Raw genomic sequence first — 56,375 nt, 5'->3', positions numbered from 1 at the left:
AAGGTCGCTGCTGGAGCCCAGGTCCACAATGACTTCCACCGAGGTGTCCGGCGCCGTGCCCCAGGCGTCCGGGACCTGCCCCTGCAGCCGCAGCCACTTGGTGCTCCACGGCCGCCCCCAGGCCGCGCCGTGCTCCTGCGGCGTGAACTGCTGCCGGAGGGCGTCCATCACCGGGACCGGCTCGTCCGGGACCTCCCAGCTGCTCAGGGTGAGCGGCACGCTGCGCGGATAGACCGCGGGGATGATGCGTTCGCGAACAAAGCGGTCCAGCCGGACTTCCGTGAGACGGCGGTCGTCGTGCAATGTGATCCTCTTAGCGCTGCGTGGATGACGCTGAAATGCATCCAATCGATGGATAAAACTTACTTCGCCGCTGCCTCCCTGGCCAAGCGGCTCTCAGCGGACGCTCTCCGCCACGTCTGTGGGCACACTCACGCGGCGGGATCCCGCGTAGACGTTCAGCGACGTGCCGCGGCTGAAGCCGGCCAGCGTCATGCCGCTGGCCTCGGCCAGCTCGACCGCCAGGCTCGACGGCGCGCTGACCGCGGCGAGAACGGGAATGCCGGCCAGGGCGGCCTTCTGCACCAGTTCGAACGACGCGCGGCCGGAAACCTGGAGTACGGTTCCGCGCAGTGGGAGCATGCCCTCGCGGAGGGCCCAGCCGACCACCTTGTCCACGGCATTGTGGCGCCCCACGTCCTCGCGCAGGCACAGCAGCTCCACGGAGCCGTCGTCGGCGGTCCGGAACAGGCCGGCGGCGTGCACGCCGCCGGTGACGTCGAAGACGGCCTGGGCTTCCCGCAACCGGTCCGGAAGGGACGCGAGCGTAGCCACGGGCACCGTCAGCGGGTCGTCTGCGGGGCTGAAATGCGAGGACTTGTGCACGGATTCGATGGAATCCGTGCCGCAAATGCCGCACGAGCTGGAGGTGTACACGTTCCGGCCGGTGTCCGGGCGGACGACGTCGGGCCTCAGCTGGGCTTCCACCACGTTAAACGTCTGAACGCCGTCCTCGTCTTCCCCCGCGCAGAACCGCAGCGAGACGAGCTGTTCAGGGCTCCAGATGACGCCTTCAGAGACAAGGAAGCCCGCAACGAGGTCAAAGTCGTTCCCCGGCGTCCGCATGGTGACGGAGAAGGACAAGCTGCCGATCCGGATCTCCAGCGGCTCTTCCACGGCGAGCACGTCCTCCCGGTACCGGACAGGGAATTCGAGGGCCTGGGGCGATCCGTCCAGGACATATTTGTGCACCTTGCGGCGCTGCGTGACGCGGCCCATCAGGTATTCCTAACCAACATAGCTCCATCATGGCAAGCGCTGGGCCGGGTGGCCAGCGCGGGTTCAAGACCAGGCGCTACCCCAGCAGTTCGCCCCAGTCCACGGGCCCGCCGGTACCGGCAGGCTTGCGGGCGGACCGTTTGGTGGCGGGCTTGCCCTCCGGTACCGCCGGCTCCGGGAGGGGCGTGCCCCAGGGAAGGACGAAGGCCGGGACGGTTTCCCCCAGCCGCACTCCGTGCGGGGGGACCACCAGGACGCCGTCGGCCGCGGCCAGCCCGCGCATCATTCCCGGGCCGGTGTGCTGAGCCGGCGACGCCATACCGTAGAGGAGCCGGAAGGGCATCAGCCGGGTCCGGCCGGGGTCAGCGTCGATCATGGCGCCGCAGGGCACCTCGGTGACGGGCGGCAGGGACCGGTGCCCCAGCGCTGCCAAGAGCGGGGCGCCGATGGTGGACAGCGCCATCATGGCCGCGAGCGGGTTGCCCGGCAGCCCGATGATGAACCTGCCGTCCGGCAGTTCGGCCAGCACGGCAGGATGGCCGGGCCGCATCGCGATGCCGTCGATCAGCAACCGTCCGCCGAGTTCGGCCACGGAACGGCGCAGATGGTCGGTCCCGGACCTGCCGGTACCGCCCGTTGTGATGACGACGTCGGCCGGCACCGGTTCGGCGCCGGAACGCCCGGGAAACTGCGTCACCTCAGCTGCCCCGGGTTCCCCCTCCGGGTCGGTGTCCTCGAGCGCGGTCAGCCATTCAGCGTAGCTGTCGCCGATTTTCGTTTCGCCGGCACAGATCCCCCCGAGCATTTCCACGACGCCGGCGAGCTGGGGACCGAAGGTATCGCGCACCTCCCCCGGCCGAGGGATCCCGGCTGTGACCACTTCCGAGCCGGTGAACACCAGCCGGACCACGGCTTTGCCCAGGACCGAAAGGCTGTCGTGACCGGCGAGGGCCGCAAGGGCCAGGTGGGCGGGGTTGAGCAGGGCGCCGCCCTTTATCAGCACTTCGCCGGCGGCGGCTTCCTCGGCGGCTTTCCGGATGTGCTCGCCGTTTCGCGGCTCGCCGGGCTTCGCGCCGCCGCCAAGCTGCAGGACCGGCAACCCGTCCTCATCGGCGGCAATGGTGCCGCTTTCGCTCCGCAGCACGGCCTTCGCTCCGGGAGGAATCAGCCCGCCTGTGACGATGGGGCTCCCCTGGTGCGGAGCCAGCCGCTGGCCGGGCTCCGCCAGGATCCATGGTCCGCTGCCGTTAACGGCCCAGCCGTCCATGGCAGAGGAGGCGTAGTGCGGCATGTCCACCAGCGCTTCCACGTCGGCGGCGAGTTTGCGCCCCAGCGCGTCTCGAAGCGGCACGGGCGCGGCGGGGATGGGGGTCGCGCAGTCGAACGCACGCTGCCGGGCTTCCTGCCAGGTGTGCGCGAGGTGCCGATGGGGCGCAGGCTCATCCCCCGCGGCAGCTGCATTGCCGTGAGGGGGTGCAGGTGTCATACTCCGGAGTCTTCGTTGGCTGCGTAGTCCCTGGCCAGTTTCCGTGCGACGCCCATCGCGGCCTGCATCGAGACGGCATCCGTGGCCTGGCCGGAGCCCGAAGCCAGTCCTGCCGCAAAGCCGGCAATGAACGTTGTCAACGGCGCGGCAGGGCGCACCACGGAGTGGGCCGCCACCCCGGCCAGGGACAGGATCTCGTTCACGTCAACCTCGACGTCTTCCAGTTCCAGGGCCTGAAGCAGGGCCCGGCACCAGTCCTCGAGTGTTTCATCCTGGCTTTTCACCGTTTGCCTCCAAAGTCGAGTTCAGCGGGGGGAAACCCGGGCCGGAGGCCCGGTCCATGGCTGTCGCGGTGATGGCCGTCGACGCGAGGGCCGCCAGACGGGCCGGTCACACCCAACAAGGAGGCATCGTCCCAAGTATCAACATCATCCGTAGACCCCCTGGGGACGCTCACTTCCCGCACCTCCAGCCTAGCAAGAAGGGCGAATACCGAGGCGTTTTCGAGCGCGCCGCGGTGCCTGGCGTCGGCCACGCACCGCCGAAGCGCAGCCGAGCCATACAGGCCAAGGAGGGGCTGCCGGCGCCCGTCAGCAGAGACTGCCATCAGCCCGTCGCCCGGGGGGGCTTCCGCAGCGGCGTCCAGCAGTCTTCCGACGGCGGCGCCCGCCCGGGGCATGTCGACGGCGAGGACCAGGGTCAGCGGTGCCGCGGCAGGAACGCGGGGATGGCGGCTGCGGTGCCGGTCCAGGGCCGAGAGCCCGGCGGCGACGGCGGCCGCGGGTCCGGCGAACGCCGGCTCCTCCCGGCAGCTCAGCACCCCCTCGGGCAGGGTTCCCGGGTCCGGCCCGACGACGGCGACGGCGGCCGCACCGCGCGCGGCCTGCAGGGCGCGCTCCAGGAGGGTGACGCCGTCGTGCATCAGACCCGATTTGGGCACGCCTCCCAACCGGGACGACCGGCCCCCGGCAAGAATGACAGCGTCGAATTCCACCGGTCCAGCCTAACTGGCTATGGGTGCTGTCCGGGCGCAGCGGCCGGGGTGCGCCGTGTCAAGCGGCGGATTCCGGCAGGAGGAAAGGGTCCCAGGCAGGCGTCGGCTTCTCCAGCTCCTTGATTTGCCAGGTCGTGCCCTTGGGCGGCGCGGGGCTGAAGCCGAGCTTCCACCCCATTTCCCCCGGGGTGTGGTCACCTTTGGCGTTGTTGCACCGCAGGCAGGCAGCGACGAGGTTTTCCCAGGACTCCGCACCGCCCCTGGATTTGGGCTGGACATGATCGATGGTGTGGGCGGCTTTGCCGCAATAGGCGCAGCGGTGTCCGTCCCGGCGGAGCACCCCGCGGCGGCTCACCGCCGTCACGGTGTTATACCGGGGCCTGATGTATCGATTCAACAGAATCACCGACGGACGGCCCAGGACGTCGTGCGGCCCGACGACGGGATCGCCGCCTTCCGCCACGACACTGGCCTTTCCGGCCAGCACAAGGACGAGCGCCCGGCGGAAGGTCACAACCGCCAGCGGTTCATATCCAGCATTCAGAACGAGTGTGCGCATCCGCATACCTCTTCACGGCCGCACCCGCCAGGGGCACGAGGGCCGGCTGCCCTCTGCATGGTCGGGCTATGGATCGACAAAACAAGAGTAAACACGGGGATGCCAATTCACCGAATCTTTTTTCCCGCCCCGACCCGCATCCGCTGAAGTTCACGTTCTGGCAACGCAAAGGACCCCTGCCCAATGGCAGGGGTCCCCGGTGTTGCTTACAGCTGTTGTCCTAGCCGACGCGGATGAAGACCGGGCCGGAGCCGACGTTGACGCTCTGCAGGGACGTGGTTCCGCCGTTCCATCCGCCGTGAACAGCCTTGCCGTTACCGACATAAACAGCGATGTGGGCCAGGCCCGCGCCGCCGTTCGCGTAGTAGGCGAGGTCGCCCGGCTGTGCCGCGGCGGCGCTCACAGTGCGGCCGAGGGCCAGGTAACCTGCCGGCCAGCCGTGGAAGTTGATGCCCGCGGCAGCCAGCGAGTTCGTGGCGAGCCTGGTGCAGTCCTGGCCAACACCGAGCTGGGCGTAAGCGGCAGCAGCGATCGTGGCGCCCTTGACGCCGGCGGCGGCCGGAGCCGGGGTGCTGGCGGCCGGAGCAACCTTGGCAGCCGGAGCAGCCTTGGCCGGGGCAGCCGGAGCAGCCTTGGCCGGGGCAGCCGGAGCAGCCTTGGGGGCGGGGGCAGCCGGGGCTGCGGGGGCAGCCGGGGCTGCGACCTTGGTGCTGGCGGTCTTGGCCGGGTTGGCTGTGGAAGCCTCCTGGACCTTCACAACAGGCTTCGGGGCCTCGACGACGGGAGCCGGGGTGGTGGTGACAGCCGGCTTCTCGAAGGAGATCGCGATGGTCGAAGCAGCCGAGATGGTCGCCGGGGCGGCTGACTGGACTTCGAGGGTGGAAGCGGAGGTGGAATCGCGCTGAACGTTGGCCTCAGCAGCGTTGGCTCCGATACCGCTGGTCAGGACGAGACCGGAGGCAGCAGCGATAACCGCGGCCTGGCGACCCATGCCGCCGGCGTTGTCGCCGAGGGATTTGGCAATAGCGGCCAGTGAGCTGGTCTTGGTGACCTCGGCGCGGTGCCGTGCGTTTGCACTAGTCATTAAGTTCTCTCTTTCGTGATCCTGGGTCCGCGCTTTTAGGGCGCGGGCTGAGGACGCTCCGGCATCTTGGGGGTACGCCGGATCGCCCCGAAATGGGTTACTTAGCGAAGGGTGTACTGCGAAGACGCGCCAATAGCGGGAACTGCTTGCAGGTGCATGGCCTGCGGGCCGGACTCAGCAGAGATCGAGTCGGCGGTGTGAGATCCGTTCCGGGCACCAAAAAGGGCAACACGGAGGTTGGATTTCAGCGGGCTCGTAAGAGCCGCGCAAGCGCGGTGACGCGCAGCATTGTGGCGTGAAGACACGAAAGTAGCCTCTCCCAATGCCTGCGAGGTGAGCTGTCGGATTCGGATGGGAGTCACCCGGCCGCGCTGCTTCCTGGGAAGCTTTGCGACTTAACCCCAAGGCCTTCTTTCGAAGGCCAAAATTGGTTCCCCCGCCCCTGCCAGACGATGTAATGCGAACGGACCTTGAGCGGTGGCAGAGCTAGGCAATCCACTCAAGAGCGCCAACTTCGGAAAAGTTGGCGTGGGACAAACGGTACAGCAGTTGGGGCTCTATGTCACATTCAGATCACGGAGTGCCGTGAGAATGCGAGAGTGTCCCATCAGCTCGGTTACAGCCAGCCGGTCGGGTCGACGACTTCGCCGTTGACCATGACCTCGAAGTGAAGGTGGCAGCCCGTGGAGGCGCCCGTGGTGCCGCTCATCGCCACGACAGAGCCGCGGTCGACCTGCTGGCCCACCTGGACGCCGGCGGAGGACAAGTGGTTATAGGTGGTCTCCAAGCCGTTGCCGTGGTCAATCACCACACGGTTTCCGCCGCCGTAGGGATGCCATCCTGTGAAGGTCACGGTGCCACTTGCGGCCGCAATGACGTCGGTGCCGCATTGGACCGAAAAGTCCTGGCCGCGGTGGAACTCCCCGGAGCCGCCGGTGATGGGGCTGACGCGGTATCCGAAGGGGGACGACTTCTTCAGCTCTACCAAGGGCGCCCCGAGGCTGCCCGAGGAGGCTGCAGGGGCAATGGAGCCGGCCGACTGGGCGCTCAGCAGCTGCTTAAGCTTGCCGTCCGGGTCATTCCGGGTGGTGACGGCGGTGCGGTTGAAGTCAATTTTGACGTCGGCGGCGGTGATATCCGGCTGGACTGCGGCAGGGATGACTGCGGCCGTTGACCCGGTGTCTGTGGCCATAACAGGGCTCGTGGCGGGGACGGTGACGGTAAGGACCAGTCCCGTGGCAGCCAGTGCGATGCCGGCCTTTTGCCCCACGCCACTGGCGGCGGCGAAGTCCGTTACCTGGCGGAACGGGCTGCGGCGGTCTCTGCGTTCATCGCGGAGCGCGTCACGGGGCCGGTCCGCGGGTGTGGCGGCGGCCGGACGCGGCTCCGGAGCGGGACCTGTCGCACGGCGGCGGCCCCTGTCGATCTGGGTGGTCAAAAAAGGTTCCTCTCTGGAGAGCCTGCGGAGTTAGCTGTCGGATTCGGGTCAGAGAGATCAAAGACCCGGTCCGCCGTGACAAGCATCCAGGCACAGAGGTATCAAAGTAGTTCCTCGATGGAGTTGCTTGCCGCTGACGGACTTCACCCCAAGGCTGCTGAACAGCCGGAAGTGGTTCCCCCGCCCCTGCCAGAAGGTGATTCTGCAACTGATCCGCTGGCAGAGCTCGGCTCGGATCAGATAACGGTTTGGTATCGGTACTAGTGTCCAACTATAGGCGATTAAGCCGTCCAGTGATAAATCCGTTATCTACCTGTGCACAACTCATGGGAGGTCCCACGAGCTGCCCGGTGAGCGCTCGTTAACCGACGGTCACAAAAACGTGGCCCGCCACCTCGGGCGGGAGCTCCAGGGCGCCTTCGATGTCGGGCACTCGCACCGAGATGTACTCCCCCACGCGCTCCAGCGAAACCAGTGCGCCGGGGCGGATGCCGCCCTCATCAAGCTGGACGAGCAGTTCCGGTTCGACCTGGATGGGCTCGGCGAGCCGGTTGATCCTGACCCGGGAATCCGGCCCGTAGCCGGCCATGGCCTCCAGCAGGTTAATAGCGCCATCGGCGTACGGCTGGGAAGGCGGTCCGCCTAGCTCCGCGAGGCCCGGAATCGGGTTGCCATAGGGAGAGACAGTGGGGTGGTTCAGCAGTTCGAAGATCCGCCGCTCGACCCGCTCACTCATGACGTGCTCCCAGCGGCAGGCTTCCTCATGGACGTAGGCCCAGTCGAGCCCGATCACGTCAGCCAGCAGCCGCTCGGCAAGGCGGTGCTTGCGCATGACTTCAATGGCACGCTTCCGGCCGGTTTCCGTCAGTTCCAGGTGGCGGTCGCCGGAAACAACCACCAGCCCGTCGCGTTCCATCCGGCCGATAGTCTGGGAGACGGTGGGGCCGGAGTGGCGCAGCCGTTCGGCGATGCGGGCGCGGAGTGCGACGATGTTTTCTTCTTCAAGTTCCAGAATGGTCCGAAGATACATCTCGGTTGTATCGATCAGATCCGTCATTCAGCTCAGCTCCTCGAGCGCCGTCCTTGCGCATTTCCCGCCGTACCGCATGCTGCAGGCGCCCTGGCGCGGTCCGCCGTACGTTCGCAGGCCAGCTTAGCCTATTTTGAATTACTCCGGATAATCTCAGTGACCGGACTGTGACGGTCTCTTTTGCCTCCCCCGCGGGGCAGTCAGGCAGAATGAAACGCAAGGCTCCGCTGCAGCCACGCTGCCGGGCGACCTACCGAGCCACACTTTTGTACCAGCCGAAAATTGGAGCCACTGTGAGCGACACCAGCATCACGATTCCCGCAAACCTCCTGCCCAAGGACGGTCGCTTCGGTGCCGGACCGTCCAAGGTCCGCCCGGAGCAGATGGAGGCCCTCGCCGCCGCGTCCCAGCTGCTGGGAACCTCCCACCGCCAGGCGCCGGTCAAGAACCTGGTGGGATCGGTCCGGAACGGGCTCAGCCAGTTCTTCCGCGCCCCCGAGGGCTACGAAGTCATCCTGGGCGTCGGCGGATCGACGGCATTCTGGGACATCGCCAGCTTCGGTCTGGTGGAGAACAAGGCCCAGCACTTGTCCTTTGGCGAGTTTGGCTCGAAGTTCGCCTCCGCCACCAACAAGGCACCGTTCCTTGCGGACTCCTCAATCATCAAGTCCGAACCGGGCACCCGCCCGGCGGCCAAAGCCGAGGCCGGCGTCGATGTTTACGCCTGGCCGCAGAACGAGACGTCCACCGGCGTTGCCGCCCCCGTCCAGCGTGTGGCCGGCGCCGATGCAGGCTCCCTCGTCCTGGTTGACGCCACATCGGCTGCCGGCGGGCTGGATGTCGACGTCGCGGAAGCGGACGTCTACTACTTCGCCCCGCAGAAGAACTTTGCCTCCGACGGAGGCCTGTGGCTCGGCCTGTTCTCCCCGGCGGCGCTGGAACGTGCGGCGCGGATCAAGGCCGGCGGCCGCTGGATCCCGGACTTCCTGGACCTCCAGACGGCGATTGACAACTCACGGCTGAACCAGACCTACAACACTCCGGCCCTGGCCACGCTCGTCACCCTCGATGCCCAGGTGCAGTGGCTCAACGCGAACGGCGGACTGGACTTCGCCTCGGCACGGACGGCGGATTCGGCCGGCCGCATCTACCGCTGGGCCGAGGCCTCGGAGTACGCCACCCCCTTCGTGGCGAAGGCTGAGGAACGCTCCAACGTCATCGCGACGATTGACTTCGATGACTCCGTCGACGCCGCGGCGATCGCGAAGGTGCTCCGCACCAACGGCATCGTCGACACCGAGCCGTACCGCAAGCTGGGCCGCAACCAGCTCCGCATCGCGACCTTCGTGGCGATCGAGCCGGACGATGTGTCGGCGCTGCTGGAGTGCATCGACTTCGTGGTGGGCGAGCTGAAGAAGTAGCTTTCCACACCAGCGCGGCGCTGCGGCGTCAGCGTTCGTCGGCGTCGCCGGCGTCGTCCACAGGGTTCTGTCTCCGGGCGGCGCCGTTTGCGTCAGGGCCGGTTGCTGTCCCCGGGCCGGCGGAGGCGACGCGGAAGTAGCGCAGCCCGCGGGCACGCCGGTCGAACCGGATCCGCAGCTGCCTGGCCCGGACAATCCACACCAGTCCGATCAGCGCCGAGATCAGGCCGGAGGCGGCGGCGACGCTCAGGGACCAGCGGGGACCGGCAACGTTGGCGACCCACCCCACGAACGGGGCCCCGATGGGCGTGCCGCCCATAAAGATCGCCATGTAGAGCGCCATCACCCGGCCGCGCATCACGGGGTCCGTGGTGGTCTGCACATAGCCGTTGGCGCTCGTCAACATGGTGATGGCGAAGAGCCCCACCGGTACCAGCGCCACGCCGAACCAGAAGTAGCTGGGGGCCAGCGCCGCGACGCCGGAGGTGACGCCGAAAGCTCCGGCCGCCCCGAAAATGATCCGCAGCCGGGGCTTCTTGCGGCCGGCGGACAGCAGGGCGCCGGCGACGGAGCCGATGGCCATGATGGAATTCATCAGCCCGAATGCGCCGGCGTCAAGGCCGAATTCCGTGCCGACCATGGCCGCGATGAACAGCACAAAGTTCAGTCCCAGGGTCCCGACGATAAAGACCGCGACCAGCACCACTACGATGTCCGGCCGGAACCGCACATAGCGCAGTCCCTCCCGGATCCGGCCTTTGCCGGCCGCGGCCCGGGGCAACCGGCGCAGCGAGGCGGTCGGAATCTTCCACAAGCTCAGCAGCAGGGCCACGAAGGTCAAGGTGTTGATGAGGAAGACCCAGCCGGGGCCGACGGCGACAGTGAGGATACCGGCCACCGCGGGTCCGATCATGCGGGCCACGTTGAAGGAGGCGCTGTTCAGGGCCACCGCGTTGGGCAGGTAATCGTCGCGGACCAGTTCGGAGACGAAGGTCTGCCGCACCGGGGCATCGAGGGCGGACACAACGCCGAGCAGCAGCGCGAAACCGTAGACATGCCAGAGCTGCGCGACCCCTGAAACCACAAGGATGCCAAGCCCCGCACTCAGCACCGCCATCGCGGACTGGGTCAGGATGAGCAGCTGTTTACGGTTGAAGCGGTCGGCCAGCAGCCCGGCCACGGGGGCGAGGAAGAGCTGGGGTCCAAGCTGCAGAGCCATCGTGATGCCCATGGCACTGGCATCGTGATCGGTCAGGTGGTCAAAGACCAGCCAGTCCTGGGCAGTGCGCTGCATCCAAGTCCCGATGTTGGAGATCACCGCGCCGATGAACCAAATCCGGTAGTTCAGGATGTGCAGGGACTTGAAGGTGGACATCATGTCCAGCCCTCACTGTGCAGCGTCCCGGTTGGATCCAACCGCTAGTCAGCCTGCGCTGCGGGCAACTCGTCGTCCGGCGTTTCTCCGGCAGCCACGCCCGGGACATCGTCGTCGTCGGAGTCATCGTCGTCAACATCGTCGGCGTCGTACTCGTCGCCTGCACCATCCGCGTTGCCGTCTGCATCGTCGGAGTCGTCTTCGGGGGCGTCGTCGTCGGAGTCATCGTCCGGCTCAGCGGCGCCGAGTGCGTCCAGGGGCGCGTAGGCTCCCGCGGCATCCTCCGGCGGCGCCGTGGCTCCGGCTGCCGCGAGTTCGTCCTCGCCCTGTTCGTCGCCGGGGCGGACACGTTCGGCCCACGGGATCCAAGCGGGTGCCAGGATCGAGTCGTCGGAGGGCAGCAGGCCCAGTTCGTCGACCGTCACAGCCTTGGACCGGGAGTTCCGGGTGAGCACGGCGTACCACTGCCAGCCACCGTAGCCGGCCAGCTTGGATTCGAACAGGTGCGTGACCAGGCGGTCGCCCTCACTCTTGGCTGCCAGGTGACGGCCGATCTGTTCGGCGGGGGCGATGCCCTCGATGGCGGCACGGGCGACATCGACGGCGGCGGCCAGGAAGGCATCGGGCTTGCCGGTGCGCCAGACGGGAACCCCGGCGCGAGGCTTGTTGCCTTCTTTGGCTCCGGTTTTTTTGTCGCCGGCGGCCCGGGATGCGGTCTGATCAGATTCCGGAGTCATCGCCGGGCCCTACGCGTCCAGCTCGTCGGCAACCTTACGCAGGGCGACGGCAATCGCCTTGCCCTTGTTGCCTTCCGGGTACTTGCCCGCGGACAGGGTTCCGGACAGGTTGTCCAGCACGGAGACGAGGTCCTGGACCAGCGGGGCGAGGTCCTTCGCGCTGGGCCGCTTGGCCTTGGCAATGGACGGTGTCTTGTCCAGCACGCGCAGGCCCAGGGCCTGGGCGCCCTTGCGGCCGTCGGCCACACCGAATTCAACACGGGTGCCGGCCTTCAGCTCGGTTACGCCCTCGGGCAGCGCGGACTTCGGCAGGAAGACTTCCTGGCCGTCCTCGCCCGCGAGGAATCCGAAGCCCTTTTCCTTGTCATACCACTTGACCTTGCCGGTAGGCACGTAATCAACCTTCTTCGTTCTGCTGGTGACACGGCCGGCGGTCACCGCATCCGCATTGATATGCGGGTTCAGGGTGTGACCGCCCGGACCGTATTGGTCTGTTCCTTCAAGGTTATCGTGCCCGGCCCACTTTGGTCGTTTGGGGCGCGGGGCAAGCCGGACTGTTAGCGTTAGCTCCATGACTCCACTGCGTTTCCGGCGGCCACTGTTAATCGTTGCGGCTGCTGCCGCCGTGCTGTCGCTCACGGCCGTCGGCGTCGTGATGGCGATGGCCTTCAACAATGCCGTGTCGCCCGCCTGGATCACCTCCACCGCCCTCTACGGGCTTCCCGTGGCTTTCCTGCTCATGATCCTGCTTGTGATCGACGGTGTCGCAGCCCGGCGACGCACCCGCGAGCCGGGCGAGAGGTAGCCTTGCACTGATGTCTCTTATCCGCGCGCTGAGCAAGGAACTGCAGGCACGCAGCGATGACTCGCTGCGGGCCCTTTTCTCCGCGCGGCCGGACCTGATCTCCCCGGGCGTGCCGGACTTCGCCGCCCTCGCTGCCCGCGCCAGCGGCCGCGTCAGCGTGCAGCGCGCCCTGGAGCGGCTGAACCGCCCGGAGATGCAGGTCCTCGAAACCCTGCACTTGTGCACGAACACGGACACCGGGCACAGCGCCTCCGCTCCGATGCTGAAGAAGCTGATCAACGGCGCGACCCTGACTTCCATCGAAAAGATGCTGCATTCGCTCCAGGAACTGGCCCTCGTCCACCGGGCGGAACCGCCGCCCGGCGCAGCGCCGCCCGCGGCATCGAAACAGCGCTACTACTTGCCCGTCGGCAGCCTCAAGGACGTCATCGGGATCTACCCGGCCGGGCTCGGTCGCAGTTACACCGAACTTGTGCGGCTCCAGCCGGCTTTCGCGCAGCATGTGGTCCAGCTCGTCGGGGAACTGCACCGCAGCGGCGCGGCCATCTCCCCCGCAGCCACCCCGATGGAGGCCGCACTGTCGCTGCAGCACTGGACGGCCACTCCGGAGTCCCTGCGGCAGATCCTGGCCACCGCCCCGGAACGCACTCCGGCGCTGCTCGCACGCTTCGGGAACTGGGCCATGGGCGCCGTTCCCCAGGCACAACGGCGCGCCTCCGTGCTGCACGAGGCCGCCGACGTCGGGCCGGTGGACTGGCTCCTGGCCCGCGGGCTCCTGGTGCCGCTGGACGCGGCCCACGTCGAGCTTCCGCACAGCGTCGGGGTCTCGCTGCGCGGCGGCTTTGTCATCGAGAAGATCGCACTGGCTCCCCCGGTGCCGCGGCTGGGCTCCACCTCGGCAGCGCTCCGCCGCAACGCCGCCCTGGGCGCGATCGCCGAGACCCTGCGGCTCGTGGGTGAACTGCTTCACAGCGTCCGTGAACAGCCTCTCGTCACCCTGCGCAGCGGCGGCGTGGGCGTCCGGGAGCTCAAGCGCCTGGCCGACGGGCTGCGGATCGAGATGCACGACGCCGGGGTGCTGGCCGAGTTGTGCGCCCTGTCCGGCCTCATCCGCCTGGACGTGGACAGTTCCGCCTGGGTCCAGCCGGCGCAGCCGGAGTGGCTGACGCTTCCGCGCCAGGAGCAGTGGCTCTGGCTGGTCAATGCCTGGCTCGCCAGCGAGCGCGCGCCGTCCCTTGTGGGTCAGCCCGTCAACGGCCATGCCGCGGTCCCGGCCCTGCACCGCGGCGCGGCCGGCGGCACCATCAACGCGCTCTCGGCCGAAGCCCAGCGCCCGGACGCCCCGGTGGTCCGGAAACGGATCCTGGAAATCCTGGCCGAACTGACCGAGGAGGCCGCGGCCCCCGACGGGCAGGCCCCGGTCCTGGACGCCGCGGCCGTGCTGGAACGCGCCGACTGGACCCAGCCCCGGATGGCACGGCGCTTCAGCTCGCTGATCCGCGGGATCCTGGCCGAGGCCGAACTGCTCGGCCTCATCGGCTCGGGCGCGCTCAGCCAGATCGGCGCAGCCATCGCCGCCGAACAGCCCGACGAGGCGATGGGCATCCTGGGCGAACACCTGCCGGCCGCCTTGAACCATGTCCTGCTCCAGGCCGACCTGACTGCGGTGGCGCCCGGCTATCTCGCGCCGGGCCTGACCGAGAAACTCCTCACCATGGCCGACGCCGAAGGCCAGGGCCCCGCGACGATCTACCGCTTCTCGGTCTCCTCCGTCCGGCGCGCGCTCGACGCCGGCCAGGACGCCCAGGCGATCCTGGAATTCCTGGGCCTGCACTCGGCTACGGCAATCCCGCAGCCGCTGAAGTACCTGATCGAGGACACCGCTGCCCGCCATGCCAGGCTGCGGGTGGGGTCCGCCGCGAGCTTCATCCAGAGCGACGACGAAACGGCCCTCCTGGAGCTGCTCAACACGCCCGGCGCCTCCGGCCTCGGCCTGGTCCGGATCGCCCCCACCGTGCTGGTCTCGCACGCCGCGCCGCGGGAAACAGCCCAGCTGCTCCGGAGCCTGGGGCTGTCGCCGGCGGTGGACGAATCCGAGGCAGGCGGCATCCGGCTGCGCCGCACCACAGCGGTGCCCGGCAGCGTCCGCCCGGTCTACAGCGCGCCACGCACCGCCCCACCGGAAGCCGACGTCGACGCCCAGCTGGCAGTGCTGCGCAGCGACCGGACCGCCGGCGACGGCGCTTCCGCGCGTCCCCCTGCAGCCCCCGGCAGCGAAGAAGCGACGCAGCTGGGACTGGAAACCCTGCAGAAGGCGATCCGGCTCAAACAGCGTGTGGTGATGAACGTCGTCGACGGCTTGGGGAATGCCGTGCGGGAAACGGTTGTTCCGGTAGCTGTGAACGGCGGACGGGTCCGGGTCTTCGACCCGGACAAGGAAACCGAACGTGTCCTGTCCATCCACCGGATTATTGACGTAGAGGCCGCAGAGGAATTGCTCCAGTGAACGATGGACCGCTGATCGTCCAGAGTGACAAAACCATCCTGCTCGAGGTGGACCACGAACTAGCCACCGAAGCACGCCACGCCATCGCCGCGTTCGCCGAACTGGAGCGTGCCCCCGAGCATATCCACAGCTATCGGTTGACGCCGCTGGGCCTCTGGAACGCCCGGGCTGCCGGCCTGGACGCCGAGAAGGTGCTGGACACGCTGCTGAAGTACTCCCGCTTCCCGGTCCCGCATTCCCTGCTGATCGACGTCGAAGAGACGATGTCCCGGTACGGCCGGCTGCGGCTCGAGAAGGATGCCCAGCATGGCCTCGTCATGCGCACCTCGGACTATCCGGTGCTGGAGGAAGTCAGCCGCGCCAAGAAGATCGCCCCGTTGCTGGGTCCGCGGATCGACGGCGAGACCGTGGTGGTGCACTCATCCCAGCGCGGGCAGCTCAAGCAGTTGCTGCTCAAGATCGGCTGGCCGGCTGAGGACCTGGCCGGCTACGTTGACGGCACCCCGCACCCCATCCTGCTCAACGAGTCCGGCTGGAAGCTCCGCCCTTACCAGCAACTGGCGATGGAGAACTTCTGGGCCGGCGGCAGCGGCGTCGTCGTGCTCCCCTGCGGGGCCGGCAAGACGCTGGTGGGGGCCGCCGCGATGGCCACCAGCTCCACCACAACACTGATCCTGGTCACCAACACCGTGTCCGCCCGGCAGTGGAAGGACGAACTGCTCAAGCGGACCTCCCTCACCGAGGAGGAGATCGGCGAATACTCCGGCTCCGTCAAGGAAGTCCGCCCCGTGACAATCGCCACGTACCAGGTCCTGACCACCAAACGGGGCGGGCTCTACCCCCATCTGGAGCTGGTGGACGGCAACGACTGGGGCCTCATCATCTACGACGAGGTCCACCTCCTGCCCGCACCGATCTTCCGGATGACGGCGGACCTGCAGGCCCGCCGCCGGCTCGGACTCACCGCCACCCTGGTCCGCGAGGACGGCCGCGAGGGCGAAGTCTTCAGCCTGATCGGCCCTAAGCGCTACGACGCGCCGTGGAAGGACATCGAGGCGCAGGGCTATATCGCGCCGGCCGACTGCGTCGAGGTCCGGATCGACCTGCCCCGGGAGGAACGTGTGGCCTACGCGATGGCCGAGGACGCGGACAAGTACCGGCTGTGCGCCACGTCCGAGTCCAAGACCCTGGTGGTGGAACAGCTCGTGGCCCAGCACGCCGGCGAGCAGCTGCTGGTGATCGGCCAGTACATCGACCAGCTGGACGAGATCGGCGAGCGCCTGAAGGCTCCGGTGATTAAGGGTGACACCCCGGTCAAGGAACGCCAGAGGCTCTTTGATGCCTTCCGTGCCGGCGAGGAACAGACCCTCGTGGTGTCCAAGGTCGCCAACTTCTCCATCGACCTGCCCGAGGCCTCGGTCGCGATCCAGGTGTCCGGTTCCTTCGGTTCCCGGCAGGAGGAGGCCCAGCGCCTGGGCCGGCTGCTGCGTCCGAAGAAGGACGGCCGCGCTGCCCGCTTCTACTCCCTCGTGGCCAGGGACACGCTGGACCAGGACTTCGCGGCCAAGCGCCAGCGCTTCCTGGCCGAGCAGGGCTACGCCTACCGGATCATGGATGCCCGGGACGTCGGCATGAGCTCGCCCACCGACTGATCCGGCGCACCCCTCCCGGGCCGTCCGCTCCGCGCACTAGCGGATGTACGTTGACCCGTCCTGTTCCAGTGCCCCGGTCCGCGGGTCCCGCTGCGGGCGCTGGTAGGCGAATTCGCCGCCGCTGCGGCCGCCGAAGGGGCGTCCGTGGTCGGCAAATTCTTCCCGGAAGAACGCCAGGCACCACTGGCCCATCTGGAGTCGGGAGCCAGTGCGCAATACCGACGTCGAGTCCGGACCGAAGCTGCCGGTGACTTTGCCGTGCCGGACCAGGACGTATTCATCCCGGTCGTTGTGGACTATTTCCGCATGCACTCCGTCGAGTCCCGGAAGCTGAAGGTCAACAGAGTCATCACTGCCGATGCGCACCCGTTCCGCAGTGAGGCTGAACTCACGCGGGACCTGTCCGTTCCAGGACTTCGAGTCCTGAACGAAAATCAACCGCGGCCGTCCGCCGCCCCGCGTGTAATGGGTCGTCGTGACGCTTCGGGGAATCCTGCGCTTCACCGTCGGCAGCAACGGGAACAGGGTCCCTGGCGGCAGCAGGGAAAGCCCCGGGGCCGGCGAACGCCGGCCCCGTTTCAGCATGGGCGCCAGCACTCCCAGCTTTCCCAGCTTGATGTGCGGTGACCTGGTAATCACCCGCTGCGAGGCCGGAGCCTCGACGGCGCCGAGGCTGATGATCCTGCCGTCCGGTCCGTCCACGACGACGGTCAGCCCCTGGTCCGACAGCGTCTTGGCCAGGGGCCTGAGGTCGCCCAGGGACGGTAACCGCTGGGACTGCAGGACGTCGATGCGGTCCAGCGCAACAACCACTTCCCTCCCGGAAGCCTTCACCGATCCGCGGGTTTCCTCGCCGGAGGCCTCCTGGAGGGAAAAGTCCAGGTTGATGTCGGCCCTGAACCGCGGGGCCATGGTCAGGCCCTGTTCTCGTCGGAACCCGTGGCGTCCTTGTCGCTGGTGGTCACGCGGAGGCTCCCGTTGAGCTTCCAGGTGGCGCGCGGCGCGTCAGGGCCGATGTCGCGGGGAACCTCGATGGTCATGTCGATGAAGTTGTAGTTGATCGCGGCGCCTTTGCCGGTCAGGTAGGACCACATTTCTTCGGCAAGATCCGCCCAGTCCCGGATGCTCCGGTCTCCGGGGCCTGAACTGTCCACTGCGTTGGTCTCAGTAGTCACTTTTTGTCCTTTTCATTGGATACCCGCGCTCGTACCGCCGCGGCGGAATGAATTCGATAGGGCCACTCTAATGTCGCCGTCGGCGCAGGGGAATGCCTTGGAGCGAACCACTTGGGCTTATCGCTCCGGCAGGCCGGGCGCCCCGGCGGGCACACCGGTCCCACACAACACACATCTGCCATGCAGAAAACTCCCAGATTCTGGGAGCATCATGGGAACCATGAAAAAGAACGGTCCTGAAGCCAAGCTGCTCGTCGTCGATGATGAACCGAACATCCGCGAGCTGCTGTCCACCTCCCTGCGCTTTGCCGGCTTTGAGGTTGTCTCGGCGTCCAACGGGCGCGAGGCCCTGGCGGCGGCCGATCTGCATTCCCCCGACCTGGCCGTCCTGGACGTCATGCTGCCGGATATGGACGGTTTCACCGTCACCCGCCGGCTGCGCGCCGCAGGCAAGCACTTCCCCGTGCTCTTCCTGACCGCCAAGGACGACACCGAGGACAAGGTCATGGGCCTGACCGTGGGAGGCGACGACTATGTCACCAAGCCTTTCAGCCTCGACGAGGTGGTGGCCCGCATCCGCGCCGTGCTGCGCCGCACCCAGCCTCTGCAGGATGACGATGCGGTCATCCGCGTCGATGACCTGGAGCTCGACGACGACGCCCACGAGGTCCGCCGCGGCGGCACGGTGATCGAGCTGTCCCCCACCGAATTCAAGCTCCTGCGCTACCTCATGCTGAACCCCAACCGCGTGCTGTCCAAGGCCCAGATCCTGGACCACGTCTGGGAATACGACTTCAACGGGGATGCCTCGATCGTCGAGTCCTACATCTCCTATCTGCGCCGCAAAGTGGACATTGATCCGGACGCCCCGGCCCTGATCCAGACCAAACGCGGCGTCGGCTACGTCCTGCGGACGGCCGAGAAGCGCTGACCTTGCTGCACCGTTGGAAGTCGGCGTCGCTGCGGTCGCAGCTTGTCGCCATCATGACCGCGCTGATGCTGGTGGCCCTCACCGCCACCGGCGCAGGGACCCTGACCCTGCTGCACAGCTACCTGCAGGGGCAGGTCGATGACAAGCTCCGGGCCGCGGTCGCCTCGGTGCGCCAGCAACAGTCCTTCAGCCAGCTGCAGGACCAGAACCAGAGCATCCCCACCGACTATTCGCTGATGCTTTTCACTCCGGGACAGCCGCCGTTGCCGTTTGGCGGCAACAAGGAACTCCACCCTGACATCCCTTCCATCAGCGCCGTGGATGTCGCGGACCGCCAGCAGGCCCCGTTCCAGGTCCGCGGCACGGACGGACACAACTGGCGGGTGGTCGCGCTCAACGTCGTCGACAGCAACCAGCGCAGCTCCGTGGTGGTCATCGGGCTCCCGCTGTGGCCGGTCGATTCCGTGATGGAACACGCCGTCCTGGTGGTCGTCGGGGTCGGGCTGCTGACCCTGGTCCTGGCGTTCTTCATCGCCACCTGGAGCATTTCCCGGTCCTTCCGGCCGCTGGCCCGGGTCGAAAAGACCGCCGCAGCGATTGCCGCCGGCGACCTCTCCCGGCGCGTCGAAATCCAAAACCCCAACACCGAGGTGGGCCGGCTGGGCAGCTCCCTCAATGCCATGCTCGCCCATATTGAGTCGGCCTTTGCCGCCCGGATGGTATCCGAGGCGCGGATGCGCCGCTTCGCCGCTGACGCATCGCACGAACTGCGCACCCCGCTTGTGACCATCCGCGGATTCTCCGAGCTGTACCGGCAGGGCGCCCTGTCCACCCCGGAGGACGTGGCGACCGCGATGGGGCGGATCGAAAGCGAAGCCAAACGGATGGGAACCATGGTGGAGGACCTGCTGCTGCTGGCCAGGATCGATGAGCAGCGGCCGCTGCAGCAAAAGCCCGCCGATCTGCTGCCGATTGCCAACGACGCCGTGGTGGACACCCAGGCCAGCGACCGCGGCCGCGTCATCACCCTGACCGGGCTCGACGGCGGTCCCCCCGGGCCGGCGCCGGTGCTGGGCGACGAGGCCAAACTGCGCCAGGTCGTCGGGAACCTCGTGGGCAACGCCCTGCGCTACACCCCCGACGGCACGCCTATTGAACTCGCCGTCGGCGTCCGGGCCACCGCGGAAGGCATCCGGCAGTCCGTCATCGAGGTGCGCGACCACGGCCCCGGCGTCCCGGACGAGGACGCCGCGCGGATCTTCGAGCGGTTCTACCGTGCGGATACCTCCCGCACCCGGGAAACCGGCGGCAGCGGGCTGGGGCTGGCGATCGTCGCAGCCATCGTCGGCTCGCACGCCGGCACCGTCCGGGTCGCGAAGACCGACGGCGGCGGAGCCACCCTGGTGGTCAGTCTGCCGTTCCTGGACGAGGCCGCGGAGGGTGACGGTTCGGCTGCCGGCACAGGTGAGAATCGTGGTGGCACCGCCGGGAAGTAGCCTGCCCGCGTTCCCGGCAGGTTTTCCACATACCCGCACCTCGCGCTCCCCGCGCCGCTGCGGCCTGTCTAGGCTCGAAGGGTCCGGGAATTCCGGATCAGGCACCGCAGAGAGGGCACCCCATGAGCATCATCTCCGTCGACACGGAACTCCTTCAGCTCAAATCGGCAAACGTCAAGGCCACGGTCGACCGGATCAGCGCGGACGTCCAGGCCATGAAACACGGCCTCGATGAATTACAGGCCACGTGGCGCGGCTCGGCAGCCACCAACTTCCAGGCTCTCGTGGCCGAGTGGACCCTGACCCAGGGAAAGGTCGAGGCATCCCTGGCGTCCATCAACCTGGCGCTGAACTCCGCAGCGGCGAGCTACGCCCAGGCTGAACTTCACAATACCCAGCGTTTCAGCTGAACGGCCGCCAGGACGCCGGAGAAGGGCTCAGGCTTCGGGGGTGCCCTGGTGGAAGCGGAGCCGCCACTGAGCGCCGTCGTGGACCCACAGGGAGCTGCGCAGTGCCGTTCCCGATCGGGCGTGGCTGCGGTAGGTCAGGAGGACCGTCTGCTCGCCCAGCCGGTCCGCGCCCAGCAGCTCCAGCTCGGCGGGGCCTCCCGGGTGATCTTCGAGGGACATCATCATGGCGTCCCGGGTCCAGATCCGGCCCGAGCTGCCGATCTCGGTGAAATCCGGGTGCAGCAGCACACCGGTGCGTCCGAGGTCCGCGCGGGTTTCGGGGAGGAGGAGTTCGCGCTCCAATGCCTCGACGATGGCTTCCGGGCTCGCGTCGGTGCCCGGGGCGGGCGTGGTGTCCTCGTCGAGTTCGCTGAAGAGGTCGGGTTCATCGAAGAGCGACGGTTCGCCGAACAGCTGCTGCTGGCCGGCCGGGGCAGGCCCGGCCTGCGGTGCCTGAGCGGCTGCTGCGGGAGCGGTCCGGGCTGCGGGAGCCGGAGCCCCGGCCGCGGCGCCGAAGCCGGGGCCCTGGCGGACGGCCACGCCCTGCTGGAAGGCCGTCGAGGCGGCCCTCGCGCGGTCATCCGCAGCCTCGTTGAGGTCGTGCCCGGCGTGGCCGCGCACCCATTCGAAGGTGTATTTGCGGCCGACCAGCGCCTGGTCGATCTCCTTGAGAAGTTCGACGTTCATGACCGGCTTGCCGTCGGACTTGCGCCAGCCCTTGCGTTTCCAGCCCGGCATCCATTTGGTGACGGAGTTGATGACGTACTGGCTGTCGCAGAGGATATGCAGGTCCTCGCCCGGCAGGTGCGCGGTGGAGCGGAACAGGTCCAGCACGGCCATAAGCTCGCCCATGTTGTTGGTGCCGTGCGGCCATCCCCCGGCCCGCCAGCAGTCGTCGTTCACGTACCAGGCCCAACCGGCCGGGCCGGGATTTCCTAGAGCCGAACCGTCGGCCGCTGCTGTAATCGTCACTGCACTATCCTGCCAGACGGGGCGGGCCTTCAACGCCGACGGCGGCCCCACCCGAAGGAGGGACCGCCGTCGTTGAACTGGACGCTCGGCGCTGGACCAGCCAGCGCCGGAAGCCGGGTGGTTAGAAACCGCCCATGCCTCCCATGCCGCCCATGTCGTCGCCGCCGCCCATGGCCGGGGAGTTCTTCTCCGGCTTGTCGGCCACAACGGCCTCGGTGGTGAGGAACAGTCCGGCAATGGAAGCCGCGTTCTGCAGGGCAGAGCGGGTGACCTTGACCGGGTCGTTGATGCCGGCAGCCAGCAGGTCGACGTACTCGCCGGTTGCTGCGTTCAGGCCGTGGCCTGCAGGCAGGCCGCGGACCTTGTCGACGACAACGCCGGGCTCGAGGCCAGCGTTGAAGGCGATCTGCTTCAGCGGGGCGTCGATGGCAACGCGGACGATGTTCGCACCGGTTGCCTCGTCGCCTTCGAGCTGCAGGTTGGCGAATGCCTTGGCACCGGCCTGGATCAGGGCAACGCCACCGCCGGCGACGATGCCCTCTTCGACAGCAGCCTTCGCGTTGCGGACAGCGTCCTCAATGCGGTGCTTGCGTTCCTTGAGCTCGACCTCGGTTGCGGCACCGGCCTTGATGACTGCAACGCCGCCGGCCAGCTTGGCCAGGCGTTCCTGCAGCTTCTCGCGGTCGTAATCCGAGTCGGAGTTCTCGATCTCGGCGCGGATCTGGGAAACGCGGCCGGCGATCTGGTCAGCGTCGCCTGCACCCTCGACGATGGTGGTCTCGTCCTTGGTCACAACGACCTTGCGGGCGCGGCCCAGGAGTTCGAGTCCGGCGGTCTCAAGCTTGAGGCCGACTTCCTCGGAGATGACCTGGCCACCGGTGAGGATGGCGATGTCGGCGAGCTGCGCCTTGCGGCGGTCACCGAAGCCCGGAGCCTTGACGGCGACGGACTTGAAGGTGCCACGGATCTTGTTGACGATCAGGGTGGCCAGGGCCTCGCCCTCGATGTCTTCGGCAATGATCAGCAGCGGCTTGGAGGACTGCATGACCTTTTCGAGGACAGCAACCAGTTCCTTGACGTTGGCGATCTTGGAGTTGACGATCAGGATGTACGGATCCTCAAGGACCGTTTCCTGGCGCTCAGCGTCGGTAACGAAGTACGCGGAGATGTAACCCTTGTCGAAGCGCATGCCTTCGGTGAGCTCCAGCTCGAGGCCGAACGTGTTCGACTCCTCGACGGTGATGACGCCTTCCTTGCCGACCTTATCCAGGGCCTCGGCAATCAGTGCGCCAATCTCGTTGTCACCGGCAGAGATCGACGCGGTGGCGGCAATCTCTTCCTTGGTTTCGATTTCCTTGGCGGAGGCCAGGAGCTCGCGGGTGACAGCTTCGACAGCCTTCTCGATGCCGCGCTTGAGGGACAGGGGATCAGCGCCGGCCGCGACGTTGCGCAGGCCTTCCTTGACCAGGGCCTGAGCCAGCACGGTGGCGGTGGTGGTTCCGTCGCCGGCGACGTCATCCGTCTTCTTGGCAACTTCCTTGACCAGCTCGGCGCCGATCTTCTCGTAGGGATCGTCCAGCTCGATCTCCTTGGCGATGGAAACACCATCGTTGGTGATCGTGGGGGCGCCCCACTTCTTTTCGAGGACGACGTTGCGTCCACGCGGGCCGAGGGTGACCTTGACGGCGTCGGCGAGGATATTCAGGCCCCGCTCAAGACCGCGGCGTGCCTCTTCATCAAATGCAATGATCTTGGCCATAACGGCAGTAGTCCTTTCGGGACAGTCGTTAAGAATGAACCTTTGCTGCGGTGCCCGCGACGGACGATCCTTGCCCCGCGGCCTCTGTATGCCGCCGGGCCAGGGATCTCACCCCAGCCAGGTGTTTCTTTCGCTCCCGGCTGCGGCTGCTGCAACTTCGCGGCCGGGCGAACCGGGCGTCGTTTTAGCAGTTAATACGCAGGAGTGCTAACTCAATAATTAGCACTCCCCCGGGGAGAGTGCAAGCAGTGGGCCCGCCGGCAGGCCCTGCATCGGCCCGCTGGCGGCACTCCGGCACGACGCAATACGCTACGGGCGATTAACTCCCGTTGCGGCTGGCCGTCTCGCTGCCGCTCATGGTCGCCGTGTTGTCCGCACTGTAGGTGTAGACGACGTAGTTTGCGGCGCTGACGTCACCGTTGGCATCGAAGCCGATCCGCCCGGATTCACCGTCGTAATCGGGCTGCTTGCCGGCCCGGAGTGCGTCGAGGCACTCCTGGTAGCTCTTGCAGACCGTCGATTCGCCGGAGGTCCCGGAGCCGCCGGATGTCTGGACCTTGCCGCCCGAGACGGCGATCAGGCTGGCCGCGACGGAGGCTCCGGCGTCGTCCTGGGCTGCAGCGGCCGCGATGGCGGCGAGGTTGACGGCGTCGTACATCTCCGCAGCAAAGGTCATGTCCAACAGCTCCGGATCCACGGTAACCAGTTCGCCCTGGAAGTGTGCGGAGGCAAAGGTCCCCGGCAGGATCCCCCGGGCACCGCCGAGGGCGCTGGATCCGAGGCCTGAGCCGTACTGGTTGACAGCACCGTCGCTGAGGATGAGCTTCTTTCGGGCAACGCCGGCATTGTTTAGCTCGGCAATGGCGCCCTGCGCCCCTGCCCGCGAGACCAGCACGACGGCGTCGGGAGCCGCCGCTTTCACGGCAGCGGCCGCCTGCTGGGCCTGGCCCGGGGCGAATCCGGCGACGGTGACGGACCCGAGGCCGGCCTGCCGGGCGGCGGCGGCGACGGCGGTCGACACGTCCTTGCCGTAGCTGCCTTCCTCGTACACCACGGCGAGGGTGGCGGCACCGCTGTCCTGGGCAAGCTTGACCAGCACGGGGGCCTGCGCAACGTCGGCTGCCGAGGTCCGGAAATAGAAACCGCCGCTCTGATAGCTGCTGAGCCCGCTGGCGGCGTTCGCGGGGGAAATGATGGCGATCCTGGCGTTGGACAGGACATCGATGGCGGCGGGCGCCCGGCTTGAGTCTGTCGGGCCAATGACGACGTCGGCGTTTGCCGCCACCAGCGCCTTGGCCTGCGCTGCGGTGTCCGCGCTGATGGTCTCCGGGAACAACTCCACCGGTTTGCCGTTGTGGCCGCCCGCGGCGTTGATTTCCTTGACGGCAAGCTTTGCGGCGGCCAGCTGGGGGGCGTTGAGGAAGTTCTGCGGGCCGGTGTTGTCGAGGATCAGCCCGATCCGCAGGGTGCCGTCGCCGCTCGGGTCCGCCTGCTCCACGCGGGCGCCGCCCGTTGGCCCCAGGCACGCTGTCAAGGTCAGGGCCGCAGCCGCGGCCACTGCGGCGGCGCGGCCGATCCGCAGGGCCGCAGCCCGGCGCGGGGAAGACCGGCGCGGGGAAGACCGGCGCAGGCAAGAGCTGATGGTGGCTCGTTGAGCAGCAGCCTGGTCGGCAGGGTTCTGCGAAGCGTGTGCTGCAGCGGCGAAGGTCACTGGACAGGCCGGACACTTTCGGCCTGCGGGCCCTTTTCGCCCTCGCCGACTTCGAGTTCCACGCGCTGCCCCTCGTCCAGGGCACGGAAGCCCTCCCCCGCGATGGCAGACCAGTGCACGAAGACATCGGCCCCGGAGCTGTCCACGGTGATGAATCCGTAGCCCTTCTCGGCGTTGAACCATTTGACGGTTCCCAATGCCATGGTGTTCACACTTTCAGTCGGCTGGCGGGCGGCCCACCACATTGTGGGCCGCGGATGGTAAAACGCACATGCAAACACAGCATGCAGACGCAGTCCGCAATTACTGTACCCACAGCCTCGGGCCGGAGCGCGGGGCGGGGGCGGGTCAGGCGGCGAATAGTTATTCAGGCGCATCCGGAACGGACTACTGGAAACCGGGCCCCAGGACCACAACGAGTGGCAGCTGGGAGTTGGCCGAGTCCACGACGGTCGGGATGCCGAGGAGTTTGCCAAGGGCTTCGGCGTTGCCCTTCTGCGCGGCGCCGCTGTAGAAAATGACGGAACGCTGCTGGCGCGCACCACCCCAGTTTCCGAGCGTGCCGATCGTCCAGCCGGCGGTGGAGACGGTTCCGCCCACACGGCTCGCCAGTCCCGCGGTCGTGGTGCCGTTGAAGACCGCAACCGGCTGGGTCTTGTCGATGACGGCAGCCACGGAGGGGGTGGCCGACGCGGACGGCGAAGCGCTGGCCTCCGGGCTCACCGGCGCCGGACTGGACGGCTCGGGGCTGGGCGTCGTCGGGGTGGAAGCCGTAGGGGTGGGCTGCGCCGGGGTGGAAGCCGTGGGGGCCGGCGACGCAGCGGCGCTGCTGCCGCCCTGCTCGGCCGAAACGGCAGTGCTCTCTCCGGGGGAGGAGAATCCAAGCTTCGGCAGAATCAGGAAGGACACGAGGCCGACGGCCAAAGCCGCGGCTCCGACTGCCAGGATGGCGCCCAGGCGGCGGCCACGGCGGGATTCGGCGGCTGCCCGGTGGACGCCCTGGCGTGCGGAGGTCTCCGGGACCCGATCAAATTCATCCCGAGCGTATTTGGTCATGGTGAAAGCGACGTCCTTGCTGGTTTCTGACGATGGCCCGCGCGGGCGTCCACGCGGGAATCCGCGCTTCCGCCTGGGCTCTACGCGTCTGAGCCCAAGCGGCGGGCAGTACGCGCACGTTGGCGTGACGTACGTAGTCTACGCAGCCTCTTCACCAGCATGGGATCGTGGGCCAGCGCGTCCTCGGTGTCGATGAGGGCATTCAGAAGTTGGTAATAGTTGGTGGCGGAGAGGTCGAAAAGCTCCCGGATGGCTTGTTCCTTGGCGCCGGCGTATTTCCACCACTGCCGTTCCAGCGCCAGCATCTGCTGGTCCCGGCTGCTCAGCGGCGACTCGGGGCTGGTCCCGGCGGCAACAGCTTCCGTCGTCGAAAGGTGCTCTTGCGCTTGTTCGGCCACGAAGACTCCCTGCTTGTTCCGGTACGGCTTGATCCGGTGAAAAGTTCCTTACTCATGTTACGGGCGACTAACAGGGTTGTCATTTGCCGCCCTGCGAGAATGGGGCTGTGCCTACCTCCGACTTCCTTGATTCCGATGCCCTGTTCGAGCTGAAGCCCGCCTCGGACGAAGGGGCCGGCTTCGCCGGGCTGGCCCGCCTGCCGTTGCATGAGCTTGTGGCGGCCGGCTGGGCGGAGGCGCTGGCCCCGGTGGAGGGGAAGTTGCGCGACGTCCTGGCGTTCCTGGGCCGGGAGGTTGCCGAGGGCCACGAAGTCCTGCCGTCGCCGTCGAACGTGCTGCGGGCGTTCCGGCAGCCGCTGGCGGGCGTCCGGGTACTGATCGTGGGCCAGGACCCTTATCCGACGCCCGGCCATGCCGTCGGGCTCTCCTTCGCCGTGGACGGCGCCACCCGGCCCATCCCGCGCAGCCTCGCCAATATCTACAAGGAACTCGAGGCCGATCTGGGGCTGCCGCCGCGGGTCCACGGCGATCTCAGCGGCTGGGCGGCCCAGGGTGTGCTGCTGCTGAACAGGGTCCTTAGCGTCCGGGCCGGGGAGGCCGGATCGCACCGGAACAAAGGGTGGGAAGCCATCACGGGGGCAGCGATCAGCGCCGTGGCGAACCGTACCACCTCCGCCGGCTCCCCCGCGCCGCTGGTGGCAATCCTGTGGGGCCGCGACGCCGGGACCGTCCGGCCGTTGCTGGGTCCCACACCGGTGATCACCAACGCCCATCCGAGCCCGCTCTCAGCCTCACGGGGATTTTTCGGCTCCCGGCCGTTCAGCCACGCCAATACGCTGCTCCAGGCACAAGACGACGGCACGGTGAACTGGGAACTCCCTCCCCTTCCCCTTCCCTGACAGGCTTCACAGCCGCGGTTCCGCCCAGGGTTGTTGGCGGTTGTTGGCTAGGCTTGGCTTCATGACCTCAGTCCCCGCAGCCACGTCAACCACCCGGAAATCCCGCCCGCAGACCAACCTCACGGTCCTGCGCCGCGAGCAGCTCTCGCCGCACATGGTACGGATCATTGCCGGCGGGCCAGGCTTCGCCGGCTACGTGAACAACTCCTTCGTGGACCGTTACGTCAAGATCGTGTTCCCGCAGCCCGGGGTCACCTACCCGCAACCGCTGGACCTCTGGGAAATCCGGGAGTCCATGCCGCGCGATCAGTGGCCGCACACCCGGACCTACACCGTCCGCTGGGTCGACGAGGCGGCCGGCGAACTCGCCATCGACTTCGTGATCCACGGCGATGACGGCCTCGCGGGGCCGTGGGCCGCGTCGGCCCGCCCCGGCGACGCCCTGACCTTCACCGGCCCGGGCGGCGGCTACAACCCGGATCCGGCCGCGGACTGGTACCTGTTCGCGGGCGACGAGTCCGCCCTGCCTGCCATCGGCGCCTCGATCGAATCCCTGCCGGAGGATGCCCGCGGCGTCGCTTTCCTCGAGGTGGATGGCGACGCCGACGTCCAGTCCATCGCCGCGCCGGCCGGAGTGGAACTGCGCTGGCTCCTCCGCGGGGGCGTACCTGCCGGGGCCAGTGAACTGCTGGTCACGGCGGTGCGGGACGCCACGTGGCCCCAGGGCCGGGTGCAGGTCTTTGCGCACGGCGAGCGTGGCTACATGAAGAGCCTGCGGGAGGTGCTCTTCGCGCAGCGCGGGCTGGAGCGCTCCCAGGTTTCGCTCTCCGGCTACTGGGCGATGGGCCGGGTGGAGGACGACTTCCAGGCCGAAAAAAAGCTGCCCATCGGCGAGATCTAGCAGGCGGAAGGTCTAACAGCAGATCCGGCGGGGTACCGCGGAGTTTCCCCACCTTTGCCAACACGACGCCGGGGCTCGCCGGCCCGGCGGCCCGCCACGCCGTCGGGACCCGGCGAAGGTGGGAAAAACCCGGCGGCGCAGGGTGCAAAGGAGACCTAGCGGCGACGCGCCCGCCGTCGTTCGTTGCTGGCCAGGCCGCGTGTGAGGGGCCGGGCGAGCGTGTCACCGAGCACGATGCCGGCGGCGACCCCCATCACGATGGCGCCGGCGTTGAGCATGCCCCCGGCACCCAGCAGGATCTCCGATTCCTCAATGGTCAACACATACATGGACCGGAATATGGTGAGCCCGGGCAGCAGGATCAGCGCCGCGGGGACGGCCACCACCAGCTGCGGGGCGCCCATCCGGAGCGCCACGACGCGGGCCAGCAGGCCGATGACGACGGCGGCCACGGCGGGCGAATAACGCGGCCCGATGCTCAGGGCCTCTCCGCCGATCATGACCAGGTACCCCACCACGCCCACGGCCGCGGTCGGCAGCAGCAGGTCCCAGGCGGTCTGTTCGGTGATGCCGATCATGAGCACCGCGATGGCGATCAGAATGACCACCACCCATAACGGATACGCCGGCGGGAATGTTTCGGTGACGTCGATTGTCTCCATCCCCGTCATGTCCCCCACTACAAACCCCACGGCGATGCCGGCGACGAGCGCGCCGAACGTCAGCATCGTGGACAGGAACCGTCCGGCCGCCGTCACCGGGAAGCCGTTGATCGCATCCTGGACTGAGGACACCAGTCGTCCGGTCGGCAGCAGCAGCAGGATTCCGCCGACCACCACGATGGCCGGGGGGATCTGGATCCCCACCAGGCCGCCGAACCGCCACAGCAGCAGGGCGATGAAGGTGACGAGGAAGGAACACGACGCGGTGATGAAGAAGTCAGGGGTGCGCCAGCGGCCCAACTGCCTGGCCAGCAGGCTGACCAGCAGGTTGGACGCGAACGCCACCGCGGAGGCGCCGGGTCCCCCGCCGAGCACACCGACGAAGACGGCGGAGAAGACCCCGAACGCGACGGTGACCATCCAGCGCGGGAACGGCTTGGCGCTGCGGGTGATCTCCTCCAGCCGGCGCACGGCCTCCTCCCGGCCCACCCCCCCGGCCACAATCTCGGTGACAAGTTGGTGAACCAGTGAGAGCCCGGCGTAGTTGTTGGTCCAGGACCGGACCACACGCAGCAGCGAGATCGGTGTCTGGTCTTTGGGGGCGTAGTTGATGGCCACCGACTGGTTGGTGATGTCCACTTCGATGTGTTTGAGCCCCAGTGCGGCCGTGATGGCGATGATGCTGGTTTCCACTTCGAGGGCGCCGGCGCCGTACCGGAACATGGACTCGGCCAGGTGCAGCGCGAAGTCGATGGTCTTGCGGGCAGAGGTGTCCACCCCGCCCACCTGGATCATCGGGTTGGCGTAGGGGCTGCCGGCGAGACGGTCCACGATGCTCATCGGGGCGGTCGGCGGGTTCTCGCCCTGGACCAGCCGGCGCAGCATCCGCTTGGCCGCGGCGTTCTGGCGCACCTGCGTGGCCGACATCGGCTCGGTCCTGGGCATTCCGTCGGTGTACGGCCTGCGGCGGCCGTCGGGTTCGTTGGTCATTCCGGCGTCCTTAGTGTCCGTGGCTGCCGGTTTAGTAGAACTGCTGGCCCGTGCGGCGGGTGTAGATCTGGCGGGCAAGGCGTTCCCCCGCGGCCATCCAGGCCTTGTACTTCAGCGGGCTCAGCACCTGGTCGTAGCAGCCGACAAAGTCGGTCACGGTCTTGCTGAAACTGGTTTTGAACAGGCCCAGTCCATGGAACGGGTTGGACGTGTCCTTGAGCTGGTCGCTGGGGGGCGTGCCGCAGAAGTCGTATTCGGTGCAGCCGAGGTCCTTGAGCTGGTTGATGGCCGTCCACTGCACCAGGTGGGAGTCGCCGTACTGGCCGCGTTTTTGCAGCGAGCCGCCGTCCTTGTACGTGCCCTTGCGGCCGTAGTTGATGGCGAAGGCTCCCACGGAGGGCACGCCGTCCTCGTAGACGAAGAGCAGCCTGCCCTGGCCGCGGCTGATGAAGTTGGTCCAGAACTGGCGGTAGTACTCGTAGTCGCGGACCCGGACCTGGGACTTGGCTTCCACGGTGTTGGTCATCAGCGCGTACATGGCGCGGAAGTTTGCCTCGGTGGGCTCCATGTTGTGGACCACCACGTCCTCGCGGATGGCGCGTCGGACGGCGTTGCGGCCGCGCGAGTGCAGGTTGCGCAGCAGCTGGTTCTGTTCCGGGGAGATGTCGAGCAGGGCCGTGGAGTCGTTGGGCTGCAGGTTGTGGGTCTTGACCAGCCCGGCGCCTTCGATCACTCGTTTGGCCTCCGCGGAGAGCAGGATGTCCGGCTCAATCTTGATAGCGAAGACGCCCAGCCGGGCGCGCTTGACGAACTCGGCATTGGCCGCGGCGATGCCGGGGATATCCTCGACCGACGCCACATCCGGGCCCTTGATCAGGTACCAGAGCTTTCCCAGGAGCGGGAAAGACTTCTCCAGGATGAGGTTGTAGCTCGTGTAGTCTGCCGTCTCGTACACGAGGTGAAGGGGCTTCCAGCCAAAGTTCTGCTTGACCTCGGCGAAGGCTTCCGACTGCAGGAGATTGCCGCCATTGGGGTTCGCGGTGACGTTGGCGTCCCAGGTGGCGATCTCTTCGGCAGAGGCGAAGCGGGCGGTGAATTCACGCAAGGGTGCGGCATCCAATCATTGCGGTACGAGCGTCGGCGGCATGCGGACATGCAGAGTCAAGTCTATCCGCCCCGCCCCCTGTTCCCGCCCGGAACTCACGCGCTACGCTGGAAGCATGGCACCTGATCAGCAATCATTGGCCGCAAGCTCCGGACGTCAGGAACACCCGCCCGCAAAGCGTGCGCTGGGACCCCAGTTGCTGGGATTGCTGGTATTCCTCGCTGCCTCGGCCCTGGTTGCGGGGCTGGGCGGGCTGGCCACTGCCGACAACGTCAACGGCTGGTATGCCACCGCGGACCAGGCACCGTGGTCGCCGCCGAACTGGTTGTTCGGGCCGGTCTGGACGGCCCTCTACATTGCAATGGCCGTGGCCGCCTGGCTGGTCTGGAGGAGCCGGGCGGAAGGGACCAGGCCCGCCCTCGCAGCCTATGCCGTGCAGCTGGTGCTGAACCTGCTGTGGACGCCGGTGTTCTTCGGCTTGTACCCGGCGCTCGGCACCCCGGCCCTGTGGATCGCCTTTGGCATTATTGTGTCCCTGGCCGTGGCCGTGGTCGTCACTGCCCTCCGCTTTAAACCGATCAGCCGGACGGCCGCGCTCCTGTTGCTGCCCTACCTCGCCTGGATCATGTTCGCCTCGTCGCTGAACCTCTGGGTCGCGCTTTACAACTGACTCAGCATTCCACCACGTTCACGGCGAGCCCGCCCATAGCGGTCTCCTTGTACTTGGAGCTCATGTCCCGGCCGGTCTCCCGCATGGTCACAATGACCTCGTCGAGCGACACCCGGTGCGAACCATCGCCCCACAGCGCCATTTTGGCGGCGTTGATGGCCTTTGCTGCCGCGATGGCGTTGCGTTCGATGCAGGGGATCTGCACGAGCCCGCCGATCGGGTCGCAGGTCAGACCCAGATTGTGCTCCATCGCGATTTCCGCGGCGTTCTCCACCTGCTGCGGCGTGCCGCCCATGACCTCGGCCAGACCCGCCGCGGCCATCGACGACGCCGAGCCCACCTCACCCTGGCAGCCGACCTCGGCGCCGGAGATCGAGGCCTGTTCCTTGTACAGCACCCCGATCGCGGCGGCGGTCAGCAGGAACTTGACCACAACGTCGTCGCGGTCGGCCTGGGTGGCCTTGTCCATACCCGGCGCGAAGTGCAGAGCGTAGTACAGCACGGCGGGGATGATGCCGGCGGCGCCGTTCGTCGGGGCGGTGACGACGCGGCCGCCCGAGGCGTTTTCCTCGTTCACGGCCAGGGCGATCAGGTTGACCCATTCCTGCCAGTATTTCGGGTCCCGGAAGTCGGGGTCCTGATCCAGGGTTTCTTTCAGAAGGCGTTCGTGCCAGTCCGGCGCTCGGCGGCGGACCTTGAGCCCGCCGGGCAGCAGTCCCTCGCGCTTCAGGCTGACCTCGACGCAGCCTTCCATCACGGAGTAGATGTGCAGGAGGCCTTCGCGGATCTCGGCCTCGGTCCGGGAGGCCCGCTCGTTGACGAACATGATCTCGCCGATCGAGAGGCCCTTGGACTGGCAGCGGCCCAGCAGTTCCGCGGCGGTGCGGAAGGGCAGCGGCAGTTCCTTCTTGGACTCGGCGAGTTCCTTGAGCGCCGCGTCCTCCTCGCCCTCTCGGACGATGAAGCCGCCGCCCACGGAGAAGAAGGTGGCGCTGTGCAGGACCTCCCCGTCGGCGCCGGAGACGGTGAACGTCATGCCGTTGGTGTGCCGCGGGAGGATGGTCAGGGGGCGCAGCACCATGTCCTGCACGCCGTAGGGCAGCGGGACGCCCGCTTCGCCGGTGCCGGCCAGCTGCAGGAGGCCGGTCTCGGCAATGGTTGCGAGCCGTTCCTCCACTTCCTCGGGGAGGATCAGCTCCGGGTGGAAGCCCTCCAGACCGAGCAGGACGGCGGTCATGGTGCCGTGGCCGTGCCCGGTCGCGGCGAGGGAGCCGTAGAGGTCCACCCGCAACGCCGTCACCCGGTCCAGCACGCCGGAGGCCGTGAGTTCCCCGGCGAACACGGCAGCAGCCCGCATGGGGCCCACCGTGTGTGAACTGGAGGGCCCTATTCCGATGGAAAAAAGGTCAAAGACTCCAACGGCCATTGTCGTTCCTAACTAGCTCTAACTGTGGCCCGGCAGATGGTCCTGCCGGAAGGCGGCGCTATCGCCGGGTGGCGTCGGTTTCGCCGGATGCACGACGCCGGGCAGCAGCTTGTGGCGGCGGCCAGGCGTCGTGATCTGTACTGCTGTTACCCGCAGTTCGGCCCTTAGGCGAGGTGGGCCACCGAGGGATAGAGCGGGTGGGCGGCGGCGAGGGCCTGCACCCGGGAGCGCAGACCGGACAGGTCCGTGCCGGCGTCGGCGATCAAGGCCTCCGCGATGATGTCCGCGACTTCGGCGAACGCTGCTTCGCCGAACCCGCGGGTGGCCAGCGCGGGGGTGCCGATGCGCAGCCCCGAGGTGACCATCGGCGGGCGGGGGTCGAACGGCACGGCGTTGCGGTTGACGGTGATGTCGATTTCCGCGAGGCGGTCCTCGGCCTGCTGGCCGTTAAGCTCGCAGTTGCGCAGGTCCACCAGGACCAGGTGCACGTCGGTGCCGCCGGAGATGACGTTGATGCCCTTGGCGGTGATGTCCGGCTGGACCAGGCGTTCGGCGAGGATGCGGGCTCCGGCCAGGACACGCTCCTGGCGTTCCTTGAACTCGGGGGACGCGGCGATCTTGAAGGCCACGGCCTTGCCCGCGATCACGTGTTCCAGCGGGCCGCCCTGCTGGCCGGGGAACACCGCCGAGTTGATCTTCTTGGCGATGTCGGCGTCGTTGGAGAGGATGATGCCGCCGCGCGGACCGGCGAGGGTCTTGTGCGTGGTGGAGGTCGTGACGTGGGCGTACGGCACCGGGGACGGGTGCAGTCCGGCGGCGACGAGTCCGGCGAAGTGGGCCATGTCCACCATCAGGTAAGCGCCCACGGAATCGGCGATCCGGCGGAACTCGGCGAAGTCCAGTTGCCGGGCGTAGGCCGACCAGCCGGCGACGATCAGCTGCGGTTTGTGCTCCTGGGCCAGGCGCTCCACCTCGGCCATGTCGATCCGGTGGTCGTCCTCGCGGACCTGGTACGGGATCACGTTGTACAGGCGGCCGGAGAAGTTGATCTTCATGCCGTGGGTGAGGTGACCGCCGTGCGCCAGGTTCAGGCCCATGATGGTGTCGCCCGGGCGGATCAGGGCGTGCATGACGGAGGCGTTGGCCTGCGCGCCGGAGTGCGGCTGGACGTTGGCGTACCCGGCGCCGAACAGGGCCTTGACCCGGTCGATTGCGAGCTGTTCGATCACGTCTACATGCTCGCAGCCGCCGTAGTAGCGCTTGCCCGGGTAGCCCTCGGCGTACTTGTTGGTGAGCACGGAACCCTGCGCCTGCATGACGGCCTTGGCGGTGTGGTTCTCCGAGGCGATCATTTCCAGGCCGTCCCGCTGGCGGGTCAGCTCGGCGTCGATTTGTGCGGCGATTTCCGGGTCGAGGGCGGACAGCTCGGCGTCCAGGCTCGGGGAGACTACCTGCTCGAATGCGGTCTCGGTGCCGGCAGCCGTGGTGGTGCCTGCAGCCGCGCTCACAGCTCGCCGCCGTTCTTGGACGCGTACTCCTGGGCGGAGAGGAGCGGGCCGTCGGATTCGGCGGCGACCTTGAAGAGCCAGCCGGCACCGTAGGGGTCGCTGTTGATCAGTGCGGGGTCCTCGACGACGGCCGGGTTGGTTTCGGTGACCTCGCCGGTGACGGGAGCGTACAGGTCCGAAACGGACTTGGTGGACTCCACCTCGCCGCAGGTCTCCCCCGCGGTCACAGTGGCACCGACCTCGGGCAGGTCCACGTAGACGATGTCGCCGAGGGCGTCCGTGGCGACCGCCGAGATGCCGATGGAAACAATGTTTGATCCGGCCTCCCGGGCAACCCACTCGTGCTCGTCGGAGTACTGCAGTTCAGGGGCAACTTTTGCCATGTGTTTTTCCTAAGTCTTGGAGTGGTCTTGGTGCTAAATCTAAGGGCTACTTCTGGCGCTTGTAGAACGGCAGCGCGACAACTTCGAACGGTTCAGCCTTGCCGCGGAGGTCGATGTCCAGGGCCGTTCCGGGTTCGGTGAACCCGACGTCGACGTAGGCCATCGCGACCGGGTAGCCCAGGGTCGGGCTGGGCTGGCCGGAGGTGACTTCGCCGACGGTGTTGCCGTCCTTCAGGACCGGGTAGTGGCCGCGGCCTGCCCGGCGGCCGAGGCCTTTGAGCCCGACGAGCTTGCGGCCCGTCGTGGTGCCTGCGCCGGCTTCCTTCGCGGCGGCCAGGGCAGCCTTGCCGACGAAGTTCCCTTCCTTGGAGAGCGCCACGACCGGGCCCAGTCCGGCCGCGAACGGGTCGCCATCGAGGGAGAGCTCGTTGCCGTAAAGCGGCATCCCGGCCTCGAGCCGGAGCGAGTCGCGGGAGGCGAGTCCGGCGGGCGTCAGTTCGCCGTCCTCGGCGATGGCCACGAGCGCCTGCCAGAGGGCGGCGGCGTCGCCGTTCGCGACGAAGATCTCGAAGCCGTCCTCACCGGTGTAGCCGGTGCGGGCGAGCAGGAGCTCCTGGCTGGCGCCGCCGAACATCAAGGGGACGTCGACGGCGGCGTAGTACTTCAGCCCGGTGACGAGTTCGTGCTGCGCGGCAGGAACGAGGCGCAGCAGGATCTCCTGGGCTTTGGGGCCCTGCACGGCGATCAGTGAGGTCTCGGCGGAGGCGTCCTCGACGGTAACGTCGAACCCTCCCTCGTTGCCGGAACCGGCCCGCTCGGCGAGGGCCGCGGCCACGACCTTCGCGTTGCCCGCGTTCGGGACCACCAGGAACTTCTGGTCGCCGCGGCGGTAGGTGATCAGGTCGTCGATGATGCCGCCGTCCTCCTTGCAGATCAGCGAGTACTTGGCCTTGCCGACCGCCATTGCGGAGATCTTGCCGACCAGGGCGTAGTCCAGGAAGGCCGCGGCGTCGGGGCCGGTGACCCAGACTTCGCCCATGTGGGAGAGGTCGTAGAGGCCGGCGGACTTGCGGACGGCGTGGTGTTCGGCCAGCTCGGAGCTGTACTTGAGCGGCATCTGCCAGCCGCCGAAGTCCGTGAAGGAGGCGCCGAGCTTCTTGTGCTCTTCGTAGAGTGCCGTGTAGTTCTCAGACATGTCGGGATCCTTAGTTTTCAAACTCGGAAAGCGGCGGGCAGGAACAGATCAGGTTGCGGTCACCGGCGGCGCCGTCGATCCGGCCGACCGGCGGGAAATACTTGTCCTGCCTGAGCGTGTGGACCGGGAAAACGGCCTGCTCACGCGGGTACTCGCGGGCCCAGTCGCTGCTGATGACGGCGGCGGCGGTGTGCGGGGAGTTGCGCAGCGGGCTGTGCTCGACGGTGAACTCGCCGTGCGCCACCTGGTCGATCTCGGCGCGGATGGAGATCATTGCCGTGATGAAGCGGTCGATCTCCCCGAGGTCCTCGGACTCGGTGGGTTCGACCATCAGGGTGCCGGCGACCGGGAACGCCAGGGTGGGGGCGTGGAAGCCGTAGTCGATCAGTCGCTTGGCAACGTCCTCGGCGGTGACGCCGGTCTTGGCCGTGAGTTCGCGCAGGTCCAGGATGCATTCATGGGCCACGAGTCCGCCTTCGCCGGTGTAGAGCACCGGGAAGAAGTCGTTCAGCCGGGCGGCGATGTAGTTGGCGGCGAGCAGGGCTGACTTGGTGGCCTCGGTGAGGCCCGCACCGCCCATGAGCTTCACGTAGGCCCAGGAGATCGGCAGCACGCCGGCCGAGCCGTAGCGCGAGGCGGAGATCGGAGGCCCGCTGTCGCCGTTGGCCGGATCGGCGTTGTTGGCATCGCCCGGCATGAACGGTGCCAGGTGGGCCTTGGCCGCGACCGGGCCGACGCCGGGGCCGCCGCCGCCGTGCGGGATGCAGAAGGTCTTGTGCAGGTTCAGGTGCGAGACGTCGCCGCCGAACAGGCCGGGCTGGGCCAGCCCGACGAGGGCGTTGAGGTTGGCGCCGTCGATGTAGACCTGGCCGCCGGCTGCGTGGATGGCGTCGCAGACCTCGCGGACGTCGGCGTCGAATACCCCGTGGGTGGAGGGGTAGGTGATCATGATCGCGGACAGCACGTCCTTGTGCAGCTCGATCTTGGCCTGCAGGTCGGCGTGGTCGATCGTGCCGTTGGCGGCGGTGGCCACGACAACAACCTTCATCCCGGCCAGCACCGCCGAGGCGGCGTTGGTGCCGTGCGCGGAAGCCGGGATCAGGCAGATGGTGCGCTGGGCCTCGCCGCGGGAGAGGTGGTAGCCGCGGATGGCCAGCAGGCCGGCAAGCTCGCCCTGCGAGCCGGCGTTGGGCTGGATGGACACCTGGTCGTAGCCGGTGATCTCGGTCAGCTGGGCTTCGAGGTCCGCGATCAGTTCGCGCCAGCCGGCGGTCTGGGATTCCGGGGCGAAGGGGTGGATCGAGGCAAACTCCGGCCAGGAGATGGCTTCCATTTCGGCCGTGGCGTTCAGCTTCATGGTGCACGAACCCAGCGGGATCATGGTGCGGTCCAGGGCGAGGTCGCGGTCCGAGAGCCGGCGGATGTAGCGCAGCAGCTGGGTCTCGGAACGGTGCGTGTTGAAGACCGGGTGCTGCAGGTAGTCGGAGGTGCGCTCGACGGCGGCTTCCAGCGCGAAGGCTGTGCCGCTGCCTTCGGCCGCGCCGGGTTCTGCGCCTGATTCTGCGTCTGGTGCTGCGTCTGATTCTGCGTCTGCGACGCTCGCACCGAAGGCGGCGACGACGTCGGCGACGATGGCCGCCGTCGTCGCTTCATCGGCGGAGACGCCGACAGTGTCCGCGTCGATGCTGCGCAGGTTGATGCCCTTGGCCTCGGCGGCGGCAATGATCTGTGCGGCCTTGCCGGGGACCGAGACGGTCACGGTGTCGAAGAAACTGGCGTGCAGCACGTCCAGGCCAGCGGCCTGCAGCGAGGCGGCAATGGTCCGGGCGTGGCCGTGGGTGGTCTCAGCGATGGCCTTCAGGCCGTCCGGGCCGTGGTAAACGGCGTAGAAGGAGGACACGATCGCCAGCAGGGCCTGCGCGGTGCAGATGTTGGAGGTGGCCTTCTCACGGCGGATGTGCTGCTCGCGGGTCTGCAGGGCCAGGCGGTAGGCCGGGACGCCGGCGTTGTCTTTGGAGACGCCGACCAGACGGCCGGGCATGGACCGCTCGAGGCCCTTCTGGACGGCCATGTAGGCGGCGTGCGGGCCGCCGAAGAACAACGGGACGCCGAAACGCTGGGCGGAGCCGACGGCGATGTCGGCGCCCTGCTCGCCGGGCGGGGTGATGAGGGTCAGCGACAGCAGGTCCGCGGCGACGGTGACGAGGGCGCCGCGTTCCTTGGCGTCGGCGATCACGGCGGTGTGGTCAAACACCCGGCCGGAGGCGCCGGGCTGCTGCAGGACAACGCCGTTGATGACACCCTCGGGCAGTCCCTTGGAGAGATCGGCGATCTCGACCTCGAAGCCCAGCGCCTCGGCGCGGCCCTTGACGATCGCGATGGTCTGCGGCAGGCAGTCGGCGTCGAGGACGGTCTTGCCGTCGTGGGCGGACTTGTTCTTGTTGGCCCGGCGCATCATAAGCACGGCCTCGGCGACAGCGGTGGCTTCGTCCAGCAGCGAGGCATTGGCGATGGGCAGGCCGACAAGATCCTGGACCATGGTCTGGAAGTTCAGCAGCGCCTCGAGCCGGCCCTGGGAGATTTCCGGCTGGTACGGGGTGTAGGCCGTGTACCAGGCCGGGGCTTCGAGGATGTTGCGGCGGATGACGGCCGGGGTGAGGGTGTCGTAGTAGCCCTGCCCGATCATCTGGACGGCAGTTGTGTTCTTAGCGGCAAGCTTGCGCAGCTCGGCGAGGACCTCGACTTCACTGAGCGCCGCCCCGAGTGCCAGCGCGGAGTCCTGCCGGATGTCCTTCGGGACGGCCGTGTCCACGAGGGCATCGATGGTGTCGTAGCCGACAGCCTTCAGCATGGCGTCGACGTCGGCCTGGCGGCGGGCGCCGATGTGCCGGTCAACGAAGGACGTGGACGCTGAGGTAACAGTCACAAGGAACTCCATAACTAAGGCGGCGCAGGGTACGCCGCATTGATTCGGGTTCCTCCCCGCTCTGTATTGGACCTGAGAGTTTCCGCGGAGCCGCGCTTTCGCATGACTCCGCTTGCACCGTCGGTGAGCACAGCATGTCAAAGGACAGCCTGCTACTTTCCAGAGTTGCCTTGCCGCGGCGGTACATGGGCCTGAGAGATTCCTGGGGAGGGTTTGCTCCTACGGCGCCTGCTTGTACCTACTTGCAGAACTCTCCCGCCGCAGATCAAAGGCATATTAAATTTGCGTGACAACAGTCACAGGCCCCATTGTCCTACGCCCGGCCCGCGTCCGCAAACCAGGGACGCGCCGGGGCCGCCGTCGAACGCGAATTCGCGGGAAAGCTGCGGCGTCGCCGACGTTCCCGCGACCCCGCAGCCGTCCGGCGAGTTCGACGGTGGGCGGGCCGCGATACCGGCGGCGAGCGGCGCTCCTCCGGTCAGCCGCGGAGCCGCTCGAGGGCGGTGAGCAGGCTTTCAACGTCGGGGCCGACCTCCGGGAGCGGACCGCCCGGGCCGCGTGCCAGCATGGCGTTGAAATACAGCCCGTCCCCCATGTAGAGGACCGGCTTGGCCATGGCGGGGCCGACGTCGGCCGCCAGCAGTTCGAGCCAGCCCGCCTGGACCGAAGCGATCCGGCGCAGGGTTTCCTGGTGGGCCACTTCGGCCAGCCGGGTGGCTGCCACGAAGACCCGGTCCAGCGGCGTGTCCGCCCAGACCGAGGACTTGATGAAGAACGCCGCGGCGCCTTCCGGAGCGGCCGCCATGGCGGAGAGATCCTCGGCGAGCAACCGGTCCAGCCGTTCCAGCAGGACGGAAATCATCGCCTCCTTGGTGGGGAAGTGGTAGAGCAGCCCGCCCTTGGAGACGCCGGCCAGCCGGGCGACGGCATCCAGCGTCGCGGCACGTTCACCCTCTTCGATAAGCAGGGATTCGAACGCGTCAAGGACGGCTTCGCGGGCGACGGGTTTTCTGGCCATGGTTCCAATCATGCCCCGCGGCGGGGACGTGTCTTAACGGTCGGTTTAATAACTATACCGTCCAGACGGTATAGTTATTTTGATGAGCAACACATTTACCACCCGCAGCAGCACCGGCACGGTCGGCAACTCCGCCGCCGGAACGAAGCAGTCCCCGGCGCCGCGTGCGCCGTGGCGCGACTGGCTGGCGCTGGCGCTGCTGATGTTTCCCGTGTTGCTCGTGGCCGTCGACAACACGGCCCTGACCTTCGCGCTGCCTGCCATCGCACGCAGCCTCGATGCCTCCGGGGTAGAGCTGCTCTGGATTGTCGATGCCTATCCCCTGGTCCTCGCCGGTCTCCTCGTGGCAATGGGCAGCCTCGGTGACAGGATCGGCCGCCGCCGGCTGCTCTTCATCGGCAGCACGGGCTTCGCTGCCGTCTCAGCGGTCACGGCCTTCGCCCCCAGCGCCGAGTGGCTGATTGCCGGGCGTGCGGGGCTGGGGTTCTTCGGCGCCATGCTGATGCCCTCCACCCTGTCCCTGATCCGCAACATCTTCCCCGAGCCCAACCGGCGCCGGCTGGCCGTGGCCATCTGGGCCGCCGGATTCTCCGGCGGTGCCGCCCTGGGCCCGATCTTCGGCGGCTGGCTGGTGGAGCACTTCTGGTGGGGCGCGGTGCTGCTGGTCGCCGTGCCGATCATCCTGCCGCTGCTGGTCCTGGGCCCGGCCCTGATCCCGGAATCCCGGGACCCGAACCCTGGCCGGGTGGACGTGCCCAGCATCGTCCTGTCCCTGCTCGTTATGGTGCCGGTGGTCTACGGCATCAAGATCCTGGCCACGCACGGTCTGGCAGTGGAACCGCTGGCCGCCATCGCCTTTGGCCTGACGATGGGCTACATCTTCATCCGGCGGCAGCGGCAGCTCCTGGCGGGCGGCCTGGAGCGGGACGCCCGGTCGCAGGACAGCCTCCCTCAGGTCGCTGCGACAATAACCGGCTCCGCACCGGGAAGCCCCGCGGACGAAAACCGCACCGCTCCCCTGCTGGATATCAGCCTCTTCAGCAACCGGGTCTTCAGCACCGCCATCATCGCCAACGTTCTGGCGCTGTTCTCCTTCAACGGCTTCATCCTGTTCCTGGCCCAGCACCTGCAGCTGCTCGAGGGGCAGTCCCCCTCCGAATCCGGCGTCGCCATGGTCCCCGCGCTCATCGCGACGGTCCTGGCCGGCCTGCTGGTGGTGCCGCTGGTGAAGAAGGTCCGCCCCGGTTTTGTGGTCGCGGGCGGGCTGCTCCTGAGCGCCGGCGGTTACTTCCTTGTGGCCTTCGGCGATCACAGCAACGGCCCGGCGCTGCTCCTGGCGGCACTGCTGGTGCTGTGCCTTGGCGTCGGCGCCGCAGAGACCATCTCCAACGACCTGATCCTCGGTGCCGCCCCGGCCGAGAAGTCCGGGGCGGCGGCCGCAATTTCCGAGACCGGCTACGAAATCGGTTCCCTGCTGGGCACCGCCATCCTCGGCTCCATCCTGACGGCTTCCTACCAGGGCAATCTCCGGCTACCCGCCGGCGCCGCGGACGCAGCGCCAGCTGAGGCATCAGCCCAGGCGGGCGAGACGCTCGCCGGGGCCGTGGAACTGGCCCAGGCCCTCCCGGCACCGCTGGCGGAGGCCGTGATGGCCGCAGCCCGGGCCGCGTTCGATTCAGGTGTCCACATCACGGCCACCATTGCACTGGTGCTCATGGCCGGGGCGTCGGTGCTTGCCGCCGTCGTGCTCCGGAAAGTGCCGACCGCCAAATAGCCAGGGAACCGCAACGCTCCCGTGCTGCATGCCGGCGCCGCTTTAAAGCCAAACGCCCGGCGCCGGTGGGAACCGGTGCCGGGCGCTCTGAGCTTCCGGGAAACGCTACTTGCTGTCCGCCGTGGTGACGCTGGCGTTGGCCCGCATCGTCTCCGCGTTGACCAGCCAGGCGTACTGCTCAAACTTGGCAATGAATGCGTGCAGCAGGTCCGCCGTGGTCGGGTCCTCTTCGTCGACTTCGTCGTGGACTTTGCGCATGGTGCCGACGGCGGCCTCCAGGGCCGCGACGATCCGCTCGATGGCGTCCTTGGTGTTGATCAGGCCACTGGGGAACTCGGCGAGCGAGGTGGACTTGGACACCGTGGAGCTGCGGCCGTCCGGAAGGGCATGGAGGGCGCGCATGCGCTCCGCCAGCTCATCCGCGAACTCACGGGCAGAATCGATAATCTCATCCAACTGCAGGTGGAGGTCCCGGAAGTTCGTTCCGACGATGTTCCAATGCGCCTGCTTGCCCTGAACGTGAAGTTCGATCAGGTCAACTAGCACCGCCTGCAGGTTCATCGTGAGCGTGGGTGAAGCTTTCATGCGTCCTCCTGAGTAGGTGCGATACCGTATTGCGGCCGGCATCGCTAGGTCCGGTATCTCTGACGCTACCGCAGGGTGCAACAGGTGCGCGACGGTCCCGAAAGAATTTCTCGGTCAGCTTACTAAGTCAGCTTACTAACGACGGCGGGCGCTCCGTGGGCGACGCAGCCAACCGGCCGGGCCTCACCAGAAATGCGCGACGTCGATCACGAGCCGTGAGCCCGCGTCCGGCCCGGCCAGGGTGAACACGCGGAACGGCAGCCGGGCCCGGACCCCGAGGCCAAGGCTCGAATAGCCCTCGAAGCTGCCGGCCCATGCCACCTGCCGGAACGTCTGGTAGCCGCTGACGTTGCTCAGTTCGTTCGGATCTGCCGGGTTGTAGGTGGCGTTGCCGTTGTCGTCATAGGCCGGTGCGTTGGCTGTGATCTGGAGGAACGCCTGGCCCCGCAGCGGGACCGGCAATCCCGACCCGTCCTGCGTGACCTGGGGAACGTAGCGGACGGTGTAGCCGCCGACGGGCCCGTTGAGGTCGATGACCAGCCGGTCGAAGCAGTAGTGCTGGCCCGTGCGGACATTCGTCACCTGGGCCTGGCTCATCGCCGGATCCGCCTTCATCAGCGACCCCCACACCAGTCCGCAGTAGGGAGCCGCCGCTGCGGGACCGGGCGCCACGAGCCCCGATCCGACTGCCATCAGGATAGCTACCAGCCACACCAGGATCTTCTTCATTTGGGCCGCCCCCTTGAGAGATGAGATAGCTCCAGAATAGGAGCGTTTCCGGGCCGAAGCGAGAGTCCGGCCGGATCTGCGTCCAACCGCTGGGCTGCGCCGCGCCGGGTCCCGGGACGGTTGCGCCGCCGTCGTCCTGCTGGAGAAGCGCCGGGCAACGGCGAAGCGCCGGTCCCTTGCGGAATCCGGCGCTTCGCGGTGCCTTGCTGGAAAGTTGTGAAGTGGTGGCGCGCGGTGGAAGGTCCCCTAGCCTTCGCAGTCGCGGCAGTACTTCAGGCCATTCTTTTCCTTGGCCACCTGGGTCCGGTGCCGGACCAGGAAGCAGGAGGAGCAGGTGAATTCATCGGACTGTTCGGGAACAACAACGACGGTCAGTTCTTCGCCGGAAAGATCAGCGCCGGGAAGGTCGATGCCTTCAGCCGTGTCGTTCTCATCGACGTCGATGACGGCAGTCTGGGCGCCGCCACTGCGGGACGCCTGAAGTGCCTCCACCGACTCAGCCGGAGACTCTTCTTCAGTCTTGCGTGGTGCGTCGTAATCGGTAGCCATTTGGGGGTTCACTTTCGTTGCTGCGGAGCGCCATTTCAGGCATCTCAGTGAAGCAGTCTAAGACATTATGCACGCAGTTGAACAATAGTGTGCCGAATCAGACACATTGCGTCGCACGGCCCTCCAGGTGGGACGGGCGGGGCACCACGACGGGCGCCACGACTCCCCAAAGGGTTCGGCACCGGGCAGTCTGCACGGCTGGCTGCCCGTTCAGGCGACAGGCCAAATGATGAGAGTCTTCCAGGTTGCCGGGTCCGGCTCCGCCGCGGGGTCGCTGAGGTAGTACTCCCACATCGCGTTGCCCGGCGTCAGGCCTTCGGCCTGCATCTTCTCCATGATCGCCCCATACGTTTTGGGGAGAGACTCGTAAGGGCCCACGTGCATCGCTTCGAAGGCCCGGCCGGCCGGCAGGGAGCCCGCGGTGACACCGCCGTCGCCGCCGCCGGGAAACGGCGCCGCCACCGGAAACCCGGCCTCGACGTCGACGACGTCGGTCGGCATCCCGCGATACATCGCGAACGGCGGTCCGGCCAGCTGGACGTGCTGTTGTTCCGCCGCACTCATCACCGCGCTGTACGCGCGGCCGAAGAACCCGCGCAGGCCCGCCATGGGAACGGTTTCGCGCAGCACCACCGTCGGCTGTTCCTGAAGCTGGGTGGACTTGATGTCCGGCGTCTTGTCCGGATGAGTTTCAGTCATAGGCCCAGACTCCGCCGTGCGGTTTCCGTGGTCTAGGGCCTAACGTCCCCCGGGCGCTATATCCGGGTCTCCGGCAGCGGACGCCACGACGAACCCGCGGGTACCGGTTGTCCGGTCAGTCGATGACGGACAAATCGGGGATCCATTTTTCCTGCGACTCCAGGGCGTTGAACATCAAGACCCAGACACCGTCCTTGGCCCCATGGATATCCGTAAAGGGCGTGAAGGCGAAGTACAACTGGTTGCGGGCCTGGGTTTCCGTGCTTTGCATCTCGATGACCTTGAACTCGAGTTGCTCCCAGGAACCGTCATACGGAATGAAATTGTTGGACTCAGTCACAATGAGCATGCGCTGCGGGTCCGAGAGCCCGGAGAGAACACTTTCCTGGCTCAGCCCGGACGGCGCGGCAACGTCGGCATAGGCCGTGGGAAAGAGGGACGAAACGCGCGACGGGGCCATCTTGGTGTAGTTGCTGCCGGCCGCAGCAGGCGTGGTTGTGGCGGCGCCGGGGCCAGGCTGGACGCTCAAGCGGGCGGTCGCTTCCTTGAGCAGTTCATCGTCGATGATCTCGGCACCGGTGCTTGTCCGGGAGATCTTCCCGGTGGCCGGGGCCTCCTGGTAGACCTCACGAAGGAACGCCCCGAAGGCCAGATGGTCATCCCGGCTCTGCTGTTCGAACGTGGCCTGGTCCATGGCCTCCAGCGCGCTGATCTTCTGCTGCTGCTCCGCTGTCAGCGCCCTGTAGGGCGCACTGCCTGTCAGGGCAGCCGACGCCGGGCCCGCGGGGGCGGCGGCCGAGGTCGCCGCACCGGGCTGGGTGGGAGCGGCGGGCTGGGTGGGAGCGGCGGGCTGGGTGGAGGCGCCGGATTCGGCGGGGGCGCTGGCCGTGCAGCCTGACAGCAACGCGGCCAGGGTGAACAATGTCAAGCCGGCGGCGGCGGCGCGGCGACGATTCAGGCGTCTGTCGGTCATGGCGTCCCCCAAATGACTCGGGCCCGCCGGTTGTCCCGGCGGGCCTGTTCGAGAATCAGACTGTGCGTTGGCGGGTTTGGCAAACCATCCGACGTGATGCGCACTGTACGAACATTGTCCACAATTCTTTTGTCCTATGCCACGGTAGTCCTGCCGGGACGCAGGTCAAGGCCATTGACGTCAGAAGCAAGGGGCGCAGGCTCAAAGTACCCAAAACCACGTTTGCCCGATGCCACCGTGACGAGATGACGTCCGGATCGGGAAATGTGCCTTGCGTGCCTACCCAGTCGCCTTCTCCATCGCTCGACCCATCCGCCGTGGACGGCCTGAGTTCGGCGCTCCGGGGCGAGTTGTTCCATCCTGGAGAGCGCGGATACGACGACGCCCCGAAGCTCGTCAACGCGATGATCGATCGCGGTCCTGCCGTGATCGTCCGCCCGGCGGACGCCGAAGATATCTGCCGCGCGGTGACTTTCGCGCGGGCAAACCATTCACTGTCTCCGTCAAAGGCGGCCGGGGCGCTCCTGGGCGACCTTGACCGCGCCACCCAGAAATTTGGCCTTGCCACACCGCTCGGAGTAATCTCGGCCCGGCGGAGGACGTGGTAATTCCAACCGACTACTGCACCTGCAGACCGCTCACGATCCGGAATTCCCCTCGGGCCGAAACCACTACTGGACATCGAGTTTCTTCACCGCATTCGCTGACGACGCCATCGACATCCTGCTCAATTTTGCGGCTGAGATGCCTTCGCCGGCGAGCGCCATCGGTATGCAGCAAATGCACGGTGTGGCCGCCCGAGTCGACCCGGAAGCCACGGCCTTCCCACATCACCGGTCCCAGTGTGAACCCCTGATCCTCTCCCAACGGGCAGACCCGGCTGAAACGGAACACAACGTCGGATGGACACGCGTCTTCTTCGATGCGCCGCAGCCCTTCGCCGCGAGCAGGGTCTAAGTCAACGATGTGGGCGAAGATGGGAGTCCCGGGTGAGGGCCGCCTACGGGACGAAATATGACCGGCTCAGCGCTGTCAAAGCCAAATACGACCCAACCAACCTCTTCTACTCCAACCAGAACATCCGGCCGACGCTGTAGAGAGGACCTTCGGACAGCAGCGCCCTGCAGGTCTCCAAGTCCAGGTTGCGAACGTCCAGGCCAGAGCGACAGCGTGCCTGGATCAAAAGCTACCGCGCGGAGACCAGAGCCGCACGTATGCTGACCCGGGCAGCTCTTGTCCCCCATGATCCGAATGGCACCCAGTGACCAGTTCCTCCCCATGGAACGAACCTGACGGCAAAATTGCCCCGACGACTTCAAGGGCGTGAGATTCGCCCAGACCCCAAGGTTCTGATTTATTTCCCGGTCGAGGCTGCGCGATGCCCAGGGAATTATGTAGGCAGGCTCTTCGCCGAACTCAGCTGGCGTCATCGAAACGATTTGCCGGTGATCGAGGCTCGTCATAAGCGATATCTCTCGCTCAAATCAATTTTGACAGGTCGACACCGGTCACGGTCGATTAGCACGTCGCCCGACTATCAGCGGACTCTGCCACGAGGAATACGGAGGGGTTCGCCCTTCAACGCCGAAACAAAAACCGCACCGCCACCGGGATAGTTCCCAGTAGCGGCGCGGTTTCTATGGGCCCCCTGTCGGATTCGAACCGACGACCCCCGCTTTACAAGAGCGGTGCTCTGGCCAACTGAGCTAAGGAGGCATTCCTGCGCGCCAGCCGGCACCGGGCCGCAATGAGGGGCCTGGCGCTATGGCGCTAGATAAGGTTAGCCCACGGATGCCCGGTGATAAAAACAGGCCCGGCCCCGGAAGAATCCGGAACCGGGCCTGCACTTTGCTGTTGAGTCCTGCCGCCTACTGCTTGGCTTCGATGGCGGCCTGGAGGAAGTCCTCGAACGGGGTCTGGGCGCTCTCGCCCTTGCCCCACTGCTTGCCGTCAACGAACACGGAGGGCGTGCCGGTGATACCGATGGACGCCGCCTGCTTGGTGGCGTACTTCACCCACGGGCGGAAGGTCTTCTCGTCCACGCACGTTTCGATGCTCTTGGCCCCGGCATCGGTGGCCATCTTATTCAGATCCGCATCCGAGATGCCGGCGCCGCCTTCAGCAGGCTGCTTCTCGAACAGCGCATTGACGAAGTCCGCGTACTTCTCCGGCGATTCGTTCACAACGCAGGCCGCCGCGTTGGCGGCGCGGGACGAGTAGTTGGTGGTGGATTGGCTGTCCAGGAACCCGAGCGGGCGGTATTCCACGCTGATCTTGCCTTCGTTGCGAAGGCCAGTGAGCGTCTCGTTGTACTGGGTCTCAAAGTTCTTGCACGCGGGGCAGATGAAGTCGATGTAGAGAACCACCTTGACCGGCTTGCCGGCCTCAGCCTCGGCACCGGGTGCGGTCACCTCTGCGGGCGCAGTGTCCGCCGGCGCGGGAATGTCGGCGACCCGGACGGTCGCGGGCTCGGTCTTCGCGACCTCGGAGTTGGCCAGCAGCGTGACGCCGCCGTAGACGTTGCCGTTGGCCGGGGTGGGTCCCTCATCCGCAATCGGGGCGTTCTTCTGAATGTTCGAGGTGACGACCAGCGCCACCACCACAATGATGGCCACGACGGCGGCAACAATGCCCCAGCCGATGAGCAGCTTGTTGCGCTTGTCCTTCTTCACCTGCGCCTCGCGGATTTCACGGGCTTTCTCTCGGGCCGCGGCAGTTCGCTCTGTTTTGGACTGACGTGGTTCGTTTGCGGGGCTCATTAGTTCCTCGGGTCGATCGGCCGGTGGTATCCACTGGGTGGCAATTCATCATTTTAGGGGAGAATTCTGGGAACTTGCGCTTTCAACTTTCCTCCCCGTCTCCCCGCGGACGAATAGCACAGAAGATTCCGCCGGGCTAGGGTGGATCAGAGCGACGAGCAAATCCCAGGGAGCATCAATGCAGGCAACCAAACACGCCGAATCGGATCCAGAATCCAACGGCGCGGTCGCGCACGACACCGGCGCGCACGGCACCGGCGGCACCGATCCGGACGCACAGTATGACTTCATGGTGGTCTCCAACCGCATGCCGGTCGACCGCTGCTCCCCGGACGAGCCCGGTTGCGAAGACGGCTGGCGCCGCTCCCCCGGCGGCCTGGTCACCGCACTGGCACCCATGATGACCAGGGCCGAAGGCGCGTGGGTCGGCTGGCACGGCGCACCGGATGAGCATCTCCAGCCTTTCAGCCACGGCGGCATCGACCTCATTCCCGTCCAGCTGAGCACGCATGACATCGAATTTTATTATGAGGGTTTCTCCAACTCCACCCTCTGGCCGCTCTACCACGACGTCATCGCTCCGCCGGAGTTCCACCGGACCTGGTGGGACTCCTACCGCAAGGTGAACCGCCGGTTCGCGGACGCAGTCATCCACCACGCCAGCCCCGGCGCCACGGTCTGGGTCCAGGACTACCAGCTCCAGCTCGTCCCGAAGATGCTGCGCGAGGCGCGTCCGGATCTGAAGATCGGCTTCTTCAACCACATCCCGTTCCCGCCGCCGGAGATCTTCGCCCAGCTGCCGTGGCGCAGGGCCATCATCGACGGCCTGCTGGGCGCCGATCTGGTCGGCTTCCAGCGCAGCAGCGACGCCGGCAACTTCATGCGCTCCGCCCGCCGCTTCCTCGGGGCCAGCGTCAAGCAGCAACAGGTCCACGTCAGGGGCAGCGACGGGGCCACCACGCACATCGCCCGTGCCCAGGCGTTCCCCATCTCGATTGACGTCAAGCAGATCAGCGAACTCGCCCGGAACCCCGAAATCATCGAACGCTCCCGGCAGATCCGCCGTGATCTCGGGAATCCCAAAACCATCCTTCTCGGCGTCGACCGCCTGGACTACACCAAGGGCATCCGGCACCGGCTCAAGGCCTACGAGGAACTCCTGGCCGACGGCAAGGTCACGGTGGAGGACGCCGCCCTGATCCAGGTCGCCAGTCCCAGCCGGGAACGGGTGGAGCAGTACCGCCTCCTGCGCGAAGAACTCGAGGGCACGGTGGGTCACATCAACGGCACCTACGACACCATGCAGAACACCGCCGTGCGCTACCTGAACCACAGCTACCCCGTCGAGGAGATGGTGGCGCTGTATCTGGCAGCGGACGTTATGCTCGTCACCGCCCTGAGGGACGGGATGAACCTTGTGGCCAAGGAATACGTCACGGCACGGACCAACAATGACGGTGCCCTGGTGCTGAGCGAGTTCGCCGGCGCCGCGGACCAGCTCAAGCAGGCCCTGCTGATGAACCCGCACGACATCGACGGCCTCAAGGACACCATCATGAAGGCCGTCAACATGCAGCCTGCGGAGGCCGCGCGCCGCATGCGCGCGATGCGCAAGCACATTCTGGACCACGACGTCGATCTCTGGTCCTCGGACTTCCTGCGCGCGCTCGAAGAAAAGGTAATCCGTGATGACTCCTGAGATATCCCCGGAACAGACCCCGCTCCCCCTCGCCCCGGACCTGCTTGAGGCCCTGCGCCGCATCGCCGCGACGGAGCACCTGCTGGTCGCCATGGATTTTGACGGCACGATGGCACCCCTCGTGGACCATGCCGGTGATGCCCGCGCCCTACCCCGCTCGGCGGCGGCCTTCGCCGCCCTCACGGAACTGCCGCGGACGACGACGGCGCTCATCTCGGGGCGCGCCCTGGACAGCCTGCGGGCGGTCGCCTTCCCCCCGGAGAAGACGCTGCTGATCGGCAGCCACGGCGCCGAAGTCTGGATGGGACCCGGGTCATCGAAACTGGAACTTGACGACGCGCGGCGGAAGCTGCTCGCCGAGGTTCGGCACGAGCTGGAGGGCATCGTGGAGCTGGCACCGGGAACCCTGCTGGAGGACAAGCCGGCCGGCGTCGTCCTGCACACCCGGCTTGCCGAGGACGATGTTGCCGAGGACGCCGTCGCCGCTGCCCGCGCCGTCCTGCAGGACCGGCCCGGGGTGTACCTGAAGAGCGGCAACCGTGTGCTGGAGACCTCCGTGGTCCACTCCTCCAAGGGGGAAGGCATCGCCTTCCTGCGCCAGGCCAGCGGCGCCACTGCCACGGTCTTCGCAGGCGATGACACCACCGACGAGGACGCCCTGGCCCGCCTGCTCCCGGGGGATCTCGGCGTGAAGGTCGGGCTGGACTTCACCCAGGCCCAGTTCCGGATTGAAGCCCCGGCGCACGTTTCCGAGCTACTGGAGGCCCTGCTGCGGGAACGGAAACGCGTCCTCGGACTGCCGGACAGTACCTCATAGCGGGCGTCAGGTAAGCCGAATCACCTGTGACATCCACAATATTTTGCCCCATTTGCCAAAAATATGACATACTCTGGTTGTGATGTGGCGCACAAATACCGTGCGGCGTCATTGGATACTCCTCGGCTTCGGCCGGGGAGTATACGCACGATCAGGTGCTGACAACTGAATAGACAACAGAATAATAAGACCATTCACTACGGATCGTCCGGCACGTACCTGCCGGTGAAGGGATTGATAACTGTGGCTACAGTTACTTTTGATAACGCAACACGTCTGTACCCGGGCACGGATAAGCCCGCTGTTGACAAGCTCAACATTGAAATCGCTGATGGCGAATTCCTGGTCCTCGTTGGACCCTCCGGCTGTGGAAAGTCGACCTCCCTGCGCATGCTCGCAGGTCTTGAGGACGTCAACGCCGGCCGGATCCTGATTGGCGACCGCGATGTCACTGACGTTCCCCCGAAGGACCGCGACATCGCCATGGTCTTCCAGAACTATGCCCTGTACCCGCATATGACGGTTGCGGACAACATGGGCTTTGCCCTGAAGATCGCCGGCGTCAGCAAGGAAGAGCGCGCGGAGCGTGTCCGTGAAGCTGCCAAGCTGCTGGACCTGGAGCCATACCTGGACCGCAAGCCGAAAGCACTCTCCGGCGGTCAGCGGCAGCGTGTCGCCATGGGCCGCGCGATCGTGCGTAACCCGCAGGTCTTCCTCATGGATGAGCCGCTGTCCAACCTTGATGCGAAGCTCCGCGTGCAGACCCGCACGCAGATCGCGTCCCTGACCCGCCGCCTGGGTGTCACCACGGTCTACGTGACCCACGACCAGGTCGAGGCCATGACCATGGGCGACCGCGTCGCCGTGCTGAAGGACGGCCTGCTGATGCAGGTCGACACCCCCCGCAACCTGTACGACAAGCCCAAGAACGTCTTCGTGGCCGGCTTCATCGGCTCCCCCGCGATGAACCTGCTGGAACTTCCCGTCGTCGACGGCGGCGTGCAGTTCGGCGGCACCATTTACCCGGTGCCGCATGGCGTCCTCGAAGAGGCCAGCGGCAAGACCGTCATGCTCGGCTCCCGTCCGGAAGACCTCGAGCAGGTTGCCGAGGGCGAAGGCCTCCAGGTTGAGGTCGATGTCGTCGAAGAACTCGGCGCCGACGCCTACATCTACGGCCACACCACGCTGGATGGCAGGCGCCACGACATCGTGGCCCGCGTCGACGGCCGCCGTCCCCCGATGAAAGGTGAATCCATCTGGGTCCGCCCGCAGTCAGGCCACGTGCACCTGTTCGACACCAAGACCGGCCTGCGCCTGGGCGACTAGTTTCCTGCACGGCTGACGGCGGTCCTCCCCACTGGAGGGCCGCCGTCGGGCTTTAACTCCCTTGGCAGCACCCTTTCATTAGGGCCGCCGCCCTTAACTACTGACTACTAGCTACGGAAGAATTGGCTCATGACCGAGGACAACCACATCACCGAGGACAACAGTGCCCGGTGGCACGACGAGCCCACCGACTACGGCCAGATCGGCAAGCTGCCCCGGTTCGAAGCCGCCAGCGCCAATGACAGCAAGGCGTCCGTGGCCTCCAGCTCGCTGAGCATCACCGCCGCCGCCACCGAGCCGGAGCTCCTGGACCTGCCGTGGCACATCGCGCTGGAGGAGTGGCCGGCGGAATACCTCGCCGCGCTCCCCCGCGGCATCTCCCGCCACATTGTGCGTTTCGCCCATCTTGGCGGCTCCGTCATCGCCATCAAGGAAACCTCGGAGCACGTGGCCCGCCACGAATACCACATGCTCCGCAAGCTCGCCCGGCTGGACGTGCCCTGCGTGGAACCGGTCGCCGTCATCACCGGCCGCACGACGCCGGACGGCCGGCCGCTGAACCCCGTGCTGGTCACCCGGCACCTGAAATTCTCCATGCCGTACCGCGCCCTCTTCTCGCAGATGCTGCGCAAGGACACGCTCACCCGCCTGATCGACGCCCAGGCCCTGCTCCTGGTGCGCCTGCATCTGATCGGGTTCTACTGGGGCGACGTCTCGCTGTCCAACACGCTGTTCCGCCGCGACGCCGGCGCGTTCGCCGCCTACCTCGTGGACGCGGAGACCGGCGAACTGTATCCGGACCTGTCCACCGGCCAGCGCGAATACGATCTGGAGATTGCCCGGGTCAATATCGCCGGTGAACTCATGGACCTGCTCGACGGCGGCCTGATCGAGGAAAAAGTGGACCCGGTGGCCACGAGTGAACTCATCATGGACAGTTACCGGCGCCTGTGGACCGAGCTGACTGAGAAGGAATCGTTCGAGATCGGTGAGCGCTGGCGGGTGGCGGCCCGCATCCGGAAGCTCAACGAGCTGGGGTTCGACGTCGAGGAATACGCGATCAAGACGACGCAGAACGGTTCGACAATCCAGCTTCAGCCCAAGGTGGTCGACGCCGGCCACCACCAGCGCCGGCTGCTGCGCCTCACCGGCCTGGACGCCCAGGAAAACCAGGCCCGCCGGCTCCTGAACGACATGGACTCCTTCCGTGCGGACAACAACCCCGGGATGGACGAGGCATACAGCGCCCACCTGTGGGTCAGCCAGATTTTCGAACCGATTGTCCGTTCCATCCCCCGCGACCTGTCCGGGAAGCTGGAGCCCGCGGAGGCCGTGCACGAAATCCTTGAGCACCGCTGGTACATGTCCGAGAAGGAGAACCGGCACATCCCCCTGGCCGAAGCCGTGCAGTCCTACATTGACTCGGAGCTGCGCCACCGCCGGGACGAGGCCGCCATCATGCTGAACCCGGATACGGGGATGCTCAAGATCCTGGCAGTGGAAACGGAGGAATCCCGCTACGGCGCCGACGAGTCCATCGACGAATACCCGGACTCCGACGATTAGGCGTCCGCGGGGGCGGGGCTCCCCGGGGCTCTCGTCGTGGCACAGCCGCGCTAAATAGCCTTGCCGGGGTTCAGGATGCCGGCCGGGTCGAACAGTTCCTTGATCCGGCGCTGCAGTTCACGCACGGGCTCCTTCTGTTCCAGCCCGAGCCAGCGCAGCTTGAACTGGCCGATCCCGTGCTCCCCCGTGATGGTGCCGCCCATCGCCAGCGCCACGGTGATGGATTTGTCCAGGGCATCACCCAGCCGGCCCATGGCATCGGTGCCGACAGCACTGTCCACCCGGTCCACCCAAAACGTCGGGTGCAGATTCCCGTCGCCGGCGTGCGCCACCACCTTGAGGCTGACCCTGTACGCCGCCGCCATGGCCTCCAGCTCAGCGACGTAGTCGACCAGCCTTGAACGCGGGACGGCGACGTCCTCGCCCACACGGTATTCGTCGTCGACCTCCACCCCGCGGCTGTTGCGTCGCAGGTCCACCAGCCGCTCCGCCTCCGCGCTGGCTTCCATGGTCACGACCGCGCCGCCGGCCACGAGAACGGGACGGATGGCCGCCGCCTCCGCTGCTGCGCCGAAGCCGTCGGTCTGGATCAGCAGCAGGGACTGTCCCCGGGCGGCGAGGTCCGAGCCGTGCAGCGCATCGAGCTGGGCCAGCGTGCCGCTGTCGAGCAGTTCCATGATGGCCGGCTGCACGCGCGCCCTGCCCACGGCGAGGACGCCCGCCGCGGCGCTGCGGAAGTCCGGGTAGAAGGCGGCGACCGTGTGCACGTCCTGCGGGAGGTACTTGAGCCGGACGGTGATTCCGACGACGATCCCCAGCGTCCCCTCAGAGCCGACGAACAGCCCGGTGAGGTCGTAGCCGGCGACACCCTTGAATGTCTGGTGGCCGGTATGGATGAGCGAGCCGTCCGCCAGCACGATGTCGAGCGCCAGCACCGAGTCGCGGGTCACGCCGTACTTGGCGCAGCGCAGGCCGCCGGCGTTGGTGGCCACGTTGCCGCCGATCGTGGACATCTTGAAGCTGGCCGGGTCGGGGGCATACATGAGTCCGTGGCCTGCGGCGGCCGCGTTGAGGTCCGCGTTGATCACCCCGGGTTCGACGACGGCCGTTTCGTCATCGGGGTTCAGGTCAAGGATGCGGTTCATCCGTTCCAGGCTCAGCACGACGCAGTCCTTGCTCGCATGGGCACCACCGGAGACCCCGGTCCCGGCGCCGCGGGCCACCAGCGGAACCCCGTGGGATGCGCAGGCGCGGACGGTGGCCTGGACGTCTTCGATGGATTCGGCCCGGACCACGGCCTGCGGCAACTGGTAGTCCAGCACCGGCGCCTGGTCCACGGCATAGACGGACAGGGTGGGGGCGTCCAGGGCGACTTTGGCCGGGCCCAGGGCAGAGGTGAGCTCGTCGATGATGCTCATGCGGTCTCCAGTTCGTCGAATCCGGCCTTCAGTCTAAGGCGGATCCGGGTGCTCCGGATTGGGGTGTTAATTGTGGCGTGGCGCAAGGCGGCCGGCTGCTAAGGTTTCGGAACCTCAACTGCGGGGTTGCACTTGGCAGCGATCGAGAAGCAGTAAACCGTTGCATAACCAAGGTCAACGGTGCCATCTCCGGGAGTAGCCCTCTGCGAAATACCAAGCCATCCGGACACCTGTGGCCGCTTGGGCAGGCTGCGCGAGAACAACCGTTCCGAGGACGAGCACCAATACGGAGAGCAGTGCTGTGATGATCTTTCGGATCATGGCCTGCTTCTTTCAATCCCTGGCGACTCCGGGAGGGTAGCCCGGCTCACCTGTCTATGACTGGGCTGCCGGGGTCCAACAGTCACGAAGTCTGGGGTATGCCTGCTCGTCCCTCAATTCACCGCCAGAACGCAACCGTTCAGGATTGTACGCCTGACCGGGAATGAACACGACGCCAACTATCGCGATCACCACAATGACATGGTGTGGCGGGCTTCTCATGAGAGAGACTTCAATGGCGGCGGCGGAGATGATGATTCCGAGCCTGAGCTTTTCCCTCTAAGGGTGTTTCGATGGACGCCAGAGTAGTACCGCAAGCAGCCTTAAGGCAATGGCCCTGGCAACCCTCTAGGGTTACGGAGCCGCTCCATTCGGCGCTGAATATGCTCTTCGGGTACCGGCGGCCTTAGGCGCCGGCACCACCCATGAAGCGCACAAAGCGGTCCAGCACACCCGGCCAGCCGGCGGCATACTCCGCCCGTGCGGCGGCGGGGTTCTCGGCGCCTTCCCAGCCGGTGTGCACGAGTCGGAGCTCTGTACCGCCCTCCACCGCCCGGAACGCGACGCGCAGGTCCGTGGACCAGACAGCGGAGGACCCGGGGTGCCAGCTGGCATGGAAGGACAGAGGGGGCTGCCAGTCATCGATGGACCCCCAAATGGCGGTCCTGCCGTCGTCCGCGCTCTCCAGGACGAGGTTCTCTTCGAATTCGACATAGGAGCCGGCACCGAAGACGCTGTGGTCCTCAAGCGGCCACCAAAGGTGCGTGTGGTCGGTAAATCCAACAAAGGCGCGCGCCACCGCCCCCGGGACAATAACCGTGTACACGACGGGATCCAGCCCGTCTGCCGCTGCCGGCTCCGGCGTCTCGGCGGCGTCAGAGGCTGCGTGGCTGAAGAGGTTATCCATGGACAACAACTCTACCCGCGGCCCGTCACACCCTCACGTCCTTGCGGGATTGCGGGCCCCGTTGGGCCCCATGACGGCGATTCTCTGGAAAGGGAACAGGCGTTAAATGCGGGAGAGCCCCAACCGTGTGGTTGGGGCTCTCGACCGTGTAATGATGTTCCGGCGGTGACCTACTCTCCCACACCCTCCCGGGTGCAGTACCATCGGCGCTGTGGGTCTTAGCTTCCGGGTTCGGAATGGGACCGGGCGTTTCCCCCA

53 protein-coding genes, 1 tRNA gene, 1 rRNA gene and 4 riboswitches (1 of these 59 running past the window's edge) are annotated in these 56,375 nt (G+C 67.0%); of the genes, 17 read left to right on the top strand and 38 right to left on the bottom strand.

The genetic code is table 11. The features are described 5' to 3' along the window. The 9 genes from ACZYX4_RS05635 to ACZYX4_RS05595 form a co-directional block, all read right to left on the bottom strand. A protein-coding gene (locus tag ACZYX4_RS05635) for an alpha-mannosidase (protein WP_463874335.1) crosses the window boundary here: on the bottom strand, positions 1-303 show its 5' portion. 2,721 nt of this gene lie to the left of the window's left edge; only the first 303 of its 3,024 coding nucleotides appear in the window; the start codon lies at positions 301-303; its stop codon lies off the left edge, out of view. A 93-nt stretch (positions 304-396) separates the two neighbouring features. Beyond that, positions 397-1,278, bottom strand: a complete 882-nt coding sequence (gene fdhD / locus ACZYX4_RS05630; protein ID WP_463874334.1) for a formate dehydrogenase accessory sulfurtransferase FdhD — start codon at positions 1,276-1,278, stop codon at positions 397-399. Between the two features lie 76 nt (positions 1,279-1,354). After that, on the bottom strand, positions 1,355-2,764 hold the full coding sequence (locus tag ACZYX4_RS05625) for a molybdopterin-binding protein (protein ID WP_463874333.1): 1,410 nt from the start codon (positions 2,762-2,764) through the stop codon (positions 1,355-1,357). Beyond that, on the bottom strand, positions 2,761-3,048 hold the full coding sequence (locus tag ACZYX4_RS05620; RefSeq protein ID WP_463874332.1) for a DUF6457 domain-containing protein: 288 nt from the start codon (positions 3,046-3,048) through the stop codon (positions 2,761-2,763). Before ACZYX4_RS05620 ends, ACZYX4_RS05625 begins: the two co-directional genes overlap by 4 nt. Next, positions 3,045-3,758, bottom strand: coding sequence for a molybdenum cofactor guanylyltransferase (gene mobA / locus ACZYX4_RS05615; protein WP_463874331.1), 714 nt, complete (start codon positions 3,756-3,758; stop codon positions 3,045-3,047). The genes ACZYX4_RS05620 and mobA overlap by 4 nt, the downstream gene beginning before the upstream one ends. A 58-nt stretch (positions 3,759-3,816) precedes the next feature. Then, positions 3,817-4,317, bottom strand: coding sequence for an HNH endonuclease (locus ACZYX4_RS05610; protein WP_463874330.1), 501 nt, complete (start codon positions 4,315-4,317; stop codon positions 3,817-3,819). A 220-nt stretch (positions 4,318-4,537) separates the two neighbouring features. Continuing rightward, complete coding sequence (locus tag ACZYX4_RS05605) at positions 4,538-5,401, bottom strand: NlpC/P60 family protein (RefSeq protein ID WP_463874329.1); 864 nt, start codon at positions 5,399-5,401, stop codon at positions 4,538-4,540. Positions 5,402-5,710: 309 nt separating this feature from the next. Then, positions 5,711-5,880, bottom strand: a riboswitch (cyclic di-AMP (ydaO/yuaA leader). 137 nt (positions 5,881-6,017) lie between these two features. After that, positions 6,018-6,839 carry a M23 family metallopeptidase gene (locus ACZYX4_RS05600; protein ID WP_463874328.1) on the bottom strand — a complete coding sequence of 274 codons (822 nt, stop codon included), beginning with the start codon at positions 6,837-6,839 and terminating at the stop codon, positions 6,018-6,020. 4 nt (positions 6,840-6,843) lie between these two features. After that, positions 6,844-7,056: riboswitch (cyclic di-AMP (ydaO/yuaA leader) on the bottom strand. 144 nt (positions 7,057-7,200) lie between these two features. Then, positions 7,201-7,896 carry a metal-dependent transcriptional regulator gene (locus tag ACZYX4_RS05595; RefSeq protein WP_463874326.1) on the bottom strand — a complete coding sequence of 232 codons (696 nt, stop codon included), beginning with the start codon at positions 7,894-7,896 and terminating at the stop codon, positions 7,201-7,203. A 266-nt stretch (positions 7,897-8,162) separates the two neighbouring features. On the opposite strand from ACZYX4_RS05595, the gene serC reads away from it, so the two are divergent. Further along, complete coding sequence (serC, locus tag ACZYX4_RS05590) at positions 8,163-9,290, top strand: phosphoserine transaminase (protein WP_463874325.1); 1,128 nt, start codon at positions 8,163-8,165, stop codon at positions 9,288-9,290. Positions 9,291-9,318: 28 nt separating this feature from the next. Here the strand turns inward: serC and ACZYX4_RS05585 are convergent, their stop codons facing one another. Genes ACZYX4_RS05585 through ACZYX4_RS05575 form a run of 3 tightly spaced genes read right to left on the bottom strand, consistent with a single transcriptional unit; the run spans position 9,319 to position 11,795 of the window. After that, positions 9,319-10,665 (bottom strand): MFS transporter, encoded by a 1,347-nt coding sequence (locus ACZYX4_RS05585; RefSeq protein ID WP_463874580.1) that lies wholly within the window; start codon positions 10,663-10,665, stop codon positions 9,319-9,321. 44 nt (positions 10,666-10,709) lie between these two features. Continuing rightward, positions 10,710-11,402 carry a DUF3027 domain-containing protein gene (locus ACZYX4_RS05580; protein WP_463874324.1) on the bottom strand — a complete coding sequence of 231 codons (693 nt, stop codon included), beginning with the start codon at positions 11,400-11,402 and terminating at the stop codon, positions 10,710-10,712. A gap of 9 nt (positions 11,403-11,411) precedes the next feature. After that, positions 11,412-11,795 (bottom strand): cold-shock protein, encoded by a 384-nt coding sequence (locus ACZYX4_RS05575; RefSeq protein ID WP_024366560.1) that lies wholly within the window; start codon positions 11,793-11,795, stop codon positions 11,412-11,414. Between the two features lie 178 nt (positions 11,796-11,973). On the opposite strand from ACZYX4_RS05575, the gene ACZYX4_RS05570 reads away from it, so the two are divergent. The 3 genes from ACZYX4_RS05570 to ACZYX4_RS05560 are packed head-to-tail and all read left to right on the top strand — an operon-like array spanning position 11,974 to position 16,365. Beyond that, positions 11,974-12,207 carry a hypothetical protein gene (locus ACZYX4_RS05570; RefSeq protein WP_463874322.1) on the top strand — a complete coding sequence of 78 codons (234 nt, stop codon included), beginning with the start codon at positions 11,974-11,976 and terminating at the stop codon, positions 12,205-12,207. Between the two features lie 10 nt (positions 12,208-12,217). Then, a complete protein-coding gene (locus ACZYX4_RS05565) occupies positions 12,218-14,713 on the top strand; it encodes a helicase-associated domain-containing protein (protein WP_463874321.1) in 2,496 nt (831 codons plus the stop codon). Next, positions 14,710-16,365 (top strand): DNA repair helicase XPB, encoded by a 1,656-nt coding sequence (locus ACZYX4_RS05560; protein WP_463874319.1) that lies wholly within the window; start codon positions 14,710-14,712, stop codon positions 16,363-16,365. The genes ACZYX4_RS05565 and ACZYX4_RS05560 overlap by 4 nt, the downstream gene beginning before the upstream one ends. A gap of 36 nt (positions 16,366-16,401) precedes the next feature. On the opposite strand, the gene ACZYX4_RS05555 is transcribed toward ACZYX4_RS05560, so the two are convergent. Next, entirely contained in the window at positions 16,402-17,277 is an 876-nt protein-coding gene (locus ACZYX4_RS05555) for an FHA domain-containing protein (RefSeq protein ID WP_463874317.1), read from the bottom strand. Between the two features lie 2 nt (positions 17,278-17,279). Further along, positions 17,280-17,540 carry a hypothetical protein gene (locus ACZYX4_RS05550; RefSeq protein WP_463874315.1) on the bottom strand — a complete coding sequence of 87 codons (261 nt, stop codon included), beginning with the start codon at positions 17,538-17,540 and terminating at the stop codon, positions 17,280-17,282. Positions 17,541-17,760: 220 nt separating this feature from the next. Between ACZYX4_RS05550 and ACZYX4_RS05545 the strand changes: the two genes are divergently transcribed. The 3 genes from ACZYX4_RS05545 (at position 17,761) to ACZYX4_RS05535 (ending at position 20,377) form a co-directional block, all read left to right on the top strand. Next, positions 17,761-18,471 (top strand): response regulator transcription factor, encoded by a 711-nt coding sequence (locus ACZYX4_RS05545; protein ID WP_069952599.1) that lies wholly within the window; start codon positions 17,761-17,763, stop codon positions 18,469-18,471. Positions 18,472-18,473: 2 nt separating this feature from the next. Next, positions 18,474-19,967, top strand: coding sequence for a sensor histidine kinase (locus tag ACZYX4_RS05540; protein ID WP_463874314.1), 1,494 nt, complete (start codon positions 18,474-18,476; stop codon positions 19,965-19,967). Positions 19,968-20,089: 122 nt separating this feature from the next. After that, positions 20,090-20,377: a WXG100 family type VII secretion target gene (locus ACZYX4_RS05535; RefSeq protein WP_282382014.1), complete on the top strand. Its 288-nt coding sequence runs from the start codon at positions 20,090-20,092 to the stop codon at positions 20,375-20,377. Positions 20,378-20,404: 27 nt separating this feature from the next. Here the strand turns inward: ACZYX4_RS05535 and ACZYX4_RS05530 are convergent, their stop codons facing one another. The 6 genes from ACZYX4_RS05530 to ACZYX4_RS05505 all read right to left on the bottom strand — a co-directional run bounded on the left by ACZYX4_RS05530 (position 20,405) and on the right by ACZYX4_RS05505 (position 26,312). Next, positions 20,405-21,388, bottom strand: a complete 984-nt coding sequence (locus ACZYX4_RS05530) for an RNase H family protein (protein WP_463874312.1) — start codon at positions 21,386-21,388, stop codon at positions 20,405-20,407. 121 nt (positions 21,389-21,509) lie between these two features. Next, complete coding sequence (groL, locus tag ACZYX4_RS05525) at positions 21,510-23,147, bottom strand: chaperonin GroEL (protein ID WP_463874310.1); 1,638 nt, start codon at positions 23,145-23,147, stop codon at positions 21,510-21,512. A 319-nt stretch (positions 23,148-23,466) separates the two neighbouring features. Further along, positions 23,467-24,858 (bottom strand): ABC transporter substrate-binding protein, encoded by a 1,392-nt coding sequence (locus ACZYX4_RS05520; RefSeq protein WP_463874309.1) that lies wholly within the window; start codon positions 24,856-24,858, stop codon positions 23,467-23,469. After that, positions 24,855-25,061: a cold-shock protein gene (locus tag ACZYX4_RS05515; RefSeq protein WP_463874307.1), complete on the bottom strand. Its 207-nt coding sequence runs from the start codon at positions 25,059-25,061 to the stop codon at positions 24,855-24,857. The genes ACZYX4_RS05520 and ACZYX4_RS05515 overlap by 4 nt, the downstream gene beginning before the upstream one ends. Before the next feature lie 184 nt (positions 25,062-25,245). Beyond that, positions 25,246-25,914 carry a LytR C-terminal domain-containing protein gene (locus tag ACZYX4_RS05510; RefSeq protein ID WP_463874305.1) on the bottom strand — a complete coding sequence of 223 codons (669 nt, stop codon included), beginning with the start codon at positions 25,912-25,914 and terminating at the stop codon, positions 25,246-25,248. A gap of 80 nt (positions 25,915-25,994) precedes the next feature. Continuing rightward, positions 25,995-26,312, bottom strand: a complete 318-nt coding sequence (locus ACZYX4_RS05505) for a DUF3263 domain-containing protein (protein WP_463874303.1) — start codon at positions 26,310-26,312, stop codon at positions 25,995-25,997. A 107-nt stretch (positions 26,313-26,419) separates the two neighbouring features. Here ACZYX4_RS05505 and ACZYX4_RS05500 point away from each other — a divergent pair, with 107 nt between their 5' ends. Further along, positions 26,420-27,211: a uracil-DNA glycosylase gene (locus ACZYX4_RS05500; protein ID WP_463874302.1), complete on the top strand. Its 792-nt coding sequence runs from the start codon at positions 26,420-26,422 to the stop codon at positions 27,209-27,211. A 61-nt stretch (positions 27,212-27,272) separates the two neighbouring features. Then, positions 27,273-28,112: a siderophore-interacting protein gene (locus ACZYX4_RS05495; RefSeq protein WP_463874301.1), complete on the top strand. Its 840-nt coding sequence runs from the start codon at positions 27,273-27,275 to the stop codon at positions 28,110-28,112. Positions 28,113-28,267: 155 nt separating this feature from the next. On the opposite strand, the gene ACZYX4_RS05490 is transcribed toward ACZYX4_RS05495, so the two are convergent. Both ACZYX4_RS05490 and ACZYX4_RS05485 read right to left on the bottom strand, forming a co-directional pair. Next, positions 28,268-29,764, bottom strand: coding sequence for a threonine/serine exporter family protein (locus tag ACZYX4_RS05490; RefSeq protein ID WP_463874299.1), 1,497 nt, complete (start codon positions 29,762-29,764; stop codon positions 28,268-28,270). A gap of 31 nt (positions 29,765-29,795) precedes the next feature. Continuing rightward, on the bottom strand, positions 29,796-30,869 hold the full coding sequence (locus ACZYX4_RS05485; RefSeq protein WP_463874297.1) for a lipid II:glycine glycyltransferase FemX: 1,074 nt from the start codon (positions 30,867-30,869) through the stop codon (positions 29,796-29,798). Between the two features lie 115 nt (positions 30,870-30,984). Here ACZYX4_RS05485 and ACZYX4_RS05480 point away from each other — a divergent pair, with 115 nt between their 5' ends. Beyond that, on the top strand, positions 30,985-31,539 hold the full coding sequence (locus ACZYX4_RS05480; RefSeq protein ID WP_463874295.1) for a TspO/MBR family protein: 555 nt from the start codon (positions 30,985-30,987) through the stop codon (positions 31,537-31,539). A gap of 1 nt (position 31,540) precedes the next feature. Here ACZYX4_RS05480 and ACZYX4_RS05475 read toward each other — a convergent pair whose 3' ends face one another. From ACZYX4_RS05475 to ACZYX4_RS05450, 6 genes are all read right to left on the bottom strand, one after another. Further along, positions 31,541-32,965: an L-serine ammonia-lyase gene (locus ACZYX4_RS05475; protein WP_463874293.1), complete on the bottom strand. Its 1,425-nt coding sequence runs from the start codon at positions 32,963-32,965 to the stop codon at positions 31,541-31,543. A gap of 164 nt (positions 32,966-33,129) precedes the next feature. Continuing rightward, positions 33,130-34,473, bottom strand: coding sequence for a serine hydroxymethyltransferase (gene glyA, locus ACZYX4_RS05470; protein ID WP_463874291.1), 1,344 nt, complete (start codon positions 34,471-34,473; stop codon positions 33,130-33,132). Next, positions 34,470-34,856, bottom strand: a complete 387-nt coding sequence (gene gcvH / locus ACZYX4_RS05465) for a glycine cleavage system protein GcvH (RefSeq protein WP_463874290.1) — start codon at positions 34,854-34,856, stop codon at positions 34,470-34,472. Before gcvH ends, glyA begins: the two co-directional genes overlap by 4 nt. A 46-nt stretch (positions 34,857-34,902) precedes the next feature. Beyond that, positions 34,903-36,051, bottom strand: a complete 1,149-nt coding sequence (gene gcvT, locus ACZYX4_RS05460) for a glycine cleavage system aminomethyltransferase GcvT (RefSeq protein WP_463874289.1) — start codon at positions 36,049-36,051, stop codon at positions 34,903-34,905. A gap of 10 nt (positions 36,052-36,061) precedes the next feature. Continuing rightward, complete coding sequence (gene gcvP / locus ACZYX4_RS05455) at positions 36,062-38,989, bottom strand: aminomethyl-transferring glycine dehydrogenase (protein ID WP_463874288.1); 2,928 nt, start codon at positions 38,987-38,989, stop codon at positions 36,062-36,064. 39 nt (positions 38,990-39,028) lie between these two features. Further along, positions 39,029-39,145, bottom strand: a riboswitch (glycine riboswitch). A gap of 1 nt (position 39,146) precedes the next feature. Continuing rightward, a riboswitch (glycine riboswitch) is annotated at positions 39,147-39,245 on the bottom strand. Between the two features lie 210 nt (positions 39,246-39,455). Then, positions 39,456-39,995 carry a TetR/AcrR family transcriptional regulator gene (locus ACZYX4_RS05450; protein WP_463874287.1) on the bottom strand — a complete coding sequence of 180 codons (540 nt, stop codon included), beginning with the start codon at positions 39,993-39,995 and terminating at the stop codon, positions 39,456-39,458. 82 nt (positions 39,996-40,077) lie between these two features. Here ACZYX4_RS05450 and ACZYX4_RS05445 point away from each other — a divergent pair, with 82 nt between their 5' ends. Continuing rightward, positions 40,078-41,769, top strand: coding sequence for an MFS transporter (locus ACZYX4_RS05445; protein ID WP_463874284.1), 1,692 nt, complete (start codon positions 40,078-40,080; stop codon positions 41,767-41,769). 105 nt (positions 41,770-41,874) lie between these two features. Here ACZYX4_RS05445 and ACZYX4_RS05440 read toward each other — a convergent pair whose 3' ends face one another. The 5 genes from ACZYX4_RS05440 to ACZYX4_RS05420 form a co-directional block, all read right to left on the bottom strand. Then, positions 41,875-42,354 (bottom strand): Dps family protein, encoded by a 480-nt coding sequence (locus ACZYX4_RS05440; RefSeq protein ID WP_463874283.1) that lies wholly within the window; start codon positions 42,352-42,354, stop codon positions 41,875-41,877. A 183-nt stretch (positions 42,355-42,537) separates the two neighbouring features. Then, complete coding sequence (locus ACZYX4_RS05435; RefSeq protein WP_463874282.1) at positions 42,538-43,083, bottom strand: AMIN-like domain-containing (lipo)protein; 546 nt, start codon at positions 43,081-43,083, stop codon at positions 42,538-42,540. Positions 43,084-43,329: 246 nt separating this feature from the next. Beyond that, positions 43,330-43,632 carry a DUF4193 domain-containing protein gene (locus ACZYX4_RS05430; RefSeq protein WP_463874281.1) on the bottom strand — a complete coding sequence of 101 codons (303 nt, stop codon included), beginning with the start codon at positions 43,630-43,632 and terminating at the stop codon, positions 43,330-43,332. Between the two features lie 210 nt (positions 43,633-43,842). Continuing rightward, positions 43,843-44,331, bottom strand: coding sequence for a GyrI-like domain-containing protein (locus ACZYX4_RS05425; protein WP_463874279.1), 489 nt, complete (start codon positions 44,329-44,331; stop codon positions 43,843-43,845). A 115-nt stretch (positions 44,332-44,446) separates the two neighbouring features. Then, positions 44,447-45,304, bottom strand: a complete 858-nt coding sequence (locus tag ACZYX4_RS05420; protein WP_463874278.1) for a hypothetical protein — start codon at positions 45,302-45,304, stop codon at positions 44,447-44,449. Positions 45,305-45,579: 275 nt separating this feature from the next. Here ACZYX4_RS05420 and ACZYX4_RS05415 point away from each other — a divergent pair, with 275 nt between their 5' ends. Both ACZYX4_RS05415 and ACZYX4_RS05410 read left to right on the top strand, forming a co-directional pair. Then, positions 45,580-45,912: a hypothetical protein gene (locus ACZYX4_RS05415; protein WP_463874277.1), complete on the top strand. Its 333-nt coding sequence runs from the start codon at positions 45,580-45,582 to the stop codon at positions 45,910-45,912. 381 nt (positions 45,913-46,293) lie between these two features. After that, positions 46,294-46,401: a BBE domain-containing protein gene (locus tag ACZYX4_RS05410; RefSeq protein WP_463874276.1), complete on the top strand. Its 108-nt coding sequence runs from the start codon at positions 46,294-46,296 to the stop codon at positions 46,399-46,401. 545 nt (positions 46,402-46,946) lie between these two features. Here ACZYX4_RS05410 and ACZYX4_RS05405 read toward each other — a convergent pair. Next, a tRNA-Thr gene (locus tag ACZYX4_RS05405) sits at positions 46,947-47,020 on the bottom strand. Between the two features lie 152 nt (positions 47,021-47,172). Continuing rightward, positions 47,173-48,063, bottom strand: coding sequence for a DsbA family protein (locus ACZYX4_RS05400; RefSeq protein ID WP_463874274.1), 891 nt, complete (start codon positions 48,061-48,063; stop codon positions 47,173-47,175). Between the two features lie 289 nt (positions 48,064-48,352). On the opposite strand from ACZYX4_RS05400, the gene ACZYX4_RS05395 reads away from it, so the two are divergent. From ACZYX4_RS05395 to ACZYX4_RS05380, 4 genes are all read left to right on the top strand, one after another. Next, entirely contained in the window at positions 48,353-49,762 is a 1,410-nt protein-coding gene (locus tag ACZYX4_RS05395; protein ID WP_463874577.1) for an alpha,alpha-trehalose-phosphate synthase (UDP-forming), read from the top strand. Further along, positions 49,752-50,579: a trehalose-phosphatase gene (gene otsB, locus ACZYX4_RS05390; protein ID WP_463874273.1), complete on the top strand. Its 828-nt coding sequence runs from the start codon at positions 49,752-49,754 to the stop codon at positions 50,577-50,579. The genes ACZYX4_RS05395 and otsB overlap by 11 nt, the downstream gene beginning before the upstream one ends. 243 nt (positions 50,580-50,822) lie before the next feature. Continuing rightward, positions 50,823-51,905, top strand: coding sequence for an ABC transporter ATP-binding protein (locus ACZYX4_RS05385; protein WP_463874272.1), 1,083 nt, complete (start codon positions 50,823-50,825; stop codon positions 51,903-51,905). Positions 51,906-52,052: 147 nt separating this feature from the next. Continuing rightward, entirely contained in the window at positions 52,053-53,471 is a 1,419-nt protein-coding gene (locus tag ACZYX4_RS05380; protein ID WP_463874574.1) for a DUF4032 domain-containing protein, read from the top strand. 50 nt (positions 53,472-53,521) lie between these two features. Here ACZYX4_RS05380 and ACZYX4_RS05375 read toward each other — a convergent pair whose 3' ends face one another. The 3 genes from ACZYX4_RS05375 to rrf form a co-directional block, all read right to left on the bottom strand. Beyond that, complete coding sequence (locus ACZYX4_RS05375; RefSeq protein WP_463874271.1) at positions 53,522-54,889, bottom strand: FAD-binding oxidoreductase; 1,368 nt, start codon at positions 54,887-54,889, stop codon at positions 53,522-53,524. A 727-nt stretch (positions 54,890-55,616) separates the two neighbouring features. Beyond that, a complete protein-coding gene (locus tag ACZYX4_RS05370) occupies positions 55,617-56,117 on the bottom strand; it encodes an SRPBCC domain-containing protein (RefSeq protein WP_463874270.1) in 501 nt (166 codons plus the stop codon). A 157-nt stretch (positions 56,118-56,274) separates the two neighbouring features. Then, positions 56,275-56,375, bottom strand: a 5S ribosomal RNA gene (rrf, locus tag ACZYX4_RS05365); the annotation flags it as partial.

It is taken from the genome of Pseudarthrobacter leeuwenhoeki, assembly GCF_055412885.1.
Note: the sequence above shows the minus strand (reverse complement) of the source record. Positions and strands in the feature narration are given on the sequence as shown.

Bases quoted from the DNA above. Each gene is read 5' to 3' on its own strand.
- ACZYX4_RS05545 (WP_069952599.1), top strand. From the start codon at position 17,761: ATGAAAAAGAACGGTCCTGAAGCCAAGCTGCTCGTCGTCGATGATGAA.
- ACZYX4_RS05515 (WP_463874307.1), bottom strand. From the start codon at position 25,061: ATGGCATTGGGAACCGTCAAATGGTTCAACGCCGAGAAGGGCTACGGA.
- ACZYX4_RS05430 (WP_463874281.1), bottom strand. From the start codon at position 43,632: ATGGCTACCGATTACGACGCACCACGCAAGACTGAAGAAGAGTCTCCG.
- gcvP (WP_463874288.1), bottom strand. From the start codon at position 38,989: ATGGAGTTCCTTGTGACTGTTACCTCAGCGTCCACGTCCTTCGTTGAC.
- ACZYX4_RS05610 (WP_463874330.1), bottom strand. From the start codon at position 4,317: ATGCGCACACTCGTTCTGAATGCTGGATATGAACCGCTGGCGGTTGTG.
- gcvT (WP_463874289.1), bottom strand. From the start codon at position 36,051: ATGTCTGAGAACTACACGGCACTCTACGAAGAGCACAAGAAGCTCGGC.
- ACZYX4_RS05440 (WP_463874283.1), bottom strand. From the start codon at position 42,354: ATGAAAGCTTCACCCACGCTCACGATGAACCTGCAGGCGGTGCTAGTT.
- ACZYX4_RS05625 (WP_463874333.1), bottom strand. From the start codon at position 2,764: ATGACACCTGCACCCCCTCACGGCAATGCAGCTGCCGCGGGGGATGAG.
- groL (WP_463874310.1), bottom strand. From the start codon at position 23,147: ATGGCCAAGATCATTGCATTTGATGAAGAGGCACGCCGCGGTCTTGAG.
- fdhD (WP_463874334.1), bottom strand. From the start codon at position 1,278: ATGGGCCGCGTCACGCAGCGCCGCAAGGTGCACAAATATGTCCTGGAC.
- ACZYX4_RS05420 (WP_463874278.1), bottom strand. From the start codon at position 45,304: ATGACCGACAGACGCCTGAATCGTCGCCGCGCCGCCGCCGCCGGCTTG.
- ACZYX4_RS05480 (WP_463874295.1), top strand. From the start codon at position 30,985: ATGGCACCTGATCAGCAATCATTGGCCGCAAGCTCCGGACGTCAGGAA.
- ACZYX4_RS05535 (WP_282382014.1), top strand. From the start codon at position 20,090: ATGAGCATCATCTCCGTCGACACGGAACTCCTTCAGCTCAAATCGGCA.
- ACZYX4_RS05595 (WP_463874326.1), bottom strand. From the start codon at position 7,896: ATGACGGATCTGATCGATACAACCGAGATGTATCTTCGGACCATTCTG.
- ACZYX4_RS05375 (WP_463874271.1), bottom strand. From the start codon at position 54,889: ATGAGCATCATCGACGAGCTCACCTCTGCCCTGGGCCCGGCCAAAGTC.
- ACZYX4_RS05585 (WP_463874580.1), bottom strand. From the start codon at position 10,665: ATGTCCACCTTCAAGTCCCTGCACATCCTGAACTACCGGATTTGGTTC.
- ACZYX4_RS05370 (WP_463874270.1), bottom strand. From the start codon at position 56,117: ATGGATAACCTCTTCAGCCACGCAGCCTCTGACGCCGCCGAGACGCCG.
- ACZYX4_RS05435 (WP_463874282.1), bottom strand. From the start codon at position 43,083: ATGAAGAAGATCCTGGTGTGGCTGGTAGCTATCCTGATGGCAGTCGGA.
- ACZYX4_RS05565 (WP_463874321.1), top strand. From the start codon at position 12,218: ATGTCTCTTATCCGCGCGCTGAGCAAGGAACTGCAGGCACGCAGCGAT.
- ACZYX4_RS05425 (WP_463874279.1), bottom strand. From the start codon at position 44,331: ATGACTGAAACTCATCCGGACAAGACGCCGGACATCAAGTCCACCCAG.
- ACZYX4_RS05495 (WP_463874301.1), top strand. From the start codon at position 27,273: ATGACCTCAGTCCCCGCAGCCACGTCAACCACCCGGAAATCCCGCCCG.
- ACZYX4_RS05450 (WP_463874287.1), bottom strand. From the start codon at position 39,995: ATGGCCAGAAAACCCGTCGCCCGCGAAGCCGTCCTTGACGCGTTCGAA.
- ACZYX4_RS05445 (WP_463874284.1), top strand. From the start codon at position 40,078: ATGAGCAACACATTTACCACCCGCAGCAGCACCGGCACGGTCGGCAAC.
- ACZYX4_RS05580 (WP_463874324.1), bottom strand. From the start codon at position 11,402: ATGACTCCGGAATCTGATCAGACCGCATCCCGGGCCGCCGGCGACAAA.
- ACZYX4_RS05395 (WP_463874577.1), top strand. From the start codon at position 48,353: ATGGTGGTCTCCAACCGCATGCCGGTCGACCGCTGCTCCCCGGACGAG.
- ACZYX4_RS05605 (WP_463874329.1), bottom strand. From the start codon at position 5,401: ATGACTAGTGCAAACGCACGGCACCGCGCCGAGGTCACCAAGACCAGC.
- ACZYX4_RS05510 (WP_463874305.1), bottom strand. From the start codon at position 25,914: ATGACCAAATACGCTCGGGATGAATTTGATCGGGTCCCGGAGACCTCC.
- ACZYX4_RS05555 (WP_463874317.1), bottom strand. From the start codon at position 17,277: ATGGCCCCGCGGTTCAGGGCCGACATCAACCTGGACTTTTCCCTCCAG.
- ACZYX4_RS05400 (WP_463874274.1), bottom strand. From the start codon at position 48,063: ATGAGCCCCGCAAACGAACCACGTCAGTCCAAAACAGAGCGAACTGCC.
- ACZYX4_RS05475 (WP_463874293.1), bottom strand. From the start codon at position 32,965: ATGGCCGTTGGAGTCTTTGACCTTTTTTCCATCGGAATAGGGCCCTCC.
- gcvH (WP_463874290.1), bottom strand. From the start codon at position 34,856: ATGGCAAAAGTTGCCCCTGAACTGCAGTACTCCGACGAGCACGAGTGG.
- ACZYX4_RS05490 (WP_463874299.1), bottom strand. From the start codon at position 29,764: ATGACCAACGAACCCGACGGCCGCCGCAGGCCGTACACCGACGGAATG.
- otsB (WP_463874273.1), top strand. From the start codon at position 49,752: ATGACTCCTGAGATATCCCCGGAACAGACCCCGCTCCCCCTCGCCCCG.
- ACZYX4_RS05570 (WP_463874322.1), top strand. From the start codon at position 11,974: ATGACTCCACTGCGTTTCCGGCGGCCACTGTTAATCGTTGCGGCTGCT.